At 53.4% G+C, this 57,671-nt stretch carries 55 protein-coding genes (2 of these 55 cut by a window edge); 41 read left to right on the forward strand and 14 right to left on the reverse strand.

Annotated features, from left to right (window positions below; all coding sequences use genetic code 11):
- From GCU45_RS30055 to GCU45_RS30130, 16 genes are all read left to right on the forward strand, one after another.
- Positions 1-26: the 3' end of a cation:proton antiporter gene (locus GCU45_RS30055; RefSeq protein WP_152403514.1), read on the forward strand. It extends 1,201 nt beyond the left edge of the window; the window shows 26 of its 1,227 coding nt (coding positions 1,202-1,227); its start codon lies off the left edge, out of view; the stop codon is at positions 24-26.
- A 163-nt stretch (positions 27-189) separates the two neighbouring features.
- On the forward strand, positions 190-1,089 hold the full coding sequence (locus tag GCU45_RS30060; protein ID WP_152403516.1) for a YitT family protein: 900 nt from the start codon (positions 190-192) through the stop codon (positions 1,087-1,089).
- 456 nt (positions 1,090-1,545) lie between these two features.
- Positions 1,546-2,526 carry a LacI family DNA-binding transcriptional regulator gene (locus GCU45_RS30065; protein WP_152403518.1) on the forward strand — a complete coding sequence of 327 codons (981 nt, stop codon included), beginning with the start codon at positions 1,546-1,548 and terminating at the stop codon, positions 2,524-2,526.
- Position 2,527: 1 nt separating this feature from the next.
- Complete coding sequence (rbsK, locus tag GCU45_RS30070) at positions 2,528-3,406, forward strand: ribokinase (protein ID WP_152403520.1); 879 nt, start codon at positions 2,528-2,530, stop codon at positions 3,404-3,406.
- Complete coding sequence (rbsD, locus tag GCU45_RS30075) at positions 3,406-3,804, forward strand: D-ribose pyranase (RefSeq protein ID WP_152403522.1); 399 nt, start codon at positions 3,406-3,408, stop codon at positions 3,802-3,804. Before rbsK ends, rbsD begins: the two co-directional genes overlap by 1 nt.
- Positions 3,805-3,819: 15 nt before the next feature.
- Positions 3,820-5,301 carry a sugar ABC transporter ATP-binding protein gene (locus GCU45_RS30080; RefSeq protein ID WP_152403524.1) on the forward strand — a complete coding sequence of 494 codons (1,482 nt, stop codon included), beginning with the start codon at positions 3,820-3,822 and terminating at the stop codon, positions 5,299-5,301.
- Position 5,302: 1 nt separating this feature from the next.
- Positions 5,303-6,271, forward strand: a complete 969-nt coding sequence (gene rbsC, locus GCU45_RS30085; RefSeq protein WP_076167363.1) for a ribose ABC transporter permease RbsC — start codon at positions 5,303-5,305, stop codon at positions 6,269-6,271.
- A 16-nt stretch (positions 6,272-6,287) separates the two neighbouring features.
- Complete coding sequence (rbsB, locus tag GCU45_RS30090) at positions 6,288-7,211, forward strand: ribose ABC transporter substrate-binding protein RbsB (protein ID WP_152403526.1); 924 nt, start codon at positions 6,288-6,290, stop codon at positions 7,209-7,211.
- A gap of 415 nt (positions 7,212-7,626) precedes the next feature.
- Positions 7,627-8,895 carry a S8 family peptidase gene (locus GCU45_RS30095; protein WP_167527287.1) on the forward strand — a complete coding sequence of 423 codons (1,269 nt, stop codon included), beginning with the start codon at positions 7,627-7,629 and terminating at the stop codon, positions 8,893-8,895.
- 263 nt (positions 8,896-9,158) lie between these two features.
- The gene (locus GCU45_RS30100; protein WP_152403530.1) at positions 9,159-9,440 is read left to right on the forward strand and encodes a hypothetical protein; all 282 of its coding nucleotides are present in this window, start codon (positions 9,159-9,161) and stop codon (positions 9,438-9,440) included.
- A 76-nt stretch (positions 9,441-9,516) separates the two neighbouring features.
- Positions 9,517-10,026, forward strand: a complete 510-nt coding sequence (locus tag GCU45_RS30105; RefSeq protein WP_152403532.1) for a DUF4871 domain-containing protein — start codon at positions 9,517-9,519, stop codon at positions 10,024-10,026.
- Between the two features lie 183 nt (positions 10,027-10,209).
- Complete coding sequence (locus tag GCU45_RS30110) at positions 10,210-10,692, forward strand: DinB family protein (protein ID WP_152404652.1); 483 nt, start codon at positions 10,210-10,212, stop codon at positions 10,690-10,692.
- Between the two features lie 83 nt (positions 10,693-10,775).
- The gene (locus GCU45_RS30115; protein WP_152403534.1) at positions 10,776-11,078 is read left to right on the forward strand and encodes a YciI family protein; all 303 of its coding nucleotides are present in this window, start codon (positions 10,776-10,778) and stop codon (positions 11,076-11,078) included.
- Between the two features lie 254 nt (positions 11,079-11,332).
- A complete protein-coding gene (locus GCU45_RS30120) occupies positions 11,333-12,301 on the forward strand; it encodes an acetylxylan esterase (RefSeq protein WP_152403536.1) in 969 nt (322 codons plus the stop codon).
- Between the two features lie 107 nt (positions 12,302-12,408).
- Positions 12,409-12,933, forward strand: coding sequence for a cysteine hydrolase family protein (locus GCU45_RS30125; protein ID WP_152403538.1), 525 nt, complete (start codon positions 12,409-12,411; stop codon positions 12,931-12,933).
- A gap of 284 nt (positions 12,934-13,217) precedes the next feature.
- Positions 13,218-14,036: a methyltransferase domain-containing protein gene (locus tag GCU45_RS30130; RefSeq protein ID WP_152403540.1), complete on the forward strand. Its 819-nt coding sequence runs from the start codon at positions 13,218-13,220 to the stop codon at positions 14,034-14,036.
- Here GCU45_RS30130 and GCU45_RS30135 read toward each other — a convergent pair.
- Positions 14,026-14,649 carry a TetR/AcrR family transcriptional regulator gene (locus GCU45_RS30135; RefSeq protein WP_145946341.1) on the reverse strand — a complete coding sequence of 208 codons (624 nt, stop codon included), beginning with the start codon at positions 14,647-14,649 and terminating at the stop codon, positions 14,026-14,028. The genes GCU45_RS30130 and GCU45_RS30135 overlap by 11 nt on opposite strands.
- A gap of 182 nt (positions 14,650-14,831) precedes the next feature.
- On the opposite strand from GCU45_RS30135, the gene GCU45_RS30140 reads away from it, so the two are divergent.
- From GCU45_RS30140 to GCU45_RS30160, 5 genes are all read left to right on the forward strand, one after another.
- Entirely contained in the window at positions 14,832-16,037 is a 1,206-nt protein-coding gene (locus tag GCU45_RS30140) for a YhgE/Pip domain-containing protein (protein ID WP_152404654.1), read from the forward strand.
- A 138-nt stretch (positions 16,038-16,175) separates the two neighbouring features.
- A complete protein-coding gene (locus tag GCU45_RS30145) occupies positions 16,176-17,096 on the forward strand; it encodes a helix-turn-helix transcriptional regulator (protein WP_152403541.1) in 921 nt (306 codons plus the stop codon).
- Positions 17,097-17,238: 142 nt separating this feature from the next.
- Positions 17,239-18,756 (forward strand): MDR family MFS transporter, encoded by a 1,518-nt coding sequence (locus GCU45_RS30150; RefSeq protein WP_244364782.1) that lies wholly within the window; start codon positions 17,239-17,241, stop codon positions 18,754-18,756.
- Positions 18,757-18,931: 175 nt separating this feature from the next.
- Positions 18,932-19,777, forward strand: a complete 846-nt coding sequence (locus GCU45_RS30155) for a MerR family transcriptional regulator (RefSeq protein WP_167527288.1) — start codon at positions 18,932-18,934, stop codon at positions 19,775-19,777.
- Positions 19,778-19,879: 102 nt separating this feature from the next.
- Entirely contained in the window at positions 19,880-20,644 is a 765-nt protein-coding gene (locus GCU45_RS30160) for an SDR family oxidoreductase (RefSeq protein ID WP_152403547.1), read from the forward strand.
- 82 nt (positions 20,645-20,726) lie between these two features.
- On the opposite strand, the gene GCU45_RS30165 is transcribed toward GCU45_RS30160, so the two are convergent.
- The 3 genes from GCU45_RS30165 to GCU45_RS30175 all read right to left on the reverse strand — a co-directional run bounded on the left by GCU45_RS30165 (position 20,727) and on the right by GCU45_RS30175 (position 23,285).
- Complete coding sequence (locus GCU45_RS30165) at positions 20,727-21,077, reverse strand: luciferase domain-containing protein (RefSeq protein ID WP_411829605.1); 351 nt, start codon at positions 21,075-21,077, stop codon at positions 20,727-20,729.
- Positions 21,078-21,119: 42 nt separating this feature from the next.
- On the reverse strand, positions 21,120-22,001 hold the full coding sequence (locus GCU45_RS30170) for a haloalkane dehalogenase (protein ID WP_152403549.1): 882 nt from the start codon (positions 21,999-22,001) through the stop codon (positions 21,120-21,122).
- Positions 22,002-22,235: 234 nt separating this feature from the next.
- On the reverse strand, positions 22,236-23,285 hold the full coding sequence (locus GCU45_RS30175) for a permease (RefSeq protein WP_152403551.1): 1,050 nt from the start codon (positions 23,283-23,285) through the stop codon (positions 22,236-22,238).
- A 294-nt stretch (positions 23,286-23,579) separates the two neighbouring features.
- On the opposite strand from GCU45_RS30175, the gene GCU45_RS30180 reads away from it, so the two are divergent.
- The 10 genes from GCU45_RS30180 (at position 23,580) to GCU45_RS30225 (ending at position 38,652) form a co-directional block, all read left to right on the forward strand.
- Positions 23,580-25,313: a histidine kinase gene (locus GCU45_RS30180; RefSeq protein ID WP_152403552.1), complete on the forward strand. Its 1,734-nt coding sequence runs from the start codon at positions 23,580-23,582 to the stop codon at positions 25,311-25,313.
- A 14-nt stretch (positions 25,314-25,327) separates the two neighbouring features.
- Positions 25,328-26,662 carry a response regulator transcription factor gene (locus GCU45_RS30185; RefSeq protein ID WP_152403554.1) on the forward strand — a complete coding sequence of 445 codons (1,335 nt, stop codon included), beginning with the start codon at positions 25,328-25,330 and terminating at the stop codon, positions 26,660-26,662.
- Positions 26,663-26,781: 119 nt separating this feature from the next.
- Positions 26,782-28,512 carry an extracellular solute-binding protein gene (locus GCU45_RS30190; RefSeq protein WP_145156974.1) on the forward strand — a complete coding sequence of 577 codons (1,731 nt, stop codon included), beginning with the start codon at positions 26,782-26,784 and terminating at the stop codon, positions 28,510-28,512.
- A 110-nt stretch (positions 28,513-28,622) separates the two neighbouring features.
- Positions 28,623-29,513, forward strand: a complete 891-nt coding sequence (locus GCU45_RS30195) for an ABC transporter permease (protein WP_105443402.1) — start codon at positions 28,623-28,625, stop codon at positions 29,511-29,513.
- A gap of 15 nt (positions 29,514-29,528) precedes the next feature.
- The gene (locus GCU45_RS30200; protein ID WP_076167318.1) at positions 29,529-30,416 is read left to right on the forward strand and encodes a carbohydrate ABC transporter permease; all 888 of its coding nucleotides are present in this window, start codon (positions 29,529-29,531) and stop codon (positions 30,414-30,416) included.
- 18 nt (positions 30,417-30,434) lie between these two features.
- Positions 30,435-31,712, forward strand: a complete 1,278-nt coding sequence (locus tag GCU45_RS30205) for a Gfo/Idh/MocA family protein (RefSeq protein ID WP_152403556.1) — start codon at positions 30,435-30,437, stop codon at positions 31,710-31,712.
- 35 nt (positions 31,713-31,747) lie between these two features.
- Positions 31,748-33,496 carry a glycoside hydrolase family 35 protein gene (locus GCU45_RS30210; RefSeq protein WP_152403558.1) on the forward strand — a complete coding sequence of 583 codons (1,749 nt, stop codon included), beginning with the start codon at positions 31,748-31,750 and terminating at the stop codon, positions 33,494-33,496.
- A gap of 284 nt (positions 33,497-33,780) precedes the next feature.
- Positions 33,781-34,530, forward strand: coding sequence for a hypothetical protein (locus GCU45_RS30215; protein WP_152403560.1), 750 nt, complete (start codon positions 33,781-33,783; stop codon positions 34,528-34,530).
- Positions 34,531-34,615: 85 nt separating this feature from the next.
- Positions 34,616-37,798 (forward strand): Ig-like domain-containing protein, encoded by a 3,183-nt coding sequence (locus GCU45_RS30220; protein ID WP_152403562.1) that lies wholly within the window; start codon positions 34,616-34,618, stop codon positions 37,796-37,798.
- A 35-nt stretch (positions 37,799-37,833) separates the two neighbouring features.
- The gene (locus GCU45_RS30225) at positions 37,834-38,652 is read left to right on the forward strand and encodes an endonuclease/exonuclease/phosphatase family protein (protein ID WP_152403563.1); all 819 of its coding nucleotides are present in this window, start codon (positions 37,834-37,836) and stop codon (positions 38,650-38,652) included.
- A gap of 153 nt (positions 38,653-38,805) precedes the next feature.
- Here the strand turns inward: GCU45_RS30225 and GCU45_RS30230 are convergent, their stop codons facing one another.
- Genes GCU45_RS30230 through GCU45_RS30240 form a run of 3 tightly spaced genes read right to left on the reverse strand, consistent with a single transcriptional unit; the run spans position 38,806 to position 41,765 of the window.
- Positions 38,806-39,630 carry a carbohydrate ABC transporter permease gene (locus tag GCU45_RS30230; protein WP_076167304.1) on the reverse strand — a complete coding sequence of 275 codons (825 nt, stop codon included), beginning with the start codon at positions 39,628-39,630 and terminating at the stop codon, positions 38,806-38,808.
- Between the two features lie 14 nt (positions 39,631-39,644).
- Positions 39,645-40,607 carry a carbohydrate ABC transporter permease gene (locus tag GCU45_RS30235; RefSeq protein WP_397340972.1) on the reverse strand — a complete coding sequence of 321 codons (963 nt, stop codon included), beginning with the start codon at positions 40,605-40,607 and terminating at the stop codon, positions 39,645-39,647.
- Between the two features lie 36 nt (positions 40,608-40,643).
- Entirely contained in the window at positions 40,644-41,765 is a 1,122-nt protein-coding gene (locus GCU45_RS30240; RefSeq protein WP_244364728.1) for an ABC transporter substrate-binding protein, read from the reverse strand.
- Positions 41,766-42,108: 343 nt separating this feature from the next.
- Here GCU45_RS30240 and GCU45_RS30245 point away from each other — a divergent pair, with 343 nt between their 5' ends.
- Positions 42,109-43,005, forward strand: coding sequence for a L,D-transpeptidase family protein (locus GCU45_RS30245; RefSeq protein ID WP_425281323.1), 897 nt, complete (start codon positions 42,109-42,111; stop codon positions 43,003-43,005).
- A gap of 157 nt (positions 43,006-43,162) precedes the next feature.
- Entirely contained in the window at positions 43,163-43,702 is a 540-nt protein-coding gene (locus GCU45_RS30250) for a GrpB family protein (protein WP_152403567.1), read from the forward strand.
- A 9-nt stretch (positions 43,703-43,711) separates the two neighbouring features.
- Here the strand turns inward: GCU45_RS30250 and GCU45_RS30255 are convergent, their stop codons facing one another.
- From GCU45_RS30255 to GCU45_RS30265, 3 genes are all read right to left on the reverse strand, one after another.
- The gene (locus tag GCU45_RS30255) at positions 43,712-44,332 is read right to left on the reverse strand and encodes a TetR/AcrR family transcriptional regulator (protein ID WP_152403569.1); all 621 of its coding nucleotides are present in this window, start codon (positions 44,330-44,332) and stop codon (positions 43,712-43,714) included.
- Positions 44,333-44,346: 14 nt separating this feature from the next.
- The gene (locus GCU45_RS30260) at positions 44,347-44,817 is read right to left on the reverse strand and encodes a hypothetical protein (protein WP_152403571.1); all 471 of its coding nucleotides are present in this window, start codon (positions 44,815-44,817) and stop codon (positions 44,347-44,349) included.
- 158 nt (positions 44,818-44,975) lie between these two features.
- Positions 44,976-46,388, reverse strand: a complete 1,413-nt coding sequence (locus GCU45_RS30265) for an MFS transporter (protein WP_167527289.1) — start codon at positions 46,386-46,388, stop codon at positions 44,976-44,978.
- A 158-nt stretch (positions 46,389-46,546) separates the two neighbouring features.
- Between GCU45_RS30265 and GCU45_RS30270 the strand changes: the two genes are divergently transcribed.
- The 6 genes from GCU45_RS30270 to GCU45_RS30295 all read left to right on the forward strand — a co-directional run bounded on the left by GCU45_RS30270 (position 46,547) and on the right by GCU45_RS30295 (position 51,830).
- A complete protein-coding gene (locus GCU45_RS30270; RefSeq protein ID WP_152403575.1) occupies positions 46,547-47,377 on the forward strand; it encodes a helix-turn-helix transcriptional regulator in 831 nt (276 codons plus the stop codon).
- 269 nt (positions 47,378-47,646) lie between these two features.
- Positions 47,647-48,510: a glycosyltransferase family 4 protein gene (locus GCU45_RS30275; protein ID WP_244364729.1), complete on the forward strand. Its 864-nt coding sequence runs from the start codon at positions 47,647-47,649 to the stop codon at positions 48,508-48,510.
- Positions 48,511-48,525: 15 nt separating this feature from the next.
- Entirely contained in the window at positions 48,526-49,041 is a 516-nt protein-coding gene (locus tag GCU45_RS30280) for a class I SAM-dependent methyltransferase (RefSeq protein WP_244364731.1), read from the forward strand.
- Between the two features lie 91 nt (positions 49,042-49,132).
- A complete protein-coding gene (locus GCU45_RS30285; protein ID WP_152403578.1) occupies positions 49,133-50,248 on the forward strand; it encodes a class I SAM-dependent methyltransferase in 1,116 nt (371 codons plus the stop codon).
- Positions 50,249-50,292: 44 nt separating this feature from the next.
- Positions 50,293-50,985: a galactosyltransferase-related protein gene (locus GCU45_RS30290; RefSeq protein WP_152403579.1), complete on the forward strand. Its 693-nt coding sequence runs from the start codon at positions 50,293-50,295 to the stop codon at positions 50,983-50,985.
- A 71-nt stretch (positions 50,986-51,056) separates the two neighbouring features.
- Positions 51,057-51,830, forward strand: a complete 774-nt coding sequence (locus GCU45_RS30295; RefSeq protein WP_152403581.1) for a glycosyltransferase — start codon at positions 51,057-51,059, stop codon at positions 51,828-51,830.
- A 123-nt stretch (positions 51,831-51,953) separates the two neighbouring features.
- On the opposite strand, the gene GCU45_RS30300 is transcribed toward GCU45_RS30295, so the two are convergent.
- A complete protein-coding gene (locus GCU45_RS30300; RefSeq protein WP_244364732.1) occupies positions 51,954-54,347 on the reverse strand; it encodes a glycosyltransferase in 2,394 nt (797 codons plus the stop codon).
- A gap of 444 nt (positions 54,348-54,791) precedes the next feature.
- On the opposite strand from GCU45_RS30300, the gene GCU45_RS33940 reads away from it, so the two are divergent.
- Together GCU45_RS33940 and GCU45_RS30310 are read left to right on the forward strand one after the other, a co-directional pair.
- A complete protein-coding gene (locus tag GCU45_RS33940) occupies positions 54,792-55,304 on the forward strand; it encodes a hypothetical protein (protein ID WP_167527290.1) in 513 nt (170 codons plus the stop codon).
- Positions 55,305-55,331: 27 nt separating this feature from the next.
- Positions 55,332-55,535, forward strand: a complete 204-nt coding sequence (locus tag GCU45_RS30310) for a hypothetical protein (RefSeq protein WP_076167275.1) — start codon at positions 55,332-55,334, stop codon at positions 55,533-55,535.
- A gap of 4 nt (positions 55,536-55,539) precedes the next feature.
- Here GCU45_RS30310 and GCU45_RS30315 read toward each other — a convergent pair whose 3' ends face one another.
- The 3 genes from GCU45_RS30315 to queE form a co-directional block, all read right to left on the reverse strand.
- On the reverse strand, positions 55,540-56,844 hold the full coding sequence (locus GCU45_RS30315; RefSeq protein ID WP_167527291.1) for a glycosyltransferase family 2 protein: 1,305 nt from the start codon (positions 56,842-56,844) through the stop codon (positions 55,540-55,542).
- Between the two features lie 214 nt (positions 56,845-57,058).
- A complete protein-coding gene (gene queF, locus GCU45_RS30320) occupies positions 57,059-57,556 on the reverse strand; it encodes a preQ(1) synthase (RefSeq protein WP_152403584.1) in 498 nt (165 codons plus the stop codon).
- Positions 57,557-57,656: 100 nt separating this feature from the next.
- Positions 57,657-57,671, reverse strand: partial view of a 7-carboxy-7-deazaguanine synthase QueE gene (queE, locus tag GCU45_RS30325; RefSeq protein WP_152403585.1) — the 3' end only. The gene runs 711 nt beyond the window's last position; only the last 15 of its 726 coding nucleotides appear in the window; its start codon lies off the right edge, out of view; its stop codon occupies positions 57,657-57,659.

Here is a 57,671-nt window from a genome sequence, read left to right on the forward strand (position 1 = left end):
GAATTCAGAAGGAAGAGGCGCTGTAAAAAGTCGAAAGAATGCTGCAAGGCTAGTTCCATTGTTCGTGATGGTGAAGTGGCTGGATAAGACTAACGAATGTTTGGGTAAATGCGATCCCATCCAATGGACTTCCATTTCAGTTTAGGGAGGGAAGGTTATGCATGATCCGATCAAGCAGGCCGTATGGTCATGAGAAAAACATTTGGAGCTTCCGGCAGAAACAGCAAGCATGCCATCTTCAAATCGGTGATCGGCGGCATCGCCGCCTCGGTCGGCGTTGAGCTGTTTCTGCATCCGCACGAGCTGATCGCCGGCGGCGTCACCGGCATTTCCGGCCTGGTGTCGTTTCACACCGATAATCATTTCGGGATGCTGCTGGTGCTGTTTAATTTGCCGCTGCTGTTCTTTTATTCACTTCTGGGCCGGAAAAAAATATTGCTCCAGGTGCTCCCGGGGCTGCTTGCATTTGCCGGGTCGGCGTTCCTGCTGGCGCCGCTGCCAGCCGTCAGCGGTGAGCCGGTCATTGCCGCGCTGGCCGGCGGCCTGTGCCTTGGCTTCGGCGGCGGGCTGGCCGTCAAATCAGGCGGCCTGCTGGACGCGCTCGGCCTTGAAAAAACCGACCGCATCCGATCGGCCGGGATTCAGGCGGGCACCCGCCCGGCCATCTCCGTGGAGCGGCTGCTATTGCTCTGCCACGCCCTGGTGCTGGTCACCGCCGGCGCGGCTTTGGGGTGGGAGCGGACGCTGTACTCCGCGTTCGCCTGCCTTGCGGCGTATGAAACCGCCGGGATCGTCATATTCGGGTTTCGCCGATTGGCCGGCGTGACGACGGCGAATCCCCGGCAGGTGGAAGCCGAAATGAAAAGCCGGCTGCGGCTTGAAGGACTCGCGTGGAATGATGCCGGGATCGGCCATGACCGTGATCGTGAGATGGATCGTGACAGCGACTACGCGCGGGTTTCCGCTCAGACGCGATTGATGTACAGTGTGCATCTGCTGGATGTGCCGCGCTTCAAGGCGGTAGTTCGCAAAGCCGATCCGCAGGCGGAGATCGTATGGGTGGAACGGTCCGGAATGAAGCAGGAATAAAGCAGGAATAAAGCAGGAATAAAGCAGGAATACAGCAGGGATGAGGCAGGAATCAAGAACGGTTGAGTGGCAAGGGACAAAGTGCCTCGAAGTATCTGAAATTTACTCTTGTTTGGCAAAACAGATCGTTACAAGCTAACAGTTGCATAAGTGCAGTTCATTTACGGTGAAACGGCCGCAAGCCAGTGAATCGGAAATGAACTGCACTTTTTCCGTTGTTCGCAGCAATGGATGACTGGGCGGAAGTAGTGATCACAAAATAGCTGTTACTTTTACGCCCTATACGGTACTGAGGACACCAAGCACACTGTGCTTTTTTTCCGCACCACGCCTGCATTTTATGCCACCTGCAAAAATTATCCAATCAAAAACTTTTGAAAGCGCTATTGTCAAACGCAAAGTGATGTGTTACTTTATGTGTGTAACCGGTTCCACATTTCGAGGTGATAATTTCAGATGGTAACGATTAAAGATGTAGCACGCCATGCAGGGGTTTCGGTTGCGACCGTATCCCGGTGCATTAATGAAACAGGATACGTACACGCCGATACCCGCAAGAAAGTGGAAGACGCGGTTAGAGCGTTGAATTATGCGCCAAACGAGGTTGCAAGATCATTATACACACGCAAGTCGAAGCTGATCGGACTTTTGCTGCCTGACATTACAAACCCTTACTTCCCGCAGTTGGCGCGGGGCGTGGAGGACGGCATGCAGGCTAACGAATTCCGCATCATTTTCGGCAATAGTGACGAGAACGAGCAGAAGGAACAGGAGTACATCCAGACCTTCATTCAAAATAACGTGGTCGGCGTCATCTCTTCAACCAACCGTCCGGACTCAGACATTTACGCTAAGCTGAACATCCCGGTCGTGTTTCTGGACCGTACGTCCAGCGACAGCCCGTCAGTGTACTCGGACGGACGCAAGGGCGGACGGCTGGCCGCTCAGGAAATGATCGCCCGCGGCAGCAAGCGGATCACGGTCCTGCGCGGACCCGTACATATCCGTCCCGCCCAGGACCGGTTCCAAGGCGCCGTGGAGGTACTTGAGGAAGCGGGGATCGACTACAACATCATTCAGACTTCGTCCTTTTCCTTTGCGGAAGCAGAGAGCTGGGCCAAAGAGCTGTTCGCCAAGCATCTCGACACCGACGGGGTCATCGCCAGCAACGATATCGTGGCGACCGCCGTTTTGCATGAGGCTCAGCGTCTCGGCAAGCGGGTACCGGAGGATGTGCAGGTGATCGGTTTTGACGATATCCCGCTCAGCAGCCTGCTCTCCCCGTCGCTGTCAACGATCCGGCAGCCGGCCTACGATATGGGCAAGGAAGCGGCGCTGCTGCTGATCCGCCTGATCGAGCAGGGAAAAGTGGACAATCGAAATATACAACTGCCCGTATCTTTTGTAGAGCGGGATACGACCAGAAAGGTGGATTAAGATGGCTATCATTTGCGTAATCGGAAGCTGTTCAATGGACCTGGTGGTGACATCGTCCAAACGTCCGGGAGCGGGGGAGACCGTTCTCGGCGAGAGCTTCAAAACCGTGCCTGGAGGCAAAGGAGCCAACCAGGCGGTAGCGGCCGCCCGCCTTGGGGCGAGCGTTAGCATGATCGGCCGGGTGGGAGACGACCACTTTGGCGAAGCCATTTTGAACAATTTCCGAGCCAATGAAGTTTCTATAGACTATGTGGAACCGGTTACAGATATGGAAAGCGGAACGGCTCACATCGTGCTTGCCGAAGGGGACAACAGTATCGTTGTTGTTAAAGCAGCTAATGATGAGGTCACGCCGGCCTATATCGACAAGGCTGTACAAGCGATCACCGCCGCCGATATGGTGCTGATCCAGCAGGAAATCCCTGAAGAAACGGTGGAGCACGTGAGCCGGATCTGTGCCGAGCACGGCGTCCCTCTGCTGCTGAATCCGGCGCCGGCACGTCCGGTCAAGGACAAAGTGATCGAGAACGCGGCGTACATCACGCCGAATCAGCACGAAGCTGCGATCATGTTCGGCGAAGGCCGGGTATCCGAAGCGCTGCGCCGATATCCGAACAAGCTGTTCATTACCGAAGGCAGCAGCGGTGTACGTTATTTTGACGGACAGGAAGAGGTTGTGATTCCTTCCTACAAAGTCGAAGCCGTCGATACGACCGGCGCCGGAGATACCTTTAACGCGGCCTTTGCCGTGGCGCTGGCTGAAGGCAAGCCGATTGCGGACAGCGTCCGGTTCGCCAACCGTGCCGCTTCGCTGTCGGTCATGAAGTTCGGCGCGCAGGGCGGCATGCCGACACGTCAAGAAGTGGAGGAGAGCCTGTAATGAAAAAACATGGGATGCTGAACAGTCACATTGCCAAAGTCCTCGCCGACCTCGGCCATACCGACACGATCGTCGTGGCCGATGTGGGCCTTCCCATCCCCGAAGGGGTCACCAAAATCGACCTCGCCCTGAAGCTTGGGAATCCGAGCTTTGAGGAGGTCGTGAGTTCCATCGCGGAGGACATGGAAATCGAAAAGGTCATCGTCGCCGCGGAAATGAAAACGGATAACCCGGAAGCGCAAGCTTACATTGACCATACATTTGCGGATTGCCTGATTGAGGACGTGCCTCACGAACAGTTAAAAGCTTTGACCCGCACAGCCAAGGCGGTCATCCGGACCGGAGAAGCCAAGCCGTTCGCCAACTGCATTCTGCAATCCGGCGTCCATTTTGGATAAAGAGGAGGAACCCTTATGCACATACAAATGCAAGGCATTTATAAATCCTTTGGCACCAACCACGTGCTGAGCGGTGTGGATTTTGAGCTTCGGGAAGGCGAAGTTCACGCCTTGATGGGGGAGAACGGCGCCGGCAAGTCCACCCTGATGAACATTCTTATCGGTTTGCATCAGCGGGATGAGGGTGTCATCCGGATCGACGGCAAGGAGACGTATTTTCCAAACCCGAAGGAAGCGGAAAAAGCGGGCATCGCTTTTATCCACCAGGAATTGAACATTTGGCCTGACATGACCGTCCTTGAAAACCTGTTTATCGGCAAGGAAATGACCACGAAGTGGGGACTGCTCAGCACCAAACAAATGAAAACGCTGGCAAAGGCCCAATTCGACAAGCTGTCGGTAGACATCCCCTTCCAGCGTGAAGCCGGGGAGTGCTCGGTAGGCCAGCAGCAGATGATCGAAATCGCCAAGGCGCTCATGACCGACGCCAAAGTCATCGTCATGGACGAGCCGACGGCCGCGCTGACCGAGCGGGAGATCCGCAAGCTGTTCGACGTCATTGCCGCCTTGAAAAAGGAAGGCGTTTCCATCGTCTATATTTCACACCGGATGGAAGAAATATTTGAAATCTGCGACCGGATCACCGTCATGCGCGACGGTAAAACGGTGGATACGAAGGACATACCGCATACCAACTTTGACGAAGTCGTGAAAAAAATGGTCGGTCGCGAGCTGACCGAGCGCTACCCGCAGCGGAACCCGTCGCCCGGCGATGTGGTGCTCGAAGTGAAGAACGCCACCCGCAAGGGGCTGTTCGAGAACGTCAGCTTCCAGGTGCGTTCCGGCGAGATTGTCGGCTTCTCCGGCCTGATGGGTTCGGGGCGGACCGAGATCATGCGCGCGCTGTTCGGGCTCGATCACTTGGACAGCGGCGAAATATGGATTAAGGGCAAAAAAGCCCATATCCGCAAGCCTGACGATGCGGTCAAACGCGGCATCGGCTTTATTACCGAGGACCGGAAGGATGAAGGGCTGCTGCTCGATTTTTCGATCCGGGAAAATATGGTTCTGCCAAGCTTGTCCGGCTTTACGTCCAAAGGCTTTATCAACGGGAAACGGGAAAAAGACTTCGTCGACATGCTGGTCAAACGGCTGCAGATCAAAACGCAGTCTGCGGAAACCGCGGCAGGCGACCTGTCGGGCGGTAACCAGCAAAAGGTCGTCATCGCCAAATGGGTCGGCATCGGTCCGAAAGTGCTCATCCTGGACGAGCCGACACGCGGGGTCGACGTTGGGGCGAAGCGGGAAATTTACCAACTGATGAACGAATTAACCGAACGCGGCGTTGCGATTATTATGGTTTCCTCCGAGCTGCCCGAGGTGCTGGGCATGAGCGACCGGATCCTGGTCGTCCATGAAGGCGAAATCAGCGGGGAACTGAGCAGCGAAGAAGCCACGCAGGAAAAAATAATGACGTTAGCAACAGGAGGACAGTAACATGACAACCATTCAAGACGCTAAAAAACCAAAAGGCTTCCAACTATCGCAAGTGACGCAAAAGCTGGGCCCGCTGCTGGGGCTGATCATCCTGATCATCATCGTGTCGGTGCTGAATCCGAGCTTTTTGGAACCGCTTAACATTCTGAACCTACTCCGTCAGGTGTCGATCAACGCGCTTATCGCGTTTGGTATGACCTTCGTCATCTTGACAGGCGGCATCGATTTGTCCGTCGGTTCGATTCTTGCATTGTCCAGTGCGTTTGTCGCCAATATGCTGGTGTCGGGCTTTGATCCGATCCTGGCGATCATCATCGGCTGTCTTCTCGGCGGTGTGATGGGTATGGTGAACGGCCTGCTCATTACAAAAGGTAAAATGGCGCCGTTTATCGCGACACTGGCGACCATGACGGTATTCAGAGGCTTGACGATGGTGTACACGGACGGTAACCCGATTACAGGACTTGGCGACAGCCGTCTGTTCCAGCTGTTCGGGCGCGGATACGAGCTCGGTATCCCGGTACCGGCGATCACGATGATCATTACGTTTGTGATTCTGTGGGTCATTCTTAATAAAACGCCATTTGGCCGTAAAACCTATGCCATCGGCGGTAACGAAAAAGCATCGATCGTATCCGGTATCAAGGTACCGCGCGTAAAAATCATGATCTATTCCTTGGCAGGACTGCTGTCGGCTCTGGCCGGCGCTATCCTGACCTCCCGCCTGAACTCGGCGCAGCCGACGGCGGGCACATCCTACGAGCTTGACGCCATCGCGGCGGTCGTCCTCGGCGGCACGAGCTTGTCCGGCGGACGTGGACGCATCGTCGGCACCCTGATCGGCGCGCTCATCATCGGTACATTGAACAACGGTCTGAATTTGCTCGGCGTTTCTTCCTTTTACCAAATGGTCGTCAAAGGGATCGTCATTCTGATCGCCGTCCTGATCGACCGGAAGAAATCCGCATAAGAAGGAGTAGATCATCATGAAAAAATTAACGCTAATCGCAGCTGCACTCTTGTTGATTCTGACCACAGGCTGTTCGCTGGAACCGCCGGAATGGGCCAAGCCCAAAACGGGCGGCGATATTAAGGAAATGAAAATCGGCTTGTCCGTCTCCACGTTGAACAATCCGTTCTTCGTCTCGCTGAAGGACGGCGTGGTGGCCGAAGCCAAGAAGCAGGGTATGGAAACGATCGTCGTCGACGCCCAGAACGACTCGGCCAAGCAGAGCAATGACGTGGACGACCTAATCCAAAAAGGGGTCAACGTGCTCCTGATCAACCCGACGGATTCCGCCGCAATTTCTACTGTCGTTCAGAACGCCAACGATTTGGGGATTCCGGTTATTACGCTGGACCGTTCTTCAGACAAAGGGGACGTCAAAGCGCTGGTTGCATCGGATAACGTCAAGGGCGGCAAAATGGCGGCCGAATACATCGTGAAGATGCTCGGCAAAGATGCCAAAGTCATCGAGCTGGAAGGCGTGCCGGGGGCATCCGCAACCCGCGAACGCGGCAAAGGCTTCCACGAAGTGGCCGACACCGAATTGAACGTCATTGCCAAGCAGGCGGCCGATTTTGACCGGACCAAAGGTCTGAACGTCATGGAAAACCTGCTGCAGGGCAACCCTGACGTGCAAGCCGTCTTCGCCCACAACGACGAGATGGCGCTCGGCGCGATCGAAGCGATCCAAAGCTCCGGCAAAAATATCCCGGTCATCGGGTTCGACGGCAACGAGGACGCGCTGAACTCGATCAAAGCCGGCAAGCTGACCGCCACTGTGGCGCAGCAGCCTGAGCTGATCGGCCAAATGGCCGTGCAGGCGGCAAAGGACGTGCTGCAGGGCAAAACGGTCGACAAGTCGATCCCGGCGCCACTGAAGCTGGTGACGAAGGATCAGCAGTAAGATCGCAAAGAGGTAACGAATAAACAGATCAGCAAAGAGATGGATTTTTATATTAAAATGATAGAATAAAGCATCTGAGAACGGTGACGCCCCTCGTCTGTCTTACGCCAATGCTGCGTAGGAAGGACGGGGGCTTTTTTTATGTTTAACGATTGCTCCAGGCACAGCGTGCATGAAATTTGGGAAGACGATAGAGAGGCAGCAACCGCCGCCGACATTATATCAGCATGGCACAGAGTGCACTCCGCGAACCGGAACGGAGATGTCAGCGTATCTGCACCAATTGGTTTAATGACTCTTCCATGTGGGTTGGGTTATTCCTGGGCTAACGCTGAGGCAGCACGGCAAAGGCACACCAATGCGGGCGATGTCACATATTCTATCAGGAATACATCCTCCAAATGAGGTGCATACAGTGAAGCAGCTGGAGAAGTTATTGAAAAAAACGGCCGTAAGCCGTCCGAGCAAAACAACAAGTCGTCAGATCGTCGTGTTCAAAACGCAGCAGGATTACCGGCAGTGCCTTGATATGCTCAACGCAAATGGAATCAAACCGGTGAAGGCCGTGGACAGCCACCGGCTGATCTGCTGCCATTTTCACCGCTCCACGGATATCGAAAAAATAAAACAGCATCCCCGTGTCGCCTATGTCCAGCGGGACGCCAAAGTAAAGGCGCACGCGATCAAGCCTGCTGCCGCCGCCAAACGCGGCGGTGCGAACAAGGCCACCAAGAAAAGCGAATTGGTGGACACGGCCAAAATCCCCTGGAATGTCAGCAGGGTGAAGTCCCCCCAGCTGTGGAACCGGACGAAGGGCCGAGGAGTAAAGGTGGCCATCATCGACACGGGCATCGCCAAACATCCGGATCTGTGTATCGCGGGCGGTGTAAATACGATTACCGGCGGATCGTTTCAGGATGACAACGGCCACGGCACGCATGTGGCCGGAATCGCGGCAGCCACCGGGAGGCAAAAAATTTTCGGCAATGCGCCCAAAGTCAAGCTGTTCGCCGTGAAGGTGCTGGACCAAAACGGAAACGGCTTTGTTTCCGACATCGTGGAAGGGATCGACTGGTGCCTCAAACGGGGAATCAAAGTGATGAACATGAGCTTCGGGCTGACCGGATCAGGCAATAACAAGGCGCTGCAGGACGCCATTAAACGGGCAGCCAAGCAGGGGGCTGTCATTTCGGCGTCCGCGGGAAACGAGGGGACGATGTTCAGCCCGCTGATCGACGCACCGGCCCGTTATCATGAGACCATCGCCGTTGCGGCGACGGATCGAGCGAACCGGGTTGCCGATTTTTCGAGCCGGGGGAACGGCATTTCCGTCGCGGCGCCGGGCGTCGATATTTTGTCGACCCTGCCCGGAGGAACGTATGGCAAGATGTCGGGAACTTCGATGGCAGCTCCTCATGTGACGGGGGGAGCTGCGTTGTTACGGGCGCTGTTCCCAAGGATGAGGCCGGCCGAAATTAAGCGCCGTTTCGAAGCCAGCGCGCTTCAGATTCCGGGAGGCAGGCAGGCGGTAGGCGCCGGACTGCTGCAGGTCGCACCCGCAGCGGTCATACCTGCTGCGGGTGCTTCAGGGAGCCGGTTCCCAAGCAAGACGCGGCGCTTGAAGAAGGCAAAGTCTGCGTCCCGGCCGGTGCTGTTTACCCCTTCCGGACGGAGCAAACGGTAAGAAGGAGCAGGCGGGATGCCTGCTCCTTTTTTCATGGATAGCCGGGGTGGTGGATGAATGTTTCATCCACCACCATTGGAGTATTGTAGCGGCACGGTAGACCGCAGGGGAGTCTAGAATGAATGGGCTTTTGGGTTTAATTTATGGCGAAGCCTATAGATGTTTGGGCGGACTATGTGCTTTTTGGATCATGGGTAAAAGGCAGACTTTATTTGAAAAATATGGTATATAGTAAAGGATGGAGCTGTGAAAGGAGCAGTGGAATGGAAACTAGTAAATATCGGATCCTCTATGTCTGTTCCATGACCGCGGGGCTGATGCTCCTTCTCTGGGGACTGGCACTCTGGATACCCAGAACGACGCGATCGGATACGCCCGATGCGTATTATATTGTAAGGGACTGCCTGAAACTCCTCCTTCCCACCGCAGGCTTACTGCTGATGGTAATCGGATCCTTCGTTTATTCCGCTTACAAGGACTTATACCGGGAGATTCGGGAACTGAGAGACCATGTCCGATCGCTGGAGAAAAAAATATCCGGTTAAAATGGAACGGAGGGCAGAAGGTTTACGAGAAAATCCCTTTATCCAGCCCCTGACTCAAAATAAGGAGGAGTGCATTTTGCGATTGATATGGGCAACGTTCCTGGTTGTCTTCCTGCTGTCCGGCTGCAGTGAAGTTAAGAAAGAAACAGCAGGGGGATACGAAGATTGGCAGCAGAGCCCCTCGTTTACGATTTCCAAATCCGGACCTGATGGGAATCCGGTGCCGTACGGGCTCAAGGGAAGCAAAGACAGATTTGCCATCGTAGACGGCTTAGTACAGGCGAATTCGAGCAACAAGCAGCTCCTCCACTTTTGGGGTGACTCGCCGGAAGAAACCGGGCGGCTGCTGGATAAAGAAGTGAAAGTCATCGGAACCAGCCGGGAGACGGGAGAGCAGGTGACGGCTTTTGAAGGGAAGACGCAAATCCAGAATGACGATCCTGTGAAGGAGCCGCGGGAGTACGTCGAATCTGTTGGCTATCTGAATCTGCCGGCCAAAGGATTATGGAAGCTGGACGCCTACATCGACGGGAAAGCAAGTGGAAGCATTGTCATTGAGGTACATGACAAGCCCGGGCAGCAGTGACCCGTGGTTCCACACCACTTCAACAAACCAAGCTATAATCTTTCGTTCTACTTGAAAGGCAGCGGTATAAAACGGGTATATTTTTATTTTCCATTGTACTCCCGCGCGCTATATGAGTAAATGAAATAGCCGTTTAGGCATGAATGACAAAGACAGATTCCGTTACGAAAGAGGAGATTGCTCATTAAAACGTTATTCCAATATAATTGGCAGGTTCGTGAAGATTGGTTCCGCTGGTGTGAGAGCGTGCCGGAGGAGGAGCTGCTTCGCACCCGCACAGGCGGAGTAGGCGGAATTCTGCACACCCTGTTTCATATCGTCGATGTGGAATGGAGCTGGGTTCGCTGCCTGCAGGGAAAACCTGATTTTCAAGAAAGCTTTGACGGATACCGCAGCCTGGATAAGGTGCTGAAATTGCAGGAAGCGTTCAAGCCGGAAGTGGAGGAATTTGTTTATTCCTGGAATGATGCTTGGGAATACAACGTATTCCGCGATGTCCATCCGGACGGCCACCCTGTTGAGGACAAATGGGGCGAAGTGGTCCGGCATATGATCGCTCACGAGATTCACCATGTCGGGCAGCTGTCCGTCTGGTCCAGGGAACTCGGGATCAAACCCGTCTCCGCCAATTTGATCGGCCGGGGCTTGATGAATCGTCAAGCCTAACTGCCGCTTTCTACAAACTATGAATCCCTCGTCACCATCCGTTATAATAGAATGAGAACACACATTCGGATGGAGGGGACTTAATGAAAAGCTTTTTGGTGTTATTAGGGAATAAACAAACCGGGAGTCTCTGCACTGATTTATTAGAGCAGCATGTTCAGCACCTTGAGGCGATGAGCCGGTTAGGCTGTCTGCGGTTATGCGGACCTTTTACAGACGGGGATGGTGCGGTGATGGTCTTCAGCGGACGCAGCGCCGAAGAGGTTGAGGTCTGGGTTAAACAGGATCCTTTTATTAAGGAGCGTTACTATGGTTCCTACAACATCAAGGAATTTACGGAAGCGAACGAGTCTAACCGCTGGCTGATGGGTGAGCCCGAGGCGTGACGCGCAAGTTTGAGAGCGTGCGGGATAACAACCGTGTTTCTATCCGCGTATGACGGTAGAATTCACGGTTTTTTCGTGTTGTGGGGAATTTGACGTGTCTAAACAACGTCTCCAGGATGTGCGATGCCGAAGCTGATTCTGTCCTATGGGATAGCCCGGAGCTGCCAATATTCTTATCGGTCGACCGCGGCAAATATCGGTGCAAATACGGGGCATATCCGGTATACTGCTTGGTATGAAGGAGGATGAAACCGATGGGCTACACGGACGAGGTGTCGAAGGAACTGTACAGTTACCTTCCCCCTCTCACCAAGAAAGACGATTTCGACGAGTTTTGGGAGACGACCATCAGACAGGCCAAGGAGGTTCCGCTGGACCCGGAGCGTACGCTGATCGAATACCCGGCGCGGCATGTGAAGGTATACGACATTTCGTATTGCGGAATGGATGAGACGAGAATTTACGGCTGGCTGATCGTTCCCGCTTTTGAGAACAAAGAGAAATATCCCTGCCTGATCCATTACCATGGCTTTACCGGCAGCAGGGGCAAGCCTTCCGAGCTGATGCACTGGGTGATGATGGGGATGGCTGTATTATCGGTAGACTGCCGTGACCAAGGCGGACGGACCGGCAACAGCGCTTCATACTCGCACGGATATGTGGCGAACGTGGCCAGCAAAGGCGTACATAACAAATGGGAATATTATTACCGTTATGCATACATGGATGCGCTGAAGGCGATCGATTTTGCCTGCGCTCAAGCGGATATCGACGCTTCAAAAATCGTGATCGAGGGCGGCAGCCAAGGCGGTGCGCTCGGGACGGCGGTATCCGCCCTGGACGACCGTCCTGTGCTGGCGATGGTTGACGTGCCGAGCAACAGCAACCTCGTCTGCCGGATCGAAGGCAACCACGGGGCTTTCGCAGCGGTAGCCGAGTACTTAAACCGCCACCCGGAGCAGACGGATCTTGTGATGGACAACCTGAGCTATTTTGACACGATGAATATGGCCAATCGTATCGCGTGCCGGGTATTAGCCAGCGTTGGACTCAAGGATGAAACCTGTCCTCCCCAGATGTATTTCGCGACCTATAACCGGATCCAAAGCGACAAGGACATTGTCATCTATCCGTTCAACGGACATGAAGGCGGAGGGGCAGGCCAGACCGAGGTTAAGCTGCAGTATTTGCGGAAGCATTTCCCGGAGTGGTTCACGGCATAGCATAATTCCGCATTGACCAGGAACATATGTTCCGGTATGATAATTTCAATACAGCATGCGGATTGAACACAGAGCCAATGAATTCCATCCTGGAAGGGGAAAGCAAAATGAGCAGCGGTACCGCATTATTGGTCATTGACGTGCAGGAAGGCATGTTTGTACCGGAGTATCCCGTTTTTGACGGCGAAGCTTTGTTGGACAAGATCCAAGGTCTTATCATGGAGGCGCGCTCAAGCGGTGTACCTGTCGTGTACATTCAGCATAACGAAGAACCGGGCGAGCAGTTGGAGCCGAACAGCTTTGCATGGCAGATCCAGTCCCGAATCGCTCCTGCCGAAGGGGAGATCGTCGTGCAGAAATTTACGCCCGATGGGTTTCACGAGACGGACCTGCAGGAGAAACTGTCGTCACTTGGTGTAAAGAGGCTGATCGTGTCCGGTATTCAAACCGACTTGTGCGTTGAAGCTACCAGCAAGCGCGCTGGACAGCTGGGCTACGAGGTGGTGGTCGTTGAAGACGCGCACACGACGTATGACCAAGGCGGCAGGACTGCCCGGGAGATTATCGAGGAATACAACGGGATGTTCCGCGATTTTGCGAAGGTTCAGCCAGCAGCAGCCATTGCGTTCTAAGGAAGTCCGGATCCCGGCTGGAATGAAACAGTCAGCACTTACAAAGTTTATGGTATGGTTGGGAAAGAGCCCCCGTTGATGGTAATGGGGCTCTTTTTTTCTGTTGCGGCGCATGAATAGTGGGGAGGGAAACCTCCAGCTTTCCTGATCGGATGCCGTGGATCACAGTTGTTATAGTTAAAAACTATTATATCTATACGATTTATATATTAGAACTATAACAGTCCTTTGTGTAAGCTTAATCTGAAAATAATTATCCGGTAATGAACAGGAGGCGGCAGCAAATGAATAATGAGCCGATGACCCGGCGTACCGAATTATCCGGCAAACTGACGAATGTTCTTCAGGCCAGAACGCTGGCATTATCGCATCCCATCCTGCAAGGAATGTTAACGAAGGGCATGTCGGTCCTGGATGTTGGATGCGGCACGGGAGCCATTACCCGAGGCATCGCGGAAGCCCTAGGTCCGGAAGGCAGCGTAGTCGGGGTGGATCAAAACCCCCATTTGATTAAGCAGGCGCAGCAAACGCATGGAAAGGTTGCCGGATTGTCGTTTATGGATGGGGATATCTATTCGCTTGAGGAAGCTATGGAAGGTTGTCCTAGGTTTGATATCGTCACCTGCTCAAGGCTCATGGTCTGGCTCCCCGATCCATTGACGGCGCTCAAGGCTATGGTAAAGGCTATAAAGCCTGGCGGGAGGATCGTCATTGCCGACTATAACCACGAAAAAATCGCCTGGTCGCCGCAGCCGCCTGCCAGCATGCTCGTGTTCTATTCCGCATATCTAGACTGGCGGGAGGATGCCGGCCTAAACAACCGGATTGCGGACGATCTCCCGGACTTATTGCAGCAGGCAGGACTTGCACAGATCAAGGCCACGCCCTGCCATGAAGAGGTGCGGCGGGATGATCCCGATTATGCGCAGCGGTCTGGCCTGTGGGCGGATACCGCTTCCAGCCGGGGCCCGCAAATGGAGCGGGACGGATTCATAACACGCGGGGAATACGAACGGGCGGAGCGGGAGTACCGCCAATGGGTTCAGTCTGAGGCTGAATCCATAACGATGTACATGCTTACCGTCGTTGGCGTCAAGCCTTAGGATCCGATACGGCGGCTATGCCTGCGGCAAAGAAAGGACCCCGGAACGTGAGCAGCGACAGAATGCGTGCCATCTCTGCCGGCGTTTCCTGTCTTCCGCTCATCAGCCACTGCTGGATAATGCCGAGATGGGCGGAAGACACATATGACAGGAAGTATTCGGCAGGGACCTGCAGATTCTCTTTGCGGATCAGCGGCGATAAATTTTTTTCCAGCAGATTTTTCCGGAACATCGCTTTCAGCTGCGATTGGAAAGACACGTCTCCCTTTGGCCCCAATATGGCTTTGAGAAAAGCCGCATGCTCCTCGATATATTCGAACACGGTAACGATCAGGGAGACCGAAATGCCGGTTTCCCGGTACGTTTCCAGATCCTCTGATGTCGCCTTCGTAATGATCGCGATGATCCCCTCAATCACTTCGGCTTCGCTCTGCTCGAGCAGGTCGAATTTGTCACGGTAATGCAAATAAAACGTTCCACGGTTAATATTTGCCCGAGTCGTAATATCCTTTACAGATACGGCTTCAAAGCCCTTCTCCTCAATCAGCTCCGTCAGCGCATCGCGGATGACCAGCCGCGTCCGCACGATCCGCCGGTCTGTGTTCCCGTCCATGTGATCACTCCTTGAAAGGTAGACACTTTAAAAGAATGTGTCGAGTAATGCGCACATTCCGGATTATTGTTCATTGAACCGTCTATGCGCTCTTATTATAATGAGTTTGCCCGAGATAATCAACGCGATGTTCATTATCTTGAACAAACTATAAAGGCATAGGAGTGATAGGTGAAATGACTTTGATGAAGCAAAAGCTGGTGTGGGTGCTGCCGCTGATCGTAGCCGCCGTTATATTTGTGTTTAGTTTGGCGATGATTCCGACCATTAATCCGACCCCGGTCCGGCTGCCGATCGCATTGGTCAGCGAGGATCAAGGCGTAACGCTGCCGAACGGAACCGCGACGAATATGGGAGAAACGCTGACCGGTATGATCAAACAGCAGACCTCATCCACGGCTTCAGCAGATGGACCGGCGATTGAATGGGTACATGTAAACACGGAAAAGGAAGCGATGTCCGGTTTGGATGAACAGAAATATTATGCTGCGCTGGTGGTTCCGGCCGATTTCAGCCAGAATCAAGCGACGCTGCTCACGGAAAAACCGGTGCAGCCTCAGCTGCGCATTTACGTGAACCAAGGCATGAGCGCTTCGGCTTCCACTATGGCCGGTCAGGTGCTGAACCAAATCGTCGACACGATGAATGCGAAGATCCGCGCTGACCTGCTGGCTGCAGCCGGTAAGCAGAGCGGCAAGGTTACGGTGCAGCAGGCATCCGTGCTGGCGGCGCCTATTGCGAAGGACGTAAAAAATGTCCATGAGACAGGCACCCATACGGCGAACGGCAACGCGCCGGTGTCGTTATTCCAGCCGATCTGGATGGGCAGCATCTTGGGCGGGGTTATGTTCTATCTCGTCATCAGCAAGCTGAACTTCGCCTACCGCCGATCTCTGCTCACTGCCCGAGTAGTCCAGACCGTCGCGGGAGCTGTTCTGGCACTCATTGCCGGGTTCGGCCTGACCTGGTTTGCCGGGAGCTGGGGACTCCATATTCCGGACGGAACCGCTACGGCGATGTTTTTGTCACTATGCTACTTTGCCTTTTTCCTGATGATCTCCGCCGTACTGTCCTGGGCAGGGCTCAAGTCGATGGTGCTGTTTGTCCTGCTGCTCTTCTTCGGGGCTCCCCTGCTGAGCCTTCCTGCCGAGATGATGGGATCGTTCTACCGCGACTACGTGTTCCCTTGGCTGCCAATGCGGTTTATGGTGGAAGGGCTGCGTGAAATGTTCTTCTTCGGCCGGGGCCTGGATTGGAATCATTCGACAGCCGTATTAACCGGTATTGCCGCGGTTAGTCTGGTTGTTCTGCTTGGCTCGGCTCTGAAGGTTCGGCAAAACCGGAAAACGGTAAGAGGTACCGTCGAGACGCAGACCGTGGAGGCGTAAAGAAGGCGGCCCATGTCGAAATCGCGCTCATTCTGCTAAATATTTTTGCGCTGAAGAAGTACCGTAAATTATAATGAGGCGTAGAGAACCGCTAACCGTTTGAAGAACGGCGGCGAACAGGTGCAGGAGGAAAACGCATTGAAGCTCGAACGCATCATATCGATGATTTACATGCTGCTGAATCACGAAATTATTACCGCGTCGGCGCTGGCCGAGAAGTACAACGTTTCGCAGCGGACCATATACCGGGATATCGATGTCATCTGCGCGGCTGGCATTCCAGTGGTGTCCTACCAAGGGGTCAAAGGCGGTTTCGGCATTATCAAGGATTATAAAATGGAAAAAAGCCTGCTTGGATCGTATGACGTCGGGTCGCTCGTGACGCTGCTCTCCAGCATGTCGACCGTGTTCGAGGACGAAAAGGCGGCCGAAACGATTCAAAAGCTGAAGACCATCCAGCACGAAAAGGATTCGCCGGTGTTGTCGATGAATCTAGCGAGCCGGCAGCTGTATAATGACTCTCTGCGGCTGCTGCGGGCGGCGATCACGGAATGCTGTGTCGTGCGCTTCAAATATATCAACGCCAGAAATGAGAAGACCGAGCGAATCGTGGAGCCGGTGCGGCTGATTTACGAATACGACGTCTGGTACTTGTTCGCCTACTGCCGGGACCGCCAGGATTACCGGAAATTCCGGCTGTCCCGGATGGCCGACCTGCAGGCGATGGGCGAGCATTTTACGAAGCATAAGCATGCGGCTCCCGAGGAAGTGACGTTTAAGCAACTGCATAACCAAGGGAACCCGGTGCATGCGGTGATTCATTTTTCCGCCGACTGCCTGGCGAGAGCGATGGATTATTTCTATGGAGCGGAGAAAACGTATCTCGACGACGGTTCGTTCCTGCTTAGCATTACCCTGGAGCATATGGAGCGAACGCAGTGGCTCATCCCGATGCTGCTCAGCTTCGGCGACGGTGCCGAGGTGAAGGAGCCCCCGGAGCTTCGGGAAGCTGTCCACGCCAAATTAAAAAAAATGATTCGGAAATACTCAGAAGTATGACATACAGTTGTCATACTTTTTTGTTTACACTCAGAATCGGTTACAGAGAAATCAGAAATTTAAAGGAGTGTTTGAGAACGTGAAACCTGCACAAAAGAGCAGTCTTCCGGTCGTCATCGCCGGCCTGCTGCTGGGCATCCTGATGGCCTCGATGGATAACACCATCGTCGCCACGGCCATGGGAAATATCGTGGGTGAGCTCGGCGGCATGGATAAGTTTGTATGGGTCACCTCGGCCTACATGGTGGCGGAAATGGCCGGGATGCCGATCTTCGGAAAGCTGTCGGATATGTACGGCCGTAAAAAGTTTTTTGTCTTCGGGATTATTCTGTTCATGCTGGGGTCTGCGCTGTGCGGCACGGCGACCACGATCACGGAACTGGCCTTGTACCGGGCGGTTCAGGGTATTGGCGGCGGAGCGCTGGTCCCGATCGCGTTTACGATCATGTTCGATGCCGTCCCGCTGGAGAAGCGCGGCAGCCTCGGCGGTTTGTTCGGCGCCGTGTTCGGCATGTCCAGCATTTTCGGACCGCTTCTCGGGGCGTACATAACGGATCATATCGCCTGGGAGTGGATTTTCTACATCAACCTGCCGCTGGGCGTCATCGCCTTCATCATGGTGGCGTTTTTCTACAAGGAGTCGCATGAGCATTCCAAGCAGCCGATCGACTGGTTCGGCGCCTTTACGCTGCTGGGAGCGGTCATCTGCCTCATGTTCGCCCTGGAGCTGGGCGGCAAGGAAATCGCCTGGGATTCCTGGGAGATCCTCTCCTTGTTCGGAGGATTTGCAGTGCTGCTGATCGCCTTCCTGTATGCTGAGACTAAAGCGAAAGAGCCGGTCATTTCGTTCGGATTGTTTAAAAACCGGCTGTACGCCACCAGCGTCCTTGTCGGACTGTTCAGCGGGGCGGCGTTTATCGCGGCTTCGGTGTACATTCCGATCTTTATCCAGGGTGTGCTGGGCGGTTCGGCTACCAATTCAGGGCTGGTGCTGCTGCCGATGATGGTCGGCTCGGTCGTCACCGCGACGCTGGGCGGCAGTCTGATGAACAAAATGCCGTACCGGAACATTTTGATTCCGACGCTGCTGTTATTCCTGGTCGGCACGGCCTTGGTCGCCACCTTATCGGTGAACTCGACCCGGCTGATCGTGACGATCTATATGATTCTGATCGGGCTTGGAATCGGCGCGTCGTTTTCGGTGCTCGGAAACGCAGCCATTCATGGCCTGGACTACCGCCAAAGGGGAACGGCCAGCTCGACGCTGAACTTCCTGCGCTCGCTCGGCATGACGATCGGGATCACAACCTTCGGATTGATTCAGAGCCATTCGTTTACACATGAAATGACGAAAGGGTTCGGCTCTGCGGGGGCTGGCGCAGCAAACGCGGGAGGAGCAGCGGCAATGCCGGCGGGGCTCGATATCAAGGATCCGCATGCGCTGCTGGCTCCGGAGACACGCTCGCTGATTCCGCCTGAAGTGCTGCATAACATTTCCGAGATGCTCGCCTCTTCGATCGTCCAGACGTTCGCATGGGCCTGCGTACCAGCGATTCTGGCCCTGCTTGCGGCACTGTTTATGGGCAGCAAGAAGCTGGATCATACGGCGGAGGTTGCTCCTGCAGGCGGCGAAGGGAAGGAATATTCTCCGGTTCACTAAGCAATTTTGAGCTAAGCTCACCGCGGCTGCAATCTGGAGGCATCATGGATGCCCTGGACTGCAGCCTTTTTTGGCAGTGCAGAATGGTTAGGTGTTTACCAATCCCTAATTGACGCAGCTGCTGTACCTCCATACAATGAAGCTGAGATCTTACCTCGGAAGGGAAACGAAGAGCATGTTTAAAATCAGCGCTTTTGCCAAAATGAGCGGGATATCGATCAAAACGCTGCGTTATTACGATGAGCTGGGGATTCTGAAACCGTCTGCTGTGGATGAGAGTTCCGGCTATCGATATTATTCCGCCGATCATCTGCTGACGGTGGAACGCATCCGCGCTTATAAAGAGCTTGGGCTGACACTGGAGCAGATCGCTCCGCTGCTTCAAGAGGAGGGAACGCCCGGTACGGCTGCGGATACGCTCGCCATGAAGCGGGCTGATCTGGAGACCGCCATCGAGGAAGCACAGCGTCAGCTAAAAGAAATCGACCGGAGAATGCAGCGTCTGGAACAAGTCGGGGCGGCTGCGGTGGATGGACCCGAAGCCGTAACGCTCCGTGAGCTGCAGCCGCAATGGGCCGCCTCGGTCAGGGATACGATCCCGCGGCAGGATCTCTGCCTGCTGGTCAATGAGGTCAGGGACTACGTCATGACTGGCGGCTGTGGAACACCGGACGGGCCGCTGATTCTTCTCTGGCATGACGCGGGCGGGGAAGGCGAAAGGGAAGTCATTGACATCGAGGTGGCATTTCCGCTGGAGGAACCAACCCCGGAGCGCGGGCGCGTCCGCATCGTAGAACTGCCCGGCTTTGAAACCGCCGCATCCCTGATTCATGACTGCAACCCCTATGCCGCCCACTGTCCTGCAGCAGCGCACGTCATGGCATGGGCCGCATCGCAGGGATATGAACCGTTACCCGGTGAGCCGGTCCGTGAAGTCTATATTGCCGCCGAACAAGACATGTACGGAAAATTCCGCAGGTCGGAAGTAATCCTCCCGCTGCGCGGTACTCTGAGCCCTTGATTTTGGTGTTGTTGAACGAAGGCTCACTCCAGGTGTTGACTCTCCCCTCAAGGGGAGGGTGTACAGTAGGTTTACAAACCACAGAAGAAGGAGTGAGCAGGTATGAAAAGATTGGAAGGAAAAACAGCTCTCGTGACCGGAGGAAGCCGGGGGATAGGAAGGGGCATCGCACTGCGTCTTGCCTCTGAGGGCGCGCTTGTCGCGGTTCACTACGGCAGCCGCAGGGATGCAGCGGACGAGGTCGTACGGATGATTGAGGAACAGGGAGGCCAGGCGTTTGCCATCGGTGCCGATCTTCACGACATCCAAGGCGTCCATCGTCTGCTTGAATCACTGGATGCCGAACTGACCCGGCGGACAGGCAGCCGCCAGTATGACATTCTGGTGAACAATGCCGGCATCGGAACATCGAAAGCGATGGAAGAAACAACGGAGGCAGACTTCGACGAGGTGTTTGCCGTGAATGTGAAAGCGCCGTTCTTTCTCGTGCAGCAGTCGATGGATCGGCTGCGGGACGGAGGGCGGATTATCAATATTTCTTCAGGCGTGACCCGAATCGCATTTCCGCATATCATGTCCTACAACATGACCAAGGGGGCAGTGAACACCTTTACGCTGCACCTTGCGAAGCTGCTGGGTCCGCGCAGCATTACCGTCAACGCCGTGCTTCCCGGCATTATCGACACCGATGTGAACGCCTCTTGGCTGAACACGCCGGAAGCCCGTCAGGGAGCGGCGGAAATGTCCGCTCTTGGACGAATCGGAGAGGCCGCGGACGTCGCGGATGCCGTCGCTTTCCTGGCTTCGCCGGACGGCCGCTGGGTGACGGGGCAAATGCTCGATGCGACCGGAGGTTCGCATTTATAAATGACCCGCGGTCATCGTTTTCCGTTCGGCGCCATGGTTGCCACAAACAACCCAGAACCTCAAAGAAACAAGCGGCTGGATTTTAGCCGCTTGTTTCTTTTTCCAAACTGATGCCATCTATCTTTTTCACCAGGTATTCATACTTGAAGCGCAAAAGTTCAACTGCGTTGGTCATGTCCCTTTCAGACTTCAAATGAATGGATACCCAACCCGAATGAGGGAACATATGATGCGGGTTGGCAAGACCGGTGGCTACCACGTCATCCCGTTTCGATTTGGGCAAGAGCAAATCAATCAGATGGTCCCCATGTAAATGACCTATTTCTTTTCCCCCATAAAGAAACTCAATTCCGCCGAATCGGTGGGGGTTAACCGTAACTCCTGTCCATGACAGCAATTCTTCGGATAAAACTTCCCTTCGCGAAATGGTCATCTGATCATGTTCTCCTCTCCACAAGCAGATTTGGTTCAAGCTCTATTTCAGCCTTTTCAACCAAGAGGCAAGGGCCTCCCCAACCTTATCGGGGGCATCTTCCATCGGGTAATGAAGCCCTGGCACCGTCACTTCGGTCTGCTGGGGCCAACTGCGGCAAAAATCCAGTTGGGACTGCGAAGTTCTTCCCGGTTCTGCATGGATGAATAATTTGGGGACGTGGCTGTGTGCCAGCCAGTGGCCATAAGCCGCGACAATTTCATTCACCTCCGTCGTTGACCCGTCGTCAAAAGGTAGCTGCCTGGCCCAGGAGAGCATCGGACGACGACCTTCCCCTGGTTCGACAAAGGGGCGGTGATACTGCTCCTGCTCTTCCTTCGTTAACTGACGAATGACATTAACGGGAAGATTGACATTCAGGAACGAGTTTTGTTCCAGGATCATCTGTTCACCTTCTTCAGACCGAAGCGCTTGAAATATTTTACGCCCTTGTTCCGGCATTTCGCTCCAGCTGCTGGATTTGATAATCGCTTCCATGTACACGATACCGTCCACAGCGCCAGGATGCCGCCGCGCCCAATCAAATCCCAAAGCAGAGCCCCAGTCGTGTACGACGAAGGTGATCTTCTCATGAATCCCAAGTTTGTTAAGAAGCTCGTCGAGGTATTCCCGGTGCTGGGCGAAGGTGTAGGTGTCCGGACCGCTAACCGGCAGTTTATCGGAATCTCCCATCCCGACTAAATCGGGGGCAATGCAGCGCCCGGCGTTTTGTGCGTAAGGAATAATGTTGCGCCATAGATAAGAGGAGGAAGGGTTACCATGCAGGAAAACGATCGGATCACCACTGCCGACCTCTACATAAGCCATCTCTAAATCATAAACCCGTTGACGCTTTTTTTCGTAAGGAAATGCTCCGCTAACCATACTTATCTCACCCTTCTGCTCACACCGCTGCTGTTGGGCATCGAGTGTGTATTTTAGTTGACTTGTAAACTTAATATACGGAAATGATAACTCGATAATGTTGAGTTGTCAACTAAAAAATTACCGAGATTTCTCTTTGCCTCCCATTCATTTATCCAGCCCAAAGAAAAAAGCAATCCACCCACAAAATTCCTGTGGATGGATTGCTTTGATTTTATATGCGTTTCGCCGCAATTACAGCAGCCAAGCGCCCAGCAGGCCGCTGATTAGTCCGGTCACGATGACCGCGCCGAACACGAACAGCAGGACTTTCCGCGGGAACGACTTGGCCACGATCAGCATGGACGGCAGGCTGACTGCCGGAAGCGTCACGAGGAGCGCAGCGGCTGGGCCCGAACCGACGCCCAGGGACAGAAAGGACTGGATGATCGGAATTTCGGCAGCCGTCGGAATGACGAACAGCGTTCCGACGACGGCGAACAGGATAATAGCAGCGATCCCGCCACCTACCCATACCGGGAACAGGGTGGACTGGAAAGCACCCAGCAGCAGGACGGCAATCAGGTATGCCGGAACGACGCTGAGAATCATCAAGCCGAGGCTCTTGGCCCAGCGGACCAGGAAAGGTCCGCGGTCCGTTTCCTTGATGGCCGCTGCTTCTTCCAGCGGTTCTGGCACTTCGGAGGAACCGGCAAAGCGGTTCGCGAAGTAGCTCACGCCGAACGTCAGGGCCAGTCCCAGAACAATGCGCAGCAGTGTGAACTTCCAGGACAGCACGAAAGCCATGAAGATAAGCGTTGCCGGATTCAGCAGCGGGTTGCCGAGCCAGAAAGCGAGCGCCGCCCCGACGGACACGTTGCGCTTGCGCAGACCGCTCGCAATCGGGGCGGCACAGCAGGTGCACATCATGCCGGGCAGGGAGGCGACCCCGCCGATCAGGGTGCTCTTAAACGTCGTTTTGCCAAGCAGTTTATACAGCCACTGGACGGGCAGCAGCACCTGGACCAGCGAACCAAGCAGAATGCCGAGAACGGCCGCTTTCCACACCGACTTGAAGTACGTCTCCGCATAGGAAACCGCCGAGTGCCAGGATGGCGCCGATCCGCCCGCTCCAAGAATGGACGATCCGATGCTGTGCTCGGCTGCGGCTTTAAATGCTTTTTGATAGTACGGCCACCATTTGACATAAGACAAGCCGATGGCGGCAATGAGAATAAACAGAACCACAAGCCAAATCGTTTTTCTGTGATTCTGACGATGAATATTTGGACTAGCGGGTGACATGGTGATCTATCCTCCAAGCGTATTTAAAATGTGTGATGAAGCAATTCCTGCATATCAACCTAAGTTGCAAGCAATCCATTATATCATAAAACAGGATAAAACGGGGTAAAGGTCTGTGGGTTAGCCGGGACGGAGGACATTTATCATTCAAAAATGGAACAAGAGAAGGATGTGGACTGTTTTTGCTGAATTATTGTTCCAGGAGAAAAAAGAAGAATTTTATCGAAAAAAGTAAGTTTTATGAGTATGCTGAGGGCATGCTTATCGGCGACATTGGACTAACGGGGGTAGAGCATGAAGCTGCAATCTGCGGGAAAAGCATCGCGATGGTACGTGTATCAGAAAATCGTCATCGTTTTTATTTTATTTTTGCTTCCACTCATTTCGATGAATATCTGGCTTAACTATAAGGGGATGTCCATCACCAAGGATGCGATTTTGAACTCATCTTTGGCAGGTGCGTCCTTCTACAGCAAGCAGCTCGATAAAGAAATGTACTTCATCCGAAACCTGCAGCTCCAGCTGTTAAATGACAAAGATTTGCAGAAGCTCAGCTTCCGCGGCAGCATGCTGGAAAATTATGAAGAGGTGGAGCTGATCGATCAGGTCCGGGACCGGCTTGCGACACTGACCGTTTCCAGCGAATACGTAGTGAATGCGGGCGTGTACGTCGAAGCCATCGGCAAAACGATTTCCACGGACTCGGGTGTGACCAATACGCCCAATGAGGAACTGAAGCTGATCTCGTCGCTCATGGACGTTACGCCCAAACCATCGTTCTATAGGAGCGGAAGCCGGATTTTTTTCATCGAAACGGAAAATAACGGCGCGGTCTGGTCTTATATCGAAATTTCCAGACCCAAGCTGCTGGAGGCTTTGAGGGAAATCGCCAATTTGTATCCGCAATCCGAAGTGCTGCTCGGGGATAAAGAGGCGGGAACCGTTCTGACGACAGCGCAGGAGCAGGGGGAGTCCGCTGCGGTTTTGGGGCTTTTTGATGATGAAAGCCTTCATAATTCGAGTATGCCTGAGATGCGGAAGATGCACGGCGTGAACTATTTTATTACACCCAATGACGTCAGTTCGCTGCATTTATCGCTCATCATGTATGTGAATCAAAATGAGATCACGCGCCCGTTGAGCCAATTTATTACATGGTTCTACACCCTGTTCATCATCGCGATCATCGTGATGATTCTGTACTCTTTTTCCGTCAATCTAATGATCCACAGGCCCTTATCCAAACTCGTCAAGGCGTTTCATATGATTGAGACCGACAATTTGAACATTATGATCGAATCCAAAACGAAGGATGAGTTCCATTACGTCTTCAACAGCTTTAACAATATGGCACGCAAGCTCAAAAATTCGATCGAGGATAACTATGAGCAAAAAATATCGCTGCAGCGCTCCCAGCTGAAGCAGCTTCAATCCCAGATCAATCCGCATTTTCTGTACAACAGCTTTTTTAATATTTACATGATGTGCAAAGTAGGCGATTCGGACAGCGCCGCCGAGCTCTCCCAGCGTCTCGGCAGCTATTACCAGTACATTACGAGAAGCGGTGCGGACGAGGTGCCTTTCGATAAAGAGTACCGTCATGCGCTCGATTATTGCGATATTCAGTGCATTCGTTTTTCCAATCGGGTACATTTCGAATACGAGGAGCAGACGGAAGTCCCCGCTACAATCACGGTGCCGCGGCTGATCATTCAGCCGATCGTGGAAAATGTGTTTGAGCACGCCTTTGAAGACGGGATGATGGAGGGAAAGGTCTACATCCGGACGGAATACCGGGAAGGGAAACTGTGCGTGACGGTCGAAGATAACGGGAATTTGGCTGCCGATGCCATGATCGAACAGTTGAACACCAAGCTCGCCAGGGATTCAAAATCGATCGAGAACACGGGTTTGATCAACGTCAATAATCGCCTCAAGCTCAAGTACGGGCCGGAGAGCGGCTTAACGGCGTCAAGAAGCATGCATGGCGGCTTAAAAATCAACCTGACCATTATACCAGAGACATAAAAGGAGGCAGCATCATGTACCGATTGTTGATCGTGGATGACGAGCCGGTTATCGTTAACGGGCTAATTCAGCTTTTTCAGGAAAATACGGAATTCGAACTCGATGTATGTAAAGCCTATTCAGCCGCGCAGGCGCTGAGCATCGCCAAGAAGATGAAGCTCGACATTTTGGTCAGCGATATCCGGATGCCCCAAAAAACCGGACTGCAGCTGGTCGACGAAATTGCTTATTATTGGCCGCACTGCAGAATCATTTTTCTGACCGGTTACAGCGAATTCGATTACGTGCAGGCTGCACTGCGGAAGAGTGCGGACAATTACATATTAAAAACCGAGGGTATCGACCCGATTTTTCGGGCCGTTGGGGAAGCCTGCCATAAGCTTGACGAGGAGAACAGCCGTAGAATCCGGGAAGAAAAGGCCAGCATGCATTTTCAAATCGCCGCTCCCGTCTTGAAAAATGAACGCATCAGAAGGATGCTGAAGGGGGAACCTGCTGCTTCGCTTCTGGCCGATCCCCGGTACGAGGAGCTGGATTTCCGGCTGAACGCGGAAGAACCGGCATTTGTAGTCATCGGCAGGATCGACAACCCGGAGGATTTGAAACCGCAGGAAGCGCTGGAATCCGTGCAAAGGGCGTTTCATAATAACCTGCCTGACTCGATCACCTGTGAGTCCTCCATATCGGATGAACATATCGTTGTGTGGCTGCTTCAGCCGCAGGCGGAACTGCTCGGCCGTTTCCTTCACCCTGATCCGGAGGCACAGGCTTGGAAAGGATTCATGGCGTATATGAAGGGGATTCTGGAACTGGTGCAAAATGAATGCGAAGGCCTGCTTGGCGCATCCGTGTCTTTCGGCGTTTCCGGCGATTTAAGCAAGGGCTGGGAGACGATCCGCGACCAATACAGCGCGCTGATCGGTGCACTGGAGTCCCGAGTCTCGTTCGGCCACAAGATGATCGTGATTGATATTGAGCAGGCCCATCAAGAATTTTCGCCGGAATCCGGGCAAATGAAGCAGGAAGACATGAAATCCTGGGTGATCAACCAAATTCAGAGCTTCATCCAGCACCATCTGTCCGGTGATGTGTCCCTGACCGCGATTGCGGAGCATGTCCATTTCAATCCGTCTTACTTGTCGCGTTACTACAAACAGATGACCGGACAAAATTTGCAGGATTACATTCAGTCGAAAAAACTGGAATGCGCGCTTCATCTGATGCAGCACACCAATCTTAAGTTAATCGAAATCGCCGCCCGGGTCGGCTTCGATTCGCATTCCTATTTTACGACCTTTTTCAAGAAAAAGATGGGGGTTTCTCCCCAGGAATACCGGAACTCCAAATAAGTAAAAAAAGTGAAAGCAAAGTAAAAAACTCAAAATTGATAGCGCTTTCCTTCGGAATCTATAATGATGACGTGAAGCGATAACAAGATGACAGCATACAAAGGGGGAAGGCCATCAATATGAAATTACACAAGCCATGGAAATTGCTTTTGCTCGCCACGATTTCTCTTTCGTTATTCACGGCATGCTCGAGCCAGGGGAACGATTCGGCGGCAACCTCAGCCGCAGACCCGGCAGCCAAGGAAGAAACCAAGAGCACAGACGCACCGCCCGAGCCGCTTGGTAAATACCCTGAAACGGTAACTGTAACGGAGGTGCTGGGGTATAACCCGCCAGAGGACCCGCGGACGCCGAAAGGCATTACGCCTGACCAAAATGCTTATCTCAAAGATTTGAAAGACATGTTAAACATCGAAGTCAAGTACAAATGGACCGTTCCATCCAGCCAATTCGAGCAAAAATTCTCGCTCGCGATGGCTTCGGCCGACCTGCCGGACATTATGGAGCTGGACCAGAAAAACTTCGAAAAGCTGAAGAAGCAGGGCATGCTTGCTGATTTGACCGCAGCTTACAACGATTACGCTTCGCCGGAATTGAAGAAATACATGGAGTCCGACGGCGGCTTTGCGATGAAGACGTTCTCCGAAGACGGTAAGCTGCTCGGTATCCCTGCATTCGAAGACCCGTTTCTGTCGACGCAGCTGCTATGGCTTCGTAAAGACTGGCTCGATAACCTGAAGCTGCAGCCGCCAGCGACGATGGATGATCTGGATAAGGTCGCGAAGGCATTTGTTGAGAACGACCCGGACCAAAACGGACAAAACGATACGTACGGCGTATCGCTGCAAAAAAATCTGTTCTTCTGGGCTTATGATCTGCGAGGCTTCTTTAACGGCTTCGGGGCGTATCCGTCGATTGGCGACAATCAATCCGCCTGGATCAAGGACAGCAGCGGCAAGCTGATTCCCGGCTTGATTCAACCGGAAGTGAAGAATGCGCTTGGCAAGCTGCAATCCTGGTATAAAGACGGCATTTTGGACAAAGAGTTCGCTTTGAAGGACGAAAACAAGGCTGTCGAAGACATTACAGCAGGCAAAGTCGGCATCGTCTACGGGGAATGGTGGTATCCGAACTATCCGCTGAACCTGAACGTGGACAAGGATCCGAAGGCAGAGTGGATCGCCATTCAAATTCCGGGTCTGGACGGTCCGGGCAAATCGCTGGTGCCTAAGATCCGGAGCGGAAAAGTGTATGCCGTCAACAAAAAAATGAAAAATCCGGAAGCTGCCATCAAAATGATCAACTTCTATATCGAAAAAGGCAAAAAGAAATACATGGAACAAAACAAAGCGGAAAACGGATACGTCTATAACTGGTTTAATCCGCGGATCTATAACCCGGCCCAGATCGATACGATCTACACGGAAGTCAACAAGGCACTCGATGCGAAGCAGACCGAAATTACGCTGGATGACGAGAACTACAAAAATGTGGCCGATGTGTTCAAAGCAGCCCAGGATTACCTTGCAGGCAACACGGCTAACGCTTCCAAAGGCGTAAACTGGGGCCAATACTTCAGCCGCGCGGCGAAAGACGGCGGTTGGGGGATGACACGGAAGATCAAGGAAAGCGGAGCTTTCGTGAACAACGAGTTCTTCGGATTGCCGACGGAAACGCAGGTCGAAAAGGGCGCCCAGCTCGATAAGCTGATGCAGGAAGCGTTTACGAAGATCATTTTAGGCGGATCCCTGGACGATTTCGACAAGTTCGTTCAGAGCTGGAAATCCCTTGGCGGCGATCAAATTACCAAAGAGGTTAACGACTGGTACAGTCAGCAGGCTGCGAAATAATTCGATTCGCGATTGCCGCTAGCAATCCTGAAATGAAGTGAAACGGGAGGAGGAGCCTGCTTTAGTCCTGGCGATTCCTCCTGTTTACGATTGAACGGGGAGGTCCATCTGTGAGAACGCTGAAAAAGGAATATATCCTTCATCTCATGCTGCTGCCCGGCGTTATCGTGACGCTGATTTATGCCTACGGCCCCATGGCCGGTCTCGTCATGGCTTTCCAGCAGTTTGAGCCGCTGTCCGGCTTTTTTCATTCGAAGTTCGTTGGTTTTGACAATTTCAAATATGTATTTGCCATGCCTGATTTCAAGCAGGTGCTGTGGAATACGATTGTGATCGCGGTTATTAAAATGGTGTTGTTCCTGTTAGTTCCGCTAATTCTGGCATTGCTGCTGAATGAAGTCACCAAGCGGTGGTTTTCCCGCTTTATCCAATCGGCCGTATTTCTGCCTTTTTTTCTGTCATGGACCGTTCTAGGCGGTGTCATTATCGAGCTGTTTTCCTTGAGTGGACCCGTTAACGGACTGATGACAGCCATGGGACTGAAGCCGATCATGTTTATGCTGGATAACGAGTGGTTCCGCGGCATCGTGATCGGGTCCGACGTCTGGAAAGGGATGGGCTATAACATGATCGTCATGCTCGCCGCCATCACCGGAATCAATGCCACGCTGTACGAAGCGGCCGAGGTTGACGGTGCGGGAAGATGGAAACAGATGATTCATATCACGCTGCCGGGCATGGCACCGATATTGATATTACTCGGAGTGCTCAGCCTTGGCGGGATTTTGAACGCCGGATTTGAGCAAATCCTGATCATGTATAACCCGACCGTGTATGAGGGAGCGGATATCATCGATACGTTCGTATACCGGCTTGGTATGTTCAGCCAGCAATTCGGACCTGCCGCCGCCGTCGGACTGTTTAAATCCGCGATATCTTTGGTTTTGGTGTCGCTAACCTATTACGCGGCTTACAAATACAACAATTATCGCATTTTTTAAGCTGGAGGCAGAGAGATGCACAAACCAACTTTGAGCAGAAAAATGTTCGTCATTTTCAATTCGGCGCTGCTGACGGCGATTACGCTTCTTGGCATTATTCCGTTTATCCACCTTCTGTCCGTGTCCCTCAGTTCGAATACGGCGGCGATGGCCGGCGAGGTTAAACTGTGGCCGGTCGGCTTCAACTTTGACGCATACCGGTACCTTGGGCAAAAGGTAGAGTTTTTCCGTTCGTTTGGGGTTTCGATTGAGCGGGTAGCACTTGGCACGGCGGTCAACATGTTCCTGTGCTTTATTTCGGCTTATCCGCTATCCAAGTCGGTCGACCAGTTTAAGTATCGGACGGTCTATGTCTGGTTTTTTGCGATTACGATGTTTTTCGGCGGAGGTCTCATTCCTACGTATATCATCGTGAAAAATACAGGTTTGATCGATTCCATCTGGGCGCTGATATTGCCGGGCGCGCTGAACGTATGGAACATGGTGCTGATGCTGAATTTCTTCCGCACCATTCCGCGGGAGCTGGACGAGGCGGCCACGATCGACGGCGCGGGACACTGGAGAATTTTATGGCGGATCTATTTGCCGGTCTCTTTACCTTCCATTGCGACCATCGGCCTGTTTACGATCGTTGGCCACTGGAACTCATGGTTCGATGGCATCTTATACTTGAATTCGCCGGAGAAATACCCGCTGCAGACCTATTTGTCCACGCTCATTATGTCGATCAATTCCCAAATGACGTCCGTTTCCATTGAACAAATCAAAGCAATGGAAAATTTGAGTGAGAAAACGCTGCAGACGGCGCAGATATTTATGGGGGCGCTGCCGATCATGGTCGTATATCCGTTCCTGCAAAAATACTTCGTCAAAGGGATGACCGTCGGAAGCGTCAAGGAATAACGAAAGGGGAAAGAAGACGTGAAAAAAGTAAAAGTCGCCTTGATCGGAGCGGGCCTGCGCGGCATCAATTACCTGGAATATGCGCTGTCGCATCCGCATGAGCTTGAGGTAGTTGCCGTGGCGGAGCCGGTCAAGGAACGGAGGGAAAGCTTTCAAGCGAGGCACGGGCTGCAGGATTCGATGTGCTTTGAGCATTGGGACGATCTGTTCCAAGCTCCGAAGCTGGCCGACGCCGTGCTGATCTGTACCCAGGATCAACAGCATTTCGAGCCGACCATGCAGGCGCTGCAGGCGGGCTATCACGTGCTGCTGGAAAAACCGATGTCACCCGATCCCGGGGAATGCATCCGGATGGGGGAGATGGCTTCGCAAGCCGGACTTGTGTTTTCCATCTGTCATGTCCTCCGGTATACGCCGTTTTTCCAGACGCTGAAAAGCTTGCTGGCAGATGGTGCGATCGGGCGGCTGATGTCGATCCAGCATAATGAGAATGTGGGGTACTGGCATCAAGCGCACAGCTTTGTCAGAGGGAATTGGCGCCGCAAGGAGGACTCCAGTCCGATGATTCTGGCCAAGTCCTGCCATGACCTGGATATTCTGCTGTGGCTTGCCGGTGCGGACTGCGTCAAAGTATCTTCCTTCGGCACGCTCAGCCATTTTACGGCATCCGAAGCGCCTGAAGGAGCTCCGCTCCGCTGTCTGGACGGCTGTCCGGTCGCGGATGAATGCCTCTATTATGCGCCCGATCAATATTTAACCGATAATACGAACTGGCCGACTTCGGCCATCAGTGACGACATGAGCTACGAAGCCCGTTACAAAGCGCTGCAGGAAGGGCCATACGGCAGATGCGTATATCACTGCGATAACGACGTCGTCGACCATCAGGTCGTGAATCTCGAGTTTGAGGGCGGTATCACGGCTGCGTTTACGATGAGCGCATTTACAAGAGACGTCAGCCGCACGATCAAGCTGATGGGCACGACCGGGGAAATACGCGGAGCGATGGAGAAAAACGAAATCGAAATCATTCACTTCGGCAGCGGCAAAGTCGAACGGATTACGTTCGGGGACATGGGCGGCCATGTGGGCCATGGCGGCGGTGATATGAAGCTGATGAGCGATTTCCTCAAGCTGGTACGGGCGGACGCCAAGGCTCAAGGCCTTACATCTGCAGACCATTCCGTCCAGGGCCATCTGATGGCGTTCGCCGCTGAAGAGTCCAGAATTGCGGGCGAGATCATCCGTTTGAAGGAGTTCGAACAGCGTTACGCCGTCCGCGAGCCATCAGTTTAATACGATACCTTCAACCTAATCCACAGGAGGAACTTATGTCTACGTTTCGATATTCGGGATCTGCTTTTTGTATGAATGATGAGCCGGTTCAAATTTTGTCGGGAGCGATTCACTACTTCCGTGTCGTACCGGAGTATTGGGAGGACCGGCTCATCAAACTGAAAGCCTGCGGTTTGAACACCGTGGAAACGTATGTGCCGTGGAATTTGCATGAACCGCAGAAAGGGGAATTCCAGTTTGAGGGCATCGCTGATTTGGTGAAGTTTATCGAACTGGCTGGCAGCCTCGGACTTTATGTTATCGTTCGGCCATCACCGTACATTTGCGCGGAATGGGAATTCGGGGGGCTGCCTTCCTGGCTGCTGGCGGATTCGGATATGCGCCTGCGCTGTTACCATCAGCCGTTCCTCGACCATGTCGATGATTATTATGATGTGCTCCTTCCTAAGCTGAAGCCTCTGCTCTGTACCCAGGGAGGCCCTGTGATTGCGCTGCAAATCGAAAACGAATACGGGAGTTACGGCAACGACAAGCAGTACCTGAACTATTTGAAAAATGCGATGATCAGCCGGGGGATGGACGTGCTTCTGTTTACTTCGGATGGTCCGGAAGACGCCATGCTCCAGGGCGGGATGGTGGAAGACGTCCTGGCAACGGTCAATTTCGGCTCCCGTGCCCGGGAATCTTTCGAGAAGCTGCGGGAGTATCAGCCGGATGCGCCGGTCATGTGTATGGAATTCTGGGACGGCTGGTTTGACCACTGGCGTGAGGAGCATCATACCCGTCCGGCGGAAGACGCCGCTTTTGTTCTGGATGAAATGCTCAGCCTGGGAGCCTCCGTTAACTTTTATATGTTCCATGGGGGAACGAATTTCGGCTTCTGGAGCGGAGCCAACGGCCATACGGAAGACAGCTATGAGCCAACAGTCACCAGCTACGATTATGATGCGCTGCTAAACGAAAACGGTGAGCCGACGGACAAATATTTTGCCGTTCGTGACATCATCGCAAAGTATAAGGCGCTTGCAGCGGACGGGCTGCCGGACCCCATCGCCAAGAAAGCATACGGTAAAGTGGCAATGACGGAGCTTGCTCCCTTGGCCGGCAATCTGGACCGGATTTCAACGGCGGTGCGCTCTCCCTATCCCGAACCGATGGAGAAGCTCGGCCAGAACTACGGTTTTATTCAGTACAGTACGTTGATCCCCGGCCCGAGGCCTAAGGAGGAGTTGTTCGTTCAGGACCTCCGCGACCGCGCTCTGGTCTATCTGAATGGGGAACTTGCCGGGACATTGGACCGCAGCGAGCCCGGTACGAAAATCGAGTTCGCGGTTCCGCAGGGCGGCGTCCAGCTTACGCTGCTCGTGGAGAATATGGGCCGGATCAATTATGGCCCGTACATGAAAGACAGGAAGGGAATCACCGAGGGCGTGCGGCACGGAAGGCAGTTTTTATCGGAATGGACGACGTACCCGCTGCCGTTAAACGACTTGTCCGGTCTCGATTTTCACGCGCTGCAGCCGCAGCAAGGCCCTGCCTTTTACCGTGGACAGCTGCAGGTTCACGAACCGGCAGACACCTTTCTGAGCTTGAACGGCTGGAACAAAGGCGTCGTATTTATCAACGGCTTCAACCTGGGCCGGTATTGGAACTTCGGGCCGCAAAAAACGCTGTATGTACCGGGGCCGCTGCTGCGGCAGGGTGCCAACGAAATCGTCGTTTTCGAATTGTACGGTACGGAGCTGCCGGAAATTGATTTTGGTGAGCAGCCGGATTTAGGATAGCTTCTTTATGGGGCTGGAACCAGCTCTTTGCAACTCTAAGCTTGATCATTGATCAGGCTTAGAGTTTTTTTTCGTTGAGCCGGCCTTAATGTTGAATCCAAAGTTTAAGAGATCCCCTGATGATGTATCCACTACCGGATCCATGAGGTAAAGAAAGTGAAAGGTTTGTAAAGATCGAGAAATGGATGCGCTTTCTTTCGGGCTTTATAATGATATAACACGTCAAAGATTAAAGGCGATGTTGATTACAGCATCGATAAAAAATAGGCTGGCGAGGGATGCATATGGTTAAAATCATTCATCATTTTGGCAGTCCCAAATGGTTGTTTACGGCCGGATTGTTGGTCATAGGTTCTGTGATCGTTATATTCACTGCGGGGTCCGGGTTTTCCAAGACGAAGCATCACGCTGAGGTGATCGCGACGGTTAACGGTGTACCCGTTCATATCAACGAATTCCGCAGAGCCATCACTGCAAATAAAGCTGGAGTCATCAGCTATTTTCATGAAAAATATGGCGCAGAGCCGTCGCCTGCGTTTTGGACCACGTCTTACGGAGGGCAAATTCCGCTGGAGATGATCAAACAAAGAGCGCTGGAAACGAGTGTGAACATCAAAATTCAGCAAATCATTGCGAAGGAGCAGGGAGTGCTGCGGGATATCGATGAGGACAGTTTTGAACAATCCCTCGAGCGTGAAAACAAGAGAAGGCAAAAAGCGATCCGCGATCATCAGGTTGTTTTCGGACCCGCCTCCTACAGTGAGGATGCTTATTTTGAATACGTCATGACAAACGCAATCGTATCCGTCAAAAACCATCTGATGGAGCAGGATTGGAAGCCCGATGAACAGCAGCTGAAACTGTTTTACGAGTCTCGAAAAAGCGCGGAAACGAAGGATCAGTCATTTGAAGCTGTCAAAGACCAAGTAGTCAAAGACTACATCGACTATAAATACGCGGGCTATGTCCGCGAACGCATCTCCGAAGCAAAGGTCGTCGTGAACCAGGGACCATACGATTCGTTTCAAATGTAACGATGTAACGCCTAATGGGCTTTACATACATGATAAAACGAAAGGATGATGCTTTTTGAGGAAATGGGGAGGTAAAGTGTTCTGCATGACTTTGATTGTCTCCATGTTTTGTTCTTTCTTCACCGCTTTGCCGCAGGCCGCGATGGCATCCGGAACGACTTATTACGTAGACAGTACAGGAGGGGACGACGGGAATAACGGAACAAGCGAAGGTTCTGCCTGGAAGACATTGGACAAAGTCAATGCGACTACTTTTTCCCCGGGTGACAAGATTCTGTTTAAAGCCGGGGAAAGCTGGAATGGCAGGCTGTGGCCCAAAGGCTCAGGCGAACAGGGAAATCCCATCATCATTGATAAGTATGGGGAAGGCAGCAAGCCGTTAATCGCCGGCGTGACGTCAGAACTGGAAGCTGTTTTTTTGAAAAATCAGCAGTATTGGGAGATCAGCAACCTGGAAGTGTCGAACAGCTCCCCACTGCCATTTGACAGAGACTGGGAAAACCCGCGCGGACAACGGCGGGGCGTCTACATCTTAAACGAAGAAGCGGGACTGCTGCACCATATTCATATTAAAAATTTAAACATTCATGATGTAGACGGTTCTTATACGACACGATCCGGCGGAATTATTGTCGACTCGGTCGGGTCAACGACGCCAAGCGCTTTTGACGACGTCCTGATTGACGGGAATACGCTGACGGACGTGGATGCGTATGGCATTTACATCGGTTCCAACTGCATCCTGCGTAACGGAATGGGCGATTTATGGCCGTGGGTGCCGAAGCCTTATGGGCCTTGGACGCCTTCGACTCGTGTGAAAATATCCAACAACACCGTCCTCAGAGCCGCAACGGGAGGAATTGCCTGGAACGTAACCGATGGAGCGGTTGTCGAGCGCAATACGGTAGGGCAGGCTACATATCTGGCGACGAATGCTTCCATTTGGTGGGCCTATTCGGACAACAATTTGGTCCAATTCAACGAATCATTTGCCAGCGTCAACGGCGCTGAAGACGGTCACGGCTTCGACGTGGACGCAGGAAACATCGGTTCGCTCGTCCAGTACAACTACAGCCATGATAACGCAGGCGGATTTATGCTGTTTGTAAACGATACGTATGACACGATCAATACGGTCGTAAGGTATAACATCAGCCAGAATGACCGGAAAAGCATTTTCCGGTACAGCGGATCGATCGATAACGTGTATAACTACAATAATACGGTGTATGTCGGCAAATCATCCGGGAACCCGGTTATGAGCGATTATTTCACCAAGGCTTCCGGCGCTCCGCGCAACATCAAAAATTATAACAATGTCTATTACAGCTTAGGGGATAAAGGCTGGGATTTGAGGGGGCAAACGTTCGATTATAACGCGTATTACGGCGGGAACACGCTCGTTCAGGCCGATGCCCATGGGGTAACCGGCGATCCGAAATTTGCTAACCCCGGCAGCGGAGCGGAAGGGATGAATACCGTCGACGGTTATAAGCTGCTGGCCGATTCTCCTTTGATCGGTGCAGGCATTCGCATCAATGAAAACGGAGGAAGGGACTACTTCGGCAATCGGTTATACAATGAGGCTCCGGATATCGGCGCACACGAATACGAAGGCAGCGTGCCTCCAGCCGGTTCTATGCCAGATCCCATCGACGTCGTTCAGATCCGGCCAGTCAGCACGCCTGTCGATGACTTGGCTCCGCAGGCTGCCGCAAGCACGACATTTCGTTCGTCGTCTTCACAGGCGATTGAAAACATCAACGATAAGTTTTATGACACCGCTTGGTCTACTGAGGGTTCGCCTTCTTTTCCGGGATATATCACGCTTGACTTCGGCGGTCAAACCATTTCTGCCAATCAATTGAAGCTCAATACGAGATTCGGGCAGGAATCGGGGATCACGGACTTCGATCTGGAATACGACAACGGTTCAGGATGGGTGCCTATCCGGACGAATATTCATCTGTCCTGGGATTTGAATAACGGCGCCAATGAGATCAAATCCATAGAGTTTCCGCTCACCCGTTTTTCCAAGATCCGCTTGAAGGTGCATGGAGGAAATGCGCTGTCCGGCAGGACCACGCTGAACGAACTAGAACTATATAACAATCCGGATTTATCCAAAGACATGGTCACCACGTCCTTCCCAACTGGTGCGGGCACGATCACAAACATTATCGACAACAATTTGAACTCGGCATGGGGAAGCGACGTTAACGTATCTTTTCCGGGCTATATCACGCTCGATTACGGACATGATCCGGTACCTGTCAACAAGGTCACGTTGGTTACCTTTTTCGGCATTGGTCAAGGGATTACCAAGTTTGACGTGGAGTATTACGACGGCAGCGGCTGGCTAACCGCATTGCCTGGTGCATCGGTCGAATGGAAGCTTAACGACAGCACCAAAGAAAGCCAAACCGTCACGTTTCCGACTGTGCATGCTTATAAACTGCGGCTGAAAGTGAATGATGCGAACCGGGTATGGGGCAATATCGCGCTGAATGAGCTTATCGTTGAGCATACCCCTGAACATGTACCTGTCACCGGTATTTCGATCGACCGACCGGAGATCGTTTTTAATGCGTCTTCCGACCGCAGTGCAGCACTGCAGGCTGCCGTTAGTCCCAGCAACGCGACCAATAAAAAAGTCAAATGGAGTACCGATGATGATCAGGTGGTTGAGGTAGACGCTGAAGGGCGGGTGAAGGTAGTAGGGGAGGGGAAGGCTGTTATTACGGCAACGACGGAAGATGGGAATTTTCAGGCTGCGAGCCAAATAACCGTCGATTGGACAGCCCCTGAGATCAGGCTGGGCCCTGTGACTACATCTGAATTAACGTCTGGTACGTTCCAACCTCGATTTGAAATATCGGATGCCTGGACTGGTGTCGATAACGCGAAAACGGAAATCCTGCTGGATGGAAAAGTTCTGACGGATGTAAAAGACACGCCAATGTACGAGCTGGCTCTGGGAGCGCATACGTTCACCGTGAAAGCCAGCGATTTGGCGGGGAATACCAGCGCAAAGTCCGTTGACTTTGATGTGAAAACAAGCAACGCGGCTCTTGAGGAGTTGGTTCAGCGTTTCGCAGAAGCCGGCTGGATTGACAACAAAGGGATTGCGAATAGCTTGCTGAAAAAGCTGCAGAATCATAATGTAAGCAGTTTTATTCATGAAGTCAACGCTCAAAAGGGAAAACATGTATCTGCCGACGCTGCGGAGTATCTGCTTCGCGATGCGGAATCGCTTCTTCATGAATAGAAGTCGTTATCTAACCTTTGAAGGGAGAGTTAATCATGAAAAAACATTTCATCACATCGATCGTCAGCCTGCTGATCGTATCCTTGTTTTCAACGAGCGCCATGGCGGCTGGTCACGGGAATGGCAAGGAGATTCGCACAACCGTGATGTCGTACAACGTACATCATGGCGTCGGTTTGGATGAACAGCTTAGCCTGAAACGAATTGCGGATGTGATCCGGGATTCCCGCGCGGAGATCGTTGGCCTTCAGGAAGTGGACCGGTTTTTCGGAGAGCGGAGCGACTTTCAGGACCAAGCCAAGGAATTAGCAGGCTTGCTCGGCTATCACTACGCGTATGGTGCCAATCTGGATTTGGAACCGGCGGATGGCCAGGCGGATAACCGCCAATATGGGACCGCCATCCTGAGCAAGTATCCGATCCTCCGCTCTGACAATGTGCTGCTCAGCAGCTTCGGCGATGAGCAGCGGGGCGTTCTGCATGCGGTGATCAATTTACGGGGAGTTCATGTGGATGTGTATAATACGCATCTGGGACTCGATGCCGCAAGCCGTAAGGCGCAAGTGCAGGAAATCGTTAACCTGGCTTCCACGGTGAAGGGACCAAAGCTTCTCACGGGCGATTTTAATGCGGAACCTGACAGTTCGGAGGTTCAAGCTCTGTTAGACAGCGGTTTATTCGTCAACAGCTTTCAAGGCGTTGAGGATGCCTATACGTTTCCGGCCGACCAGCCTACCGAAACGATCGATTACATCGTAACATCGCCTCAAGTTCAGCATTGGAATCCACGAGTGATCGCTACGGAAGCTTCAGACCACCGGCCGATCGCTGTCGACGTTGTGTTCAAGCGATAATGGCCCCGTGATATACCTGCTTATAAAAAGCGTGAAAACCCGCCCGAATGGGCGGGTTTTCCTTGTCCTATTTGCAATGCTTTTTTTGACAGAAGCCCGCAGTTTATCGGGACCGGCATATGACTTCCTTTTCCATAAGTACTGGCAAGCCTGTCAGCTTTTGATCGCCCCGGCAGCGATGTCGGAAATAAACTGCTTGCTGACGAACAGGAACAATATGATGAGCGGAATGACCGCGAGCAGCGTGCCCGCGATGACCATTGCATAATCGGTCACATAAATTCCGTTCAGGGAGGAAAGCGCAACCTGCAGCGTAAATTTACGCTCGTCGTTTAAAATGATCAGCGGCCAGAGGTAATCGTTCCAGGAACCGATGAAGGTGAACGCTCCCAGAAATGACAGCGCCGGGCGAAGAATTGGAATCGCGACGTTCCAATAGAGCCGGAAGAAGCCGCAGCCGTCGATGCGGCCGGCATCCAGCAGTTCGGATGGAACGGATTCCTCCGCGTACTGGCGGATCCAGAAAATGCCGAAGGCGTTGGCCATGCCGGGAATGATCAGCGCCTTGAAGGAGCCTACCCACCCGAACTTCGCCATGATGACGAAGGAAGGAACGAGCGAGAGCTGCGACGGCGCCATCATCGTGGCGAGCAGCAGGACGAACAGCCACTTTTTGCCGGGAAATTTGAATTTCGCAAACGTAAAGCCTGCAAGGGAATCAAAGAACAGGACCAGCAAAGTACTGCAGCCGGCCACAAACAGCGTGTTGAGAAACGCGCCGAAGAAATCGATGTTCTGAAACACCCGCGTCACATTGCTGATAAACTGCGTCCCGAACCAGAACTTGGGCGGGAAGCTGTAGATTTCCGCAGTCGTACGCGTGGCCATAACGGCCAGCCAGTAAAAAGGAAAGATGGAAACGATGAGTCCGACGATCAATCCGAAATACAGCAGGATAGAAGACTTCCTTTTAACCATGCGTATCACCCCGTTTATTCATCTTTGGCACCGCCGCCCTGAACTACCCGCCAGTTGAAGATCGAGATGAGGGCAATCAATATGAACATGCCCCAGCCGACGGCCGAGCCGTAGCCGAAGTAATTGTTCACGAATGCCTCGCGGTACAGGTAGAGAACGATCGTCAGACCTCCGCCGCTGACGCCGCCGTCGTTGCCGACGAGCACCTGCGATTCGGTGAAGATCTGCATGCCTCCGATGGTTGAAGTAATGACGGTAAAAAGAATAATCGGCCGTAAATTCGGGATCGTGATGCGGAAGAAGGACTGGATGCCGGTGGCTCCGTCAATTTTGGCGGCCTCATAGAGGACGGTAGGTATGCTCTGGAGTCCTGCCAAATAAATGATCGCATTGTAACCGACCCAGCGCCAGATGACCATAATGGATACGGCCAGCTGGATACCCCAGGTTTTGTTCAGCCATTCCACGGGGGAAATCCCGAACAGGGACAGGAAATAATTCAAAAGTCCGTAGTTGTTGGAGAATACGGTACTGAACACAATCGCCACCGCAACGAGTGAAGTGACGTTCGGCAGAAAGTAACCGATCCGGAAGAAGGTACGGAACCGCACGAACGACGCATTCAGCAAAAACGCAATGATGAGCGCGAAGAACAGCATCGGAATGGTCGAATAAATCCAGATCAAAAGTGTGTTGCCGACCGCCTTCCAAAATTCCGGATCGGTGACCATGAACTGATAATTGTTCAGACCGTTAAAGGTCATTACGCCGATGCCGTCCCACTTCTGGAAAGAAAGATACATCGAGAACAGGATCGGGAACAAGCCGAAGACGGCAAACAAAATATAGAAAGGGGAGATGGCCAGGTATTCTTTCCGGTGCTTCCATATTTCAGACCCCAATCCCCGCTTCCGCTCCGGCACCTGCATGGAGCTGCCGGGATCGAATTGAGTTCGCTTCTGTAATGGTTGACCCATAAGACTCTACCTCCATTGTCGGGATGGTATGACCGTTTAACGCAGCAGCTCCTTTTTCACTCTGGATAGTGCATCTTCCCATGCTTTATCCGGGTTTTTGCCTTGAAGGGCGACCGATGACAGCTCGCGGCTCACGATCCCGTTCAGGTTGGCGTATTTCGTGCCGAAATAGGAGGGCTTCACGTTGCGCGCGGACTCCGTAAAAATTTCACCGGTAGCCTGCCCGCCGAAAAAGTCCTCTTTCTGCTTCATGACGTCCGAATCGAGCGCCTTGGAGGCGGAAGGGAACAAGTTGAGTTCCTTGAAGCTGGTCACCTGGTTTTCGGGATTCAGGAGCCAGCTCATCACCTCGAAGGATTCTTTCGGGTATTTGCTCGTTTTCATAATGGCGAGGAAGGAACCGCCGTTGTTGCCGTCTCCACCCGGAGCTCTTGCGACGCGCCACTTGCCCTTCGTATCCGGGGCCGCGTCCATCAAGATTTGCTTCGCCCATACCGCGCTCACGAAGGAAGCGATCTTGCCATTGTTCATCGCGGCGTTCCACTCGGAGGAGAACGTGCTGGCATTGGCGAGCAGCCCCATTTGGGAGGCTTTGACCGCCAGGTCCCATGCCTTCTTCATGGAAGAGGAAGGATCCTCGCCGATGAAATTTTCATTTTTATCAAAATAAATTTTATCCGACTGCGCGTTGACCTGGGTGTAAACTTGGCCGATGTTGTCGAGCAGCTTCACCTTGCCGCCGAGCGCCTTCTGCAGCTTCTCGCCTGCGGCGAAATAGTCCTCCCAAGTGCCCATCATCTGATGAACCTCTTCCGGATCGGTCGGGAGACCCGCTTGCTCGAACAGGTCCGCACGGTAAAATAATGCGGTCGGGCCCGTGTCGATCGGCATGGCGATCATTTCGCCTTTCGGCGTGACCCCAAGCTGCCATTTCCAGTCCAGGTAGTCCCCTTCGATGTCCTTCGCTCCGAGATCATACAGGTTGTAGAAGCGGTCGGCGCTTGGGAACAGCTCGGTGACCCAGTCGTTAAAGGCCACGATATCCGGACCGCCGCTGCCAGCAGCGAGCGTCGTTTTCAGCTTGGATTTGAAGTCGCCCCCGATTTTTTGGGCGTTGATGCGAATTCCCGGAAACTGCTTCTGGACCGCGTTGATCAAATTATCGTCCAGACTCCGGTTCCAGTACCAAAGAGTAAGCGTTTTCACTTTGCTATTAGATGAAGACCCGCTAGAACATCCGCTAACCATGAAAGCAACAAGCAATAAACACGTTAATAAGATTCGGTATTTTGCCATCGTTTTCGGCCTCCCATCGCGGCTATATGGTACTGCAGCAGCATCATCACTCCTTTAAATCCCTAAAATGTGTCCGTTCTACGAACATTATAAACGCTTACAATACATTTTGGAACCGCTTGCTTGAAATAAGACGGTCGTAGGACATCGCCCCCGCGCCATATATTGAATATGGGTTTACCATCTGAAGGGAGGGAGTTCGCCACTGTCAGTCCGCAGCCTTTATCGCCGTTATGCCGCGGCAGCACTCGTTCTAGTTCTATCCTTTTGCTGGATGTTTCCGGCCGGGGCCGAGGCAAAAATCGCCTCGCAAGACCTCATTATCGTCAATAAAAAGACGAATAAACTGGCATATTTTAGCAGCGGAAAGTTGGTTAAGGAGTTCAGGGTGGCGACGGGCAAGTCACCAGACCTGACGCCGGAAGGAACGTTTGAAATCGTCAACAAGATTAAAAACCGTCCCTATTACAAGGAAAAGATCCCGGGGGGCGATCCCCGCAATCCGCTCGGTGACCGTTGGATCGGCCTCAATGTCAATGGGACGATGGGGACGACGTACGCCATCCACGGCAACAGCAACAAAAACTCGATCGGAAAGTACGTCAGCGCGGGATGCATCCGCATGTACAATGACGAGATCCACTGGCTGTTCGAGCAGGTGCCCCTGCATACGATGGCTATTATAACAACCTCCAGCCAAAGTTTTGAAACGATCGCCCAAAATCACGGCTATGCGGTGGGTGTGCAGTCGTTTGACGGTAAGCTGGTAGTGAATGGAAAGGAAGCTCAGCTGAAGCAGGATTTGATCATGGTCGATTCCCGCATCTACATTCCACTTCGCGCCTGCTTCGAGGTGCTGGGCGGGACGGTTGAATGGAACGCCAGTACCCAAACGGTGACGGTCTACACGGGAAATCGCAAGATTACCCATAAGGCGCTCTCCGGCAAGGCTGTCGTGAACGGCAAAACGGTTAACATTACCGCCTCCCGGTTCCAGGGGAATTCACTGATGCTTCCGCTTCGCAACATGTCAGAAATATCCGGTTACTCGGTCGTGTGGGACGGAGCCTCCAATACGGTGAACCTAACAACGGGCAAATAAGCCCGAGCCGCGCGCATGCGCGGCTTTTTTTGCGCGGTTAGCCTGGGGAAACAGGGTTGGAGCTGCCGGCTGGGGTGTGTATGATGGAAAGGCACGGAAGCGGCCGCGGCGAAGGTCCGGCCGTTGGAGGGCAAAACATACGAAAGAGGTGTGGGTGATGGACTGCGTAATCGAAATTGTGGATTATTTGCCGGAATGGGCGGAAGAGTTCGCTATGGAGAAAGAACGGCTGTCCGGAATAGCGGGCTTGGATGCGGTCGTGTTCGAGCATGTCGGCAGTACGGCCATTCCCGGCCAGCTGGCCAAGCCAGTGGTCGATATGTTCGTCGGCGTGAATCCGTTCCGTTCGGCTGCATATTACAAAGACCTGCTGGATCCAGCCAGCTATTCTTACGTGGAGACCGGAATGCGAGGAAGGCATTTATTTGCTAAATCGACAGAAGGAATCTGGACGCACAATGTTCATCTGATGCCTTATGACGAACAGTTCCATACCCGCAATGAGATTCTGCTCCGCGATTACTTGCGCCGCCATCCGGAGCTCGTAGAGGAGTACGGAGCCATTAAAATGCAGGCGGCCCGAATCGCTGAATCGATGAATGCTTACACCCGGGCCAAAACGACATTTATTCAGTCGGTCGTCGATGCGGCCAGAGAGGAGAAAGGGCTTCCCCTGGAAGACGTATGGGAGGAATAAGCTGTCTGCTTACGCCCGGACGGCCCGATGAATGATACGGACAAGTTCGCTGCTGTAGGTCTCCAGGTCGACCCTGCCGATGACCGCCGGGTTCAGCATATATTCCCCGATCGCGCCTTGAATCATGTTGGACATGACGGAAAGGTGAAAGTCCCCGAAAACGCCATGCTCCTGACCCTCACGCAGGATAGTCCCCAATGTCTGCAGCAGAGGGTCTTCCTCCTCCTCATCAAGCTTGTAATACGGGACGTTATCAGGCGTCCTTGCATTAAACACGATTTCGACCAAAGCCGTGTTGTGGGCGGGATGCGTTCCCTGATACGCCAAACTGGCAGTGATGAACGCGCTGAGCTTCTCCTGCGGCGTGCTTGCCTGTTCAACCCTATCCAAAATATAAGACGTTGACTGCTCCACCAGCTTCATCAGCAGATGATTCATTAAATCCTGTTTGTCGGAAAAATGATACGAGATCAAGGCCGTGCTGATGCCCGCGCGTTTGGCGATTTGGGACAAACTAGCGCTGACGTAGCCGATTTCGTCCAGGGTGCGGATGGCAGCTTCCATGATCTGCTCCCTTCTCGCTTCGGCGATAAACGATGATTTTCCTTGCGTTTTGGTTTCTTCCTTCATGTGATCTCCTTCAGTCATTCTTTGTTCTTGTTTTCCATTTTACTGAGCGAACCGAGCAATCCGAGCGCAATGACGATGACGGGAATCATCAGGTTCTTGGGATTGGTAAACAAATGCTCCAGCAAGGGCATCGCTTTCCCCTGAAACAAACCGGTGACCGCGCGGCTGGCCGCAATGACCAGATTGGACATCAGCATGAGCGGGACAAGAGATAAACCGCCCTTCAGCAAGTGCCAAGCGGAATTCCGGCCAAGCAGAAATAACAGGGCGGAAATCAGACACATCCATCCGATCACCAGCGTAAATGAAGGCCGTATCCATTCATACCATGGAACGTCTGCAGTATTCAACATTTCGTGACCTCTAAACCAAGTATACCAAAGAGCTGCGGCGCCGAGAAACAGGCTGACGAGCGGCATGATTCTTGCCAGCCAATCGGGGAATACCTCCGTTTCCTGAGGGGATGGATCTGTTTGATCATTCATTGTAAGACTCCTCCATTTCTAAAAATTGATCATTTAATCAAAAAACTGATTGAATGATCAAATCCTATCATATCAAAATGGAGGAAGTCAATCCGCGTCGGCCCGCATGCCAAAAAAGCATGCCAGCGGAATAAAACTGCTGGCACGCTTTTTGACGATTAGCGGTTTCGAGATGTATTGGTGGATGTGCCCCCGATATAGCGGAAAACGAGCACGCTTCCAGCCAGGCACAAAATGCCTGTCAGCAGCAAGGACCTCATGACGCCATGGGACAAATCGGGGGCTGCGGCCATGAGGACGCCGGGCAGCGCCACTCCCAGCGTAGCACCGAGCTGACGGAAGGCATTCAGCGCGCCGGAAGCCGTTCCCGTCTTGCCTTGCGGCGCTGCACTCATCACCACGGAGACGAGCGGCGGCAGGATGAATGAGATGCCGCAGCCGATCAGCAGCAGCGAAATTCCAGTGGGAATATACCCTGTATCTGCAGGAAGGAGAGCCTGGATCAGCATTCCGGTGCATGCCAGGAGAAATCCTGTACCGATGGTGCGAGCTGCTCCATACCTGCTGATCAGTCTGCTCATCAGCATGGGATTCACCGCCATGGGGAGCGTCAGCGAAAGAAATGCAAGGCCCGTCCCCATAGCTGAATAACGATGGAGCTGCTGGAAATACAGCGTCATGACAAACAGCACGCCGGAAAGGCCAAAATTAATAAGCAACCCGGCCGCTAATCCGGTCACGAGCACACGGCTTTTGAACAAGGACAGAGGCAGCATCGGCGAATGGCTTCGCTTTTCGATCCAGATGAACAAGCCGATCAGCAGGGCGGCGGCGGCAAACAGAACAAGAATGACGGGTGATCCCCACCCGAGGTCTTCGCTTTCCATAAAAGCGCTCGTCAGTACCGCCACGCCCAGCAGGCCGGTAAGCTGACCGACCGGATCCATGCCGGACGGTGCGGGTTTCCGGGCTGAAAAGTCCACGTTCGCCCGCGTCCACAGCCAGCTGAGGATGCCCACGGGGATATTCAGCAGAAAAATGCTCTGCCACCCCAGAGTGTCGACCAGAATGCCGCCGATGATCGGACCGGCGGCAAGCGCCAAGCCCGACACGGCCGCCCAAATGCCGAGCGCCTTGGCCCGGCGGGCGGGGTCCGTAAAGGTCTCCGCAATGATCGTCAGAGAAGACGGCAGCAGTGCCGCTCCGCCGACGCCGAGCAGCGCCCGGAAGCCGATCAGCCAGCCGATGGCAGGCGAAACGGCGCAGAGGACCGAAGCCAGCATAAACAGGACAATCCCGCCCAAGAAAACACGGGCTGCCCCCCATCGATCAGCCAGCGCACCCATGCCCAGCAGCATGCTGGCAAATACCATCGTATACGCGCCCGTTACCCAGCTCATTCCGCTGAGTCCGCCGCCAAGCGTATCCCGGATGGCAGGGAGTGCGACCGTGACGACCGTCGTGTCCAGCAGCACGATGAAGTAGCCGAGGGACAGCCCTGCAAGCAGCCAGGAAGACCAGTTTCTTTGGTTGGCCGGCTTGGTCCCGGCCGTGATGGATGTTCCATTCATTCCATAAACCCCTCCAATGATCTTTTTCAAACCCATCGATGTGTTGTATAGTGTATATTCAGAAGAAACGGGAATGAAGAGAGCGGTTTATCCTAGGAATGGTTCTCCTAGGTATCGGTCATCTTGCCCACTTCGGATAGAAAATGGAGGGTCTTTACATGGAGACAACGCATCAGCGTACGAGCCAGCTTGCCGAATTTTTGCAGACCCGGCGGGCCCGTCTGACTCCGGAACAGGCGGGTCTCCCCGGCGGAGGGAGACGAAGAACGCCCGGCCTTCGGCGGGCGGAGGTGGCGCTGCTTGCTGGCGTGAGTGTCGATTGGTACACCTGGCTTGAACAGGGAAGGGACATCTCTGTGTCCACTCAGGTGCTCGAGAGCATCGCCAGGGCGCTGCAGCTGGATGAGAATGAAACGAAGCATCTGTTTCTGCTGGCTTCGAGACTTCTGCCGTTTCATTATCAGCAGCCGGAAATGTCGATCAGCCCGCTCCTGCAGACGTTCCTGGACGAACAGGGGGAACATCCGGCGTTTGTGGCCAATTCCCGCTGGGATATCGTCGGCTGGAACAGGGCGGCACGGCTCGTGTTCGGCGATTATGAGCAGATGACGGTCAGGGAGCGGAACTCGGTTTGGAGAATGTTCGTTTCTTCCTATACGAAGGAGCTTCTGGGCGAGGGCTGGGAGAAAAACGCCCGGCTCCGGCTCGCCCAGTTTCGTGCGGGATACGGACTCAATGTCGAGGATCCATGGTGGAGCGGGATGATTGAAGATTTGAACAAGGAAAGCGAGGAATTCAGGGCATGGTGGCCCCAGCATGATGTGCTGAACGTCAAGGAAGGCCGGAAAAAAATCTACCATCCGCGCGTGGGGCTGCTTGAATTCAGCCATATTACGTTCCAGGTGGAGGATTCTTATGATCTTCGTGCCACGGTGAACCTGCCTTACAATGACGAGACCATACAGAGAATGAAACAGCTGCTTCAATAATGAGCAAAAGGCAGAAACCCACGTGGTTTCTGCCTTTTTTTGCTGAGTCGGTCCAATATTTCACCCCCTCCCGTAACTAGCGGCTCTGCGCTGGAATATGATCGTATAGGACGTAATTCAATTGCGGCGGCTGGCGGGCTGGATTCCAGCCAGAAGCCTGACAGGAGGCGAGGACGGTCGAAAAGCATCTGCTTATTTACGATGTCGACTGGTGGATCCTGGGTAAGACGGCCAAGATCATTCAACAGCATCATCCCTGCCTGGATATCATGTCCGCCAAACAACTGGAGGAGAGCATCGGGAGCAGGGGCAGCGAGGCGCTGAACCGGGAATATTCCCGCATCTCCGCCATGTGCCTGGGCCTGGCGGCATTTGCCATCTTTAAGCATATCCGGATCGATTCATCCGCTGCGGTCTCCTATTATTATTTCAGCAAAAATTACGACACGTTCCGTGAATGGGCTGACAAGCCGGAACCCGATCCCGATTTTTTGCGTCTGGTGATTCCCCGCATCGGCTCGATCGGGGCGATGAATCTGAAGCTGACCGAGTGCCTCGCAGCGATGGCACCGGCTGCTTCCGTCCGCCATATCGGACACTTTGTCGACCATGCGCTGTTCCATCCCGTTCCTGCGGATGGGGAGCCCTTGGAGCAGGAAGGCCGGCCGCTCGTCATCGGGTGGGCGGGAGATCCGGGAAAGGCATCCAAACGTTATGCGGCTCTGTACGAGCCAGTCAAACGTCATTTTGCCGGCCGGCCGGAAGTGCGCTTCGTTGAAACGGCCGGAGCATATGCGCACGAAGAGATGCCGCGCTTCTATCGGGATATTGACCTGCTTCTGATCACGTCGGCGAATGAAGGGGGCGGAGCAACGGCGCTTGAGGCTTTTGCCAGCGGCAAACCGGTGCTGTCAACCAACGTCGGATACGTAAAGGAAGCGGCCCATCCCAGCGGGCATCATTTAATTTTGGACCGTGACGATCCCGGGGCATTTATCCAGGCCATTGACGGCTGCCTGCAGGAAAGATCGCGTTTAAGGGAAATCGGGCGTCTGTGCAGAACGGAAATCGAAGCGCGCTGGACCATCGAGGCAGGCGTGAAACGCTGGCTCGCCGTCTTGTTTGGAATATAGGAGGTGACGACTCACATGGGCACATCCAACTGGCAGAACCTGTCTTATTGCGTGGAACTCATCCGGAAGGAGGCCCCGTCCAGCGTTCTTGACATCGGGGTCGGGTTCGGCCGGTGGGGCATGCTCTGCAGGGAATTTCTCGACGTCTGGCAGGGGCGCGTCTTTCGTGAGCAGTGGCAGACGAGGATCGAGGGGGTCGAGGTTTTTCCGAAAAATGTGGACGACTATCATCCATACTTTTACAACCATATATATATTGGGGACGCCTATGAACTGATGATGAAACGGCGGATTGGAGCCTATGATTTGATCATTATGGGCGATGTCCTTGAGCATATCGAGAAGGAGCGGGGGACCGCGCTCCTAGAAGCCTGTCTGAAGCAATGCCGCAGCCTGCTCTTGAACGTTCCGATTGGGCCTGATTGGCCGCAGGGCGCCGAATACGGCAACGAATACGAAACCCATCGCAGCGTTTGGACGGAGGAATCCGACCGCCTCCAAGCGCATGTTCAAGGATTATATCCAGCGTGACTTTGCCACTTATTTGTTCCAGGGCGCACAGCCGCACGGTTAAAAGTCAGAGGCTTTGGTCAATATCAACACCGAATGGGGGAAGCGCCATATGACAGGGCATGGTGCCAGCAGAGATTATGTAGTAACTGAAATCCCTGTTGAGCTGCTGTTCACCGAATTGGATGTTCGATCGGCCCGTACCGATCATCTGATCAAATCGTTTACTGACCGTTGGTACGAACACCATCTTCAGTATGCCGACATTTCCATCATGCGGCTCGTTCCGCACCGGGAGCTGTACCGTTACTTTGCCGGGGAGCCGGGGGCTGCGCCGGATGCTTACCTGGATTGGTATGAGCAGATTCATGTAACTCGGGGAATAGCCCCTCCAATGTCCCGCAAAGGGCTGTTGATTCAAAGACGGATGGAATACGAAAATATGCAGTCTGAGCTCCGCAGCGGATCGGACTTTTTTTTCGATCATCCGATCAAAGCGAAATGGAATCCGGCCGGATATTTCAATGTTTTGGACGGACATCACAGGGCTTGTTTTTTGTACTGCCTCGGCTTTCGGAGGATTCCGGTCCGAATCCCGCTTCAGGATTATAAGGTCTGGCTTCACTCCGCGGCAGCGGCTGACGTCGAGCAAACGATGAAGGACCAGCATCGAACGCTGATTTATACGCCGATCTTACACCCGCAGTTTTATGATATGCGCAGCGAGCGGGACGAGACATATCCAACGAGGCTTGACCATATTGCCCGGTTTTTGGGGCCAGGGAAGTTGAAAGGCAGGAGCATCCTGGACATCGGCTGCAACATTGGATACTATTCCAGGCATTTTGTCAGGGAAGGGGCGGACGTCACCGGGGTGGAACCGGATCCGGACCACCATTCCCTCCTTCACAAGCTGAACGCGATGGAGCGGACGGCATTTTCCGTCATCACGGAGCGATTTGAAGAATCTGATGCCGTGCAGCAATACGATATCGGACTATTGCTGACCGTTTTTTATCACATCATGAAAGATCCGGAAGCTTGCAGGCGGTTTCTTGCCCAGCTGGACCGGAGCGTCTGCGGTCTGCTCTTCTGGGAATCCGGGGATGCCATTGAATCGGAGAAGAAGATGCTGATGGAGAATACCGGTTTTAAGCATTATGAAAAGCTGGCGGATACGTTCGGCACGGGGAAATACCGGGAACTCGGTGTTTTTCGTAAAGCATAGACCGGCAAGCCGGTTAATCTATCGGAAGCAGAGGTGAGATGTGGATGCATGACGAATTGTCCGTACTGATCCCATACCAGCCGGACGGCGGGCCGAGGGATGAGGCGCTGTCCTTTGTTCTTCGGTTTTACAAGCATATTCTGCCCTCGGCGGATATTTGCATCGGGGAGATCGGCGCGGACGAACCTTTCAGCAGATCCAGGGCGATCAACCGGGCGGCGTCCCGGGCAAGCGGCAGCATCTTCATTATTGCCGACGGTGATATCGTCTACGACCCGCAGCTGGTGGCCGATTCGGTCCGCTGGATCGAGCAGGGGCGGTGGGTCATTCCGTTCAGCCGGATCAACCGGCTGACACAGCGCGTCTCCAGGTTGGTCATAGAGGGAGAAGCCATCTGGCCCCTGGAAACCGAACCGGATACCAGGGAAGAACATGCCGCCTTTTTCGTCGGGGGATTAAATATTGTCGGCCGGAGCGCATTTGAACAAATTGGCGGTTACGATGAGCGTTTCATCGGCTGGGGCGGCGAGGACGAGGCTTTTGCTTATACGATGGATACACTGGTGGGCGAGCATATCCGTCTCGATGGACTGATGTACCATTTCTGGCATCCTTTCGTTGGTCCGCAGGGCAACCCCCATTATGAGCATAATTACAGGCTTTTTCAACGATACAGAGCTGCTCGCGGTGACAGGGAGTCGATGAACGAGCTGATTCGGGAAAAAGCAGGCGGGTAAGCCATGACTGTGAGGCGTTCCGTTGTAACAAGGCCAGCATGGGATGAACAGGAAAGGAAGGAGCAGAATCTATGACATTATCGGTCATTGTCCCGATCCTGAATGAAGAGACCTTTGTTCCTTTGTATTTGGAGAGCGTGGCAGCCTTTGCCGATGAAATCATTATCGTGGATGGGGGAAGCACGGACGGAAGCCTGGAGCATATTGCCCGGCTGGAGACAAAGTATCCGATCAAGCTGTTTACGATGCCGCAGACAGGTCTTCCTTATACCGAGGACTGGAACGAATCGGAAGTACGGAACTTTTTGATCGGTCAGGCCACCGGAGACTGGATTATGAACCTCGATATCGATGAAATGATGGACGACAGGTTCCGGGATTTGCTGCCTGAGCTGATGGCGAACACCGCCGTTGATGTCTATCAATTTCCGTTTGTGAACTTTTGGAGGGATCCGAACACGATCCGGGTCAACAGTCCAGGGGATGAGCGCTGGTCCAATGACATCACCCGGATGTGGCGGGCCGGCAAAGGCATCCGTTACCGGGACGAGAAGCATCACTGCACTTTGGAAGCGGCCGGCGGAGCCAGCATTTGGAGCCTTCCGCGCGGACGGTCCGACGTCAACGTATACCATTACCACTATGCGATTGGCAAGCGGATCAAATATAACGACAACCGCAGAGGAGATGTCAATCTGCTGAACAATGAAGGGGAACCGGACTGGAATTACAGCCATAAGGAGTACCAAATTGCCACGGTCCCTTTTCAAGGAGAGCATCCGGCCGTCATTCGGCGCTATTTGGAGCAGCTGAATAGCAATGGTAAGAGCACTCCAAACCTTTGAAGCATGAAAAGAACTAAAGCCCTCACTGCCGAACCGGGAATAATCCGGGATCCGGGTGAGGGCTTTATCGTGACATCCCATTTGCCTCGAAACGAATGATTCAGCCATCGACGTAAAGGCCTATCATGCAAGCGACTGCTGAACGATCCGGGACGCTTCAGGCTCATCGTACAGCTGAACTTCCGGTAATTTGGCGGCCAGCAGCTCGAATTGACTAACCTGGTAGCATTTTCTATCCACCGCATAACGATCGGCATGAATCTCTTCGAACACCTGCTGCGACCCGCAATAAACGGCTAAATCGAAGCTGACCTGGCTGAACAAATCGATCCGGTTGGTCAAATACAGCCGGGGGCCTGCCTTGCGGATGCCGACGACAGGATGCTGAAGATATGTCAGCGTGTAGACAATCACGGTGCAGTCGTCCCTTTGGGCGAACTGCTTCACCAGCTGCTGCCATCTTGCAGGTTCGTCACTCCAGGACAATTCACCAAGCAGCAGCACCCGCTTTTCTCCAGGATGGAGAGCATCGGCCTGTTCCCGGACTTCTTCCGGGGTTGCGGACAGGTTAAAAGGGTTCAACGGACCTTTGGGCAGCTGCCACGACTTGGTCCACTTTGCTTCATAATAATGCTTGTTTCGTTCCCACAGCGATTGATATTCCTGGTTTTTCAGCTTCTTGATCGTTGCGCTGCCGTGATGGTACACAAAGGCGTCTTCAACGATCACCATCCGGTAACCCGCTTGCTTGACCCGTTCACAGTAATCGTCGTCTTCAAACATACCGATGCCGTAATGACGGTCCAGCGGCCCGATCTCTTCAAATGCGCTGCGCCGGATGGCCACACAGAAAAATCCGAGCAGTCCGGTTTCGCGGGTGCGTCCGCGGTAATTTTCATAAAACTCCTGCAGCCAGCCGGGATCCGCTCCCTGTACGGGGTCACCGATAAAAAAGTCAAGCGCCTGATCATTCCCTACGTGGTTGGACATCGGTCCGGTCATGGCGATATCGCTGTGTTCCTGCATCGGCCGGATCAGCTTGGGAACCCAGGTCGAGTCGGGGACAATCGTATCGTTATTAAGAAGGATCAGATATTCGCCGGTGGCACAGCTTGCTCCCAATGAGTTCCCCTCGGCAAACCCCAGATTGATGGGTGAAAAGACGGTCTGCACCGGTTTCTGCGCCAACGTCGCAAGCTGAACACGGGTCTGATCGGTGGAGCCGTTATCGACTACAATGATCTCCATGTTCGGATAGGCGTCTTTCCGAAGCAGGCTTTTCAGACACTGCCGGGTGAACGACCAGTTGTTATGGGTCACGATGACGATGCTAACCTTCGGAAAAATATGCTGCACAATGGCCCGATGCAGCATTTCGTATCGATGCCCCCACGTATTGCACATGGCAAATTTACGCCGGATTCTCGCGGCTTCCGGCTGCGCCGCCTCGATGCTGAGCGTCCGCTCCACCGCCGCCTCGAACGCTGCAGGGGAATCCGCGATCTCCACCATGTCCGAGGCGATTTCGGTCAGCTCGGGCAAGGGGGTGGAAACGACCGGCTTGCCCGCCGCCAAATATTCATAAAGCTTGACGGGGTTTGTCGCCTGGGTCAAGTTGTTCTGGACGAACGGAATGATCGCGCAGTCAAATCGGTGAAGATAGCCGGGAAGCTCCTCATAGGGCTTCTCCCCGAGCAGCAGGACGTTCGGCAGCTGTTCCACCCCGGAGGTGTCACAGCCGAACGTATGGCCGATTAAGGCAAAGGTCCATTCCGGCCTGTTCCGGGCCATCGTTTCAATCAAACTGATATCAAACCAATCCGAGATCGCGCCGTAATAACCGATCACCGGGCCGGTAATGCCGCTGAGTTCTGCGGGGCCGCTGCCCGCCCAGCCGGCGAAATGGCTGACATCGGCAGCGTTGCGCACCAGAATCGATGAGGGATTCAGCTCAAGGACACGCTGATGAAGAACTTGCGAGGAAGTGATCACCACATTTGCTTTTTGGATCAGCAGGTCTTCCTGATGAATAACGTCGGCATGATTGGTCGAAAACCCGGCATGATCGTCCATGCAGTCATACATGATGTTGTGCTGGTTCATCGCCGTGACAAGCGGAGTCCAAAACGGAAGGTCGACGATGGATACATACGAGGTGACCGTAAATTTGGCAAGGACATGTTCCAGTGACCATTTCAAATATTGGATATCCAAATCGTCCATTTGGTCCTGATACAAGTTTAGACGTCTATGGGCACAGAGGGTCACCAGCCATACGTTCCGGTCTACCTTTTTGAATTTGACATAGCGGCAGACCTCATCCCTGGCGGCATGCTCCTTTGAGATGCAGACGACGTCCGTCGTTATATAAAAAACGCGGTGATCTCGTGCGGCGAACTGCCGGGACACCTGCTGCGGGCGCTGCCAGCGGAAGTCCCAGTCAATAACGGGAAACCGGATGATGTCATAGGGTACCGCCGAATCCTGGCCGGGTTTTGCTGTTCGAAGATCCTGCATGGGCTCCATTGCAGGAGGGGCCGTGTTTGGGAAGCGAGGGGGCGAATACGCCCCAAGGTGCTGCCCTGGAAAAGGCTCCATCGGCAGAGAATTGCGCGGTGAAGCAAGTGCGGTTAATTTGAGGTCGAGGGCACGGTTTGGCTTTGCGGAATGAATGCTTTTTGATCTATGGACCATGGAAGCAGACAATTGACGGGGTGTCTTTCTGGATCGATTCCTCGGTTTATTCAAGCGCTATACTCCTCCCTAAACATTTGTCTATGTACAAAATATGTACCGGGTCAGATTTGCGTTTGGGTATAACACCATACAAGGGGATCATTTTTAGGGAAATTGCCCGGGTAAAGGCTTACCGCTGGGCATTTTGATCAACTTCCACTTGGCCTGGTCCCCATCGTTATCTACCTACATATTGTACCAATGACTATAAAGGAGGTAGGTCAAGTGAAATTGGTATTCATGAATAAGCACATGAAGGATTACGGAACACATGTCCATCACAAAAAGAAGCGGCATCACCATCGGAAAAGAACGTGGCGGCTTCTGAAAGTGATCCATGATATCAAGCACCGGCTGTTGAAACTGAAGCAGCAGTTTGAGAGCGTGGCAGGTACTGTGGCGGAGCTTTCGGCCCGGGTAAGCACGCTGGAGCAGCAGGTCGCCACGCTGAACAGCCGATTGGGCATTGGTCCAGGACCGGCACCAGGCCCGACACCAGGACCAGCACCGGCACCAGGCTCAGATCCAGGACCGGGCCCAGATCCGGCACCGGGTACGGGACCTACAGGCATCGTTGCTCTGCTGACTCCACGGATTAATACACGCGTCACGCTGGAAACGCCGGTAGGAACCATATTCGGCACCTTGATTCTGATTGGCGAAGACTATGTCCAGGTTCTTGAACCGGATGGAAGCAACGTATTGATACCGTTCCGCAGCTTGTTGGCCGTTTCATAACCTTTGTGACTTCAGGAGGGAAAGCATATGAATTTTGAGGAAGCACTTGCCGTTTTTGTTGGCAGACATGTCGAAGTGCAGCAGACCAACCAGTTTATCCAGGGCACCCTGGCATCTTCTTCTGGGGGGATCCTGGCCGTGGATACAGTCAGTACAAATTACATCCCGACGGCGCAGCGCGTAAATATATCCACGAACAGCGTGGCGCTGGTCCGCATCCTGCCTCTGTAATCATTCATATTTCCGGTGCCGCCCCATTGTCTCCGGCGTTCATCCAGTTCAGCCATTCCGAGTAATGATCTGCATGGCGGTGCGTAATGCTGTGCAGCCGGATACGCCGGTGGTACAGCGCCCTATCGACATACAAAAATTCGGCGGACCCCGACATTCTGGCGAGGATCTCGATATCTTCGTACAGACGGCCGCCAAACGGGGAATCCGTGTTCCAGCCGGACAACGATCTAAGCTTGGCTGTATTGAACATCCGCGGGGCAATGGGAATGCCGGCTTTGATTACACGGGCAGTAGAGAAAGGATGAGTCGCGGTACGTACGCCCTGATAGATCAGCTGCTTGTTTTTTCGTTCCTCCCACTGAACGTGATCGGCATATATAACGCCTGCCTGCCTGTGCAGGCTAGCCTTGCTGCATAACTGTTCCAGGCAGTCGGGAGACAGCCAGTCGTCGGCATCGAGCTCGAGCAGCCAGCTTCCTTTCGCGATGGACAATCCCGAATTCAGAGCATGGGCCTTGCCCGTATTGCGCTCCAGCCGGCAGGTTCGGATGCGGCGGTCCGGATACAGCGAATCCAAAATATGCTCCGTATGATCGGTCGACCCGTCATCGATGATCAAGAGTTCCCAATCGGGCAGCGTTTGTGCCATGACCGAACGGACAGCCCAGGGAATATAATCGGCATCATTATAAGTACATAACAGAATGGTTACCAGCGGCACTTTATGTGACGCGTCCGTCCTCGGCTCAACCTGGATCGGTACAGCGAGCAGCGGACACAGCAGCTCCCATTCCTCACGCTTTTTTTGCCAGGGTAACGGGGAGGAGACAGCCGGAACCACCGGACAATTACTGGTAGAAGTCCAGTTAAAAGCGGTGTTAAGCTGGTATTGTTTGTCTAACAGGATGTAGGATTCGAAAGGCAGCAGCGCTGTTTCCGTGAAACCTGGTGAAGGCGGCGCCATGACAGCGTCCGTTCGCCAGATCAGCGGGCCTCTTGGCAGCTGGAACCGTTCGCGTCCGCCCTCATCTGGGGTTGTGGGGCTGAAGAGGCAGCCGGCCGACGCTTCGGGAAGATGGCAGAGCTCTGTGCGCAGGAAGGCAGCCATGCCCGGAAGCAGCTGCTCCCCCGCGTGCAGCGTCAGAAAGTAGGGCTCCTGGTACGAGGCAAGCTCCTGGTTCATCCGGGAACCGAGGCTGCCATGTTCCAGCACGACGACATTCGAATCAGGGAGCTCCTGCTGTACGGAACAGGCGGTTGATTGTGCGTGGCGCAGGTGGAGGGAAGGCAGAATGAAGACGAGCATGGCGGGCTCCTTTCCCAAATCCGTCGTTAACATAGCGTATGTAACAATGGCCCAAGTGCCACTGCGAAATTGACAAATCGGCATGGCCGAAGGAAGAGCCGTAACGAAGAAGCGCAAAGAAGAGGCGCAAAGAGGAAGCGTTAAGAAGACGGCCACAGATACACAAAGCAGCCGCGGGGGATCCCACGGCTGCTGCGTATATCGGTTTATTGCCTTAACGGTTGTCGATTTTCTCCGGATACAGGTCGTGGTTGATCATGCGCTGCTCCGCCCACTGCTCATACTTGGTTCCCGGGCGTCCGTAATTACAGTACGGATCGATGGAAATGCCGCCCCGCGGCGTGAATTTCCCCCATACCTCAATATAGCGCGGATCCATCAGCTTGATCAGATCGTTCACAATAATGTTCATGCAGTCCTCATGGAAGTCTCCATGGTTCCGGAAGCTGAACAGGTACAGCTTCAGCGACTTGCTCTCGACCATTTTCTGGTCGGGAATGTAGCTGATATGAAGCGTGGCGAAATCGGGTTGTCCCGTGATCGGGCACAAGCTGGTAAACTCGGGAAAATTAAATTTAACGAAATAATCGCGGTAGGCATGCTTGTTATCAAAGCTCTCGAGCAGCTCAGGGTCATATTGGAACACATACTTGGTCCCCTGGTTGCCGAGAAGCGTCAAATCCTTCATTTCGTGCGGCTGTCTTCCAGACATATCGTTATTCCTCCTGGATCGTTTCTAATTTGTTCAATAGGAAAGTGTTTTCAGCTGGCATCCGCCCGAATCTGCGCGCTTAAGGCAGCTGCAGATTTGGTCAAACGCCGCGCTT

Origin of the sequence: Paenibacillus cellulositrophicus (assembly GCF_009363095.1) — a bacterium.
Classification (GTDB): domain Bacteria; phylum Bacillota; class Bacilli; order Paenibacillales; family Paenibacillaceae; genus Paenibacillus_AQ; species Paenibacillus_AQ favisporus.

Bases quoted from the DNA above. Each gene is read 5' to 3' on its own strand.
- GCU45_RS30260 (WP_152403571.1), bottom strand. From the start codon at position 44,817: ATGAATGATCAAACAGATCCATCCCCTCAGGAAACGGAGGTATTCCCC.
- GCU45_RS30290 (WP_152403579.1), top strand. From the start codon at position 50,293: ATGCATGACGAATTGTCCGTACTGATCCCATACCAGCCGGACGGCGGG.
- GCU45_RS30265 (WP_167527289.1), bottom strand. From the start codon at position 46,388: ATGAATGGAACATCCATCACGGCCGGGACCAAGCCGGCCAACCAAAGA.
- GCU45_RS30255 (WP_152403569.1), bottom strand. From the start codon at position 44,332: ATGAAGGAAGAAACCAAAACGCAAGGAAAATCATCGTTTATCGCCGAA.
- GCU45_RS30170 (WP_152403549.1), bottom strand. From the start codon at position 22,001: ATGGTTAGCGGAGCATTTCCTTACGAAAAAAAGCGTCAACGGGTTTAT.
- GCU45_RS30065 (WP_152403518.1), top strand. From the start codon at position 1,546: ATGGTAACGATTAAAGATGTAGCACGCCATGCAGGGGTTTCGGTTGCG.
- GCU45_RS30180 (WP_152403552.1), top strand. From the start codon at position 23,580: ATGAAGCTGCAATCTGCGGGAAAAGCATCGCGATGGTACGTGTATCAG.
- GCU45_RS30080 (WP_152403524.1), top strand. From the start codon at position 3,820: ATGCACATACAAATGCAAGGCATTTATAAATCCTTTGGCACCAACCAC.
- GCU45_RS30295 (WP_152403581.1), top strand. From the start codon at position 51,057: ATGACATTATCGGTCATTGTCCCGATCCTGAATGAAGAGACCTTTGTT.
- GCU45_RS30060 (WP_152403516.1), top strand. From the start codon at position 190: ATGAGAAAAACATTTGGAGCTTCCGGCAGAAACAGCAAGCATGCCATC.
- GCU45_RS30315 (WP_167527291.1), bottom strand. From the start codon at position 56,844: ATGCTCGTCTTCATTCTGCCTTCCCTCCACCTGCGCCACGCACAATCA.
- rbsD (WP_152403522.1), top strand. From the start codon at position 3,406: ATGAAAAAACATGGGATGCTGAACAGTCACATTGCCAAAGTCCTCGCC.
- GCU45_RS30115 (WP_152403534.1), top strand. From the start codon at position 10,776: ATGAAAAGCTTTTTGGTGTTATTAGGGAATAAACAAACCGGGAGTCTC.
- GCU45_RS30150 (WP_244364782.1), top strand. From the start codon at position 17,239: ATGGCCTCGATGGATAACACCATCGTCGCCACGGCCATGGGAAATATC.
- GCU45_RS30130 (WP_152403540.1), top strand. From the start codon at position 13,218: ATGAATAATGAGCCGATGACCCGGCGTACCGAATTATCCGGCAAACTG.
- GCU45_RS30230 (WP_076167304.1), bottom strand. From the start codon at position 39,630: ATGGTTAAAAGGAAGTCTTCTATCCTGCTGTATTTCGGATTGATCGTC.
- rbsC (WP_076167363.1), top strand. From the start codon at position 5,303: ATGACAACCATTCAAGACGCTAAAAAACCAAAAGGCTTCCAACTATCG.
- GCU45_RS30250 (WP_152403567.1), top strand. From the start codon at position 43,163: ATGGACTGCGTAATCGAAATTGTGGATTATTTGCCGGAATGGGCGGAA.
- GCU45_RS30210 (WP_152403558.1), top strand. From the start codon at position 31,748: ATGTCTACGTTTCGATATTCGGGATCTGCTTTTTGTATGAATGATGAG.
- GCU45_RS30185 (WP_152403554.1), top strand. From the start codon at position 25,328: ATGTACCGATTGTTGATCGTGGATGACGAGCCGGTTATCGTTAACGGG.
- GCU45_RS30300 (WP_244364732.1), bottom strand. From the start codon at position 54,347: ATGCAGGATCTTCGAACAGCAAAACCCGGCCAGGATTCGGCGGTACCC.
- GCU45_RS30235 (WP_397340972.1), bottom strand. From the start codon at position 40,607: ATGGGTCAACCATTACAGAAGCGAACTCAATTCGATCCCGGCAGCTCC.
- GCU45_RS30275 (WP_244364729.1), top strand. From the start codon at position 47,647: ATGTCCGCCAAACAACTGGAGGAGAGCATCGGGAGCAGGGGCAGCGAG.
- GCU45_RS30215 (WP_152403560.1), top strand. From the start codon at position 33,781: ATGGTTAAAATCATTCATCATTTTGGCAGTCCCAAATGGTTGTTTACG.
- GCU45_RS30200 (WP_076167318.1), top strand. From the start codon at position 29,529: ATGCACAAACCAACTTTGAGCAGAAAAATGTTCGTCATTTTCAATTCG.
- GCU45_RS30165 (WP_411829605.1), bottom strand. From the start codon at position 21,077: ATGACCATTTCGCGAAGGGAAGTTTTATCCGAAGAATTGCTGTCATGG.
- rbsK (WP_152403520.1), top strand. From the start codon at position 2,528: ATGGCTATCATTTGCGTAATCGGAAGCTGTTCAATGGACCTGGTGGTG.
- GCU45_RS30310 (WP_076167275.1), top strand. From the start codon at position 55,332: ATGAATTTTGAGGAAGCACTTGCCGTTTTTGTTGGCAGACATGTCGAA.
- GCU45_RS30160 (WP_152403547.1), top strand. From the start codon at position 19,880: ATGAAAAGATTGGAAGGAAAAACAGCTCTCGTGACCGGAGGAAGCCGG.
- GCU45_RS30280 (WP_244364731.1), top strand. From the start codon at position 48,526: ATGGGCACATCCAACTGGCAGAACCTGTCTTATTGCGTGGAACTCATC.
- queF (WP_152403584.1), bottom strand. From the start codon at position 57,556: ATGTCTGGAAGACAGCCGCACGAAATGAAGGATTTGACGCTTCTCGGC.
- rbsB (WP_152403526.1), top strand. From the start codon at position 6,288: ATGAAAAAATTAACGCTAATCGCAGCTGCACTCTTGTTGATTCTGACC.
- GCU45_RS30175 (WP_152403551.1), bottom strand. From the start codon at position 23,285: ATGTCACCCGCTAGTCCAAATATTCATCGTCAGAATCACAGAAAAACG.
- GCU45_RS30270 (WP_152403575.1), top strand. From the start codon at position 46,547: ATGGAGACAACGCATCAGCGTACGAGCCAGCTTGCCGAATTTTTGCAG.
- GCU45_RS30125 (WP_152403538.1), top strand. From the start codon at position 12,409: ATGAGCAGCGGTACCGCATTATTGGTCATTGACGTGCAGGAAGGCATG.
- GCU45_RS30100 (WP_152403530.1), top strand. From the start codon at position 9,159: ATGGAAACTAGTAAATATCGGATCCTCTATGTCTGTTCCATGACCGCG.
- GCU45_RS30285 (WP_152403578.1), top strand. From the start codon at position 49,133: ATGACAGGGCATGGTGCCAGCAGAGATTATGTAGTAACTGAAATCCCT.
- GCU45_RS30135 (WP_145946341.1), bottom strand. From the start codon at position 14,649: ATGGACGGGAACACAGACCGGCGGATCGTGCGGACGCGGCTGGTCATC.
- GCU45_RS30225 (WP_152403563.1), top strand. From the start codon at position 37,834: ATGAAAAAACATTTCATCACATCGATCGTCAGCCTGCTGATCGTATCC.
- GCU45_RS30190 (WP_145156974.1), top strand. From the start codon at position 26,782: ATGAAATTACACAAGCCATGGAAATTGCTTTTGCTCGCCACGATTTCT.
- GCU45_RS30220 (WP_152403562.1), top strand. From the start codon at position 34,616: ATGACTTTGATTGTCTCCATGTTTTGTTCTTTCTTCACCGCTTTGCCG.
- GCU45_RS30120 (WP_152403536.1), top strand. From the start codon at position 11,333: ATGGGCTACACGGACGAGGTGTCGAAGGAACTGTACAGTTACCTTCCC.
- GCU45_RS30155 (WP_167527288.1), top strand. From the start codon at position 18,932: ATGTTTAAAATCAGCGCTTTTGCCAAAATGAGCGGGATATCGATCAAA.